This window comes from Novosphingobium sp. AAP1 (genome assembly GCF_001295765.1).
GTDB lineage: Bacteria > Pseudomonadota > Alphaproteobacteria > Sphingomonadales > Sphingomonadaceae > Novosphingobium > Novosphingobium capsulatum.
This window is the reverse complement of record NZ_LJHO01000001.1, coordinates 626,947-682,101: the sequence shown is the minus strand read 5'-3', so window position 1 is coordinate 682,101 and position 55,155 is coordinate 626,947. Positions and strand designations below refer to the sequence as shown.

59 protein-coding genes (1 of these 59 only partly in view) are annotated in these 55,155 nt (G+C 67.1%); 38 read left to right on the top strand and 21 right to left on the bottom strand.

What is annotated here, in order from left to right:
* From IP65_RS03045 to IP65_RS03035, 3 genes are all read left to right on the top strand, one after another.
* Positions 1-2 carry a 2-nt sliver of a TlyA family RNA methyltransferase gene (locus tag IP65_RS03045; RefSeq protein ID WP_054130907.1) on the top strand. The gene continues 805 nt to the left of window position 1, outside the view, so only 2 of the gene's 807 nt are visible here; its start codon lies off the left edge, out of view; its stop codon straddles the left edge of the window (only 2 of its three bases are visible, at positions 1-2).
* Between the two features lie 80 nt (positions 3-82).
* On the top strand, positions 83-649 hold the full coding sequence (locus IP65_RS03040) for a TspO/MBR family protein (RefSeq protein WP_022676765.1): 567 nt from the start codon (positions 83-85) through the stop codon (positions 647-649).
* Between the two features lie 76 nt (positions 650-725).
* Positions 726-998, top strand: coding sequence for an accessory factor UbiK family protein (locus IP65_RS03035; protein ID WP_054130696.1), 273 nt, complete (start codon positions 726-728; stop codon positions 996-998).
* Positions 999-1,058: 60 nt separating this feature from the next.
* On the opposite strand, the gene IP65_RS03030 is transcribed toward IP65_RS03035, so the two are convergent.
* Entirely contained in the window at positions 1,059-2,453 is a 1,395-nt protein-coding gene (locus IP65_RS03030) for a PAS domain S-box protein (protein ID WP_211183296.1), read from the bottom strand.
* A gap of 36 nt (positions 2,454-2,489) precedes the next feature.
* On the bottom strand, positions 2,490-3,698 hold the full coding sequence (locus IP65_RS03025; RefSeq protein WP_054130695.1) for a PLP-dependent aspartate aminotransferase family protein: 1,209 nt from the start codon (positions 3,696-3,698) through the stop codon (positions 2,490-2,492).
* A gap of 98 nt (positions 3,699-3,796) precedes the next feature.
* On the opposite strand from IP65_RS03025, the gene IP65_RS03020 reads away from it, so the two are divergent.
* Complete coding sequence (locus IP65_RS03020; protein WP_054130694.1) at positions 3,797-5,164, top strand: phospholipid carrier-dependent glycosyltransferase; 1,368 nt, start codon at positions 3,797-3,799, stop codon at positions 5,162-5,164.
* Here the strand turns inward: IP65_RS03020 and IP65_RS03015 are convergent.
* Genes IP65_RS03015 through IP65_RS03000 form a run of 4 tightly spaced genes read right to left on the bottom strand, consistent with a single transcriptional unit; the run spans position 5,159 to position 8,666 of the window.
* Positions 5,159-5,830: a DUF2238 domain-containing protein gene (locus IP65_RS03015; RefSeq protein ID WP_054130693.1), complete on the bottom strand. Its 672-nt coding sequence runs from the start codon at positions 5,828-5,830 to the stop codon at positions 5,159-5,161. The two genes, IP65_RS03020 and IP65_RS03015, sit on opposite strands and share 6 nt — an antisense overlap.
* Complete coding sequence (locus IP65_RS03010; protein ID WP_022676770.1) at positions 5,823-6,947, bottom strand: glycosyltransferase family 2 protein; 1,125 nt, start codon at positions 6,945-6,947, stop codon at positions 5,823-5,825. Before IP65_RS03010 ends, IP65_RS03015 begins: the two co-directional genes overlap by 8 nt.
* Before the next feature lie 11 nt (positions 6,948-6,958).
* Entirely contained in the window at positions 6,959-8,014 is a 1,056-nt protein-coding gene (gene leuB, locus IP65_RS03005; protein ID WP_022676771.1) for a 3-isopropylmalate dehydrogenase, read from the bottom strand.
* Between the two features lie 13 nt (positions 8,015-8,027).
* Positions 8,028-8,666, bottom strand: a complete 639-nt coding sequence (locus IP65_RS03000) for a DNA repair protein RecO C-terminal domain-containing protein (protein ID WP_054130692.1) — start codon at positions 8,664-8,666, stop codon at positions 8,028-8,030.
* A gap of 105 nt (positions 8,667-8,771) precedes the next feature.
* Between IP65_RS03000 and apaG the strand changes: the two genes are divergently transcribed.
* From apaG to IP65_RS02985, 3 genes are all read left to right on the top strand, one after another.
* Positions 8,772-9,170: a Co2+/Mg2+ efflux protein ApaG gene (apaG, locus tag IP65_RS02995; protein WP_022676260.1), complete on the top strand. Its 399-nt coding sequence runs from the start codon at positions 8,772-8,774 to the stop codon at positions 9,168-9,170.
* A 26-nt stretch (positions 9,171-9,196) separates the two neighbouring features.
* Positions 9,197-10,021 carry a LysR family transcriptional regulator gene (locus IP65_RS02990; RefSeq protein WP_054130691.1) on the top strand — a complete coding sequence of 275 codons (825 nt, stop codon included), beginning with the start codon at positions 9,197-9,199 and terminating at the stop codon, positions 10,019-10,021.
* A gap of 149 nt (positions 10,022-10,170) precedes the next feature.
* Positions 10,171-12,186: a bifunctional diguanylate cyclase/phosphodiesterase gene (locus tag IP65_RS02985; protein WP_231627526.1), complete on the top strand. Its 2,016-nt coding sequence runs from the start codon at positions 10,171-10,173 to the stop codon at positions 12,184-12,186.
* A gap of 7 nt (positions 12,187-12,193) precedes the next feature.
* Here IP65_RS02985 and IP65_RS02980 read toward each other — a convergent pair whose 3' ends face one another.
* Positions 12,194-13,462 carry a multidrug effflux MFS transporter gene (locus tag IP65_RS02980; protein WP_054130690.1) on the bottom strand — a complete coding sequence of 423 codons (1,269 nt, stop codon included), beginning with the start codon at positions 13,460-13,462 and terminating at the stop codon, positions 12,194-12,196.
* Between the two features lie 93 nt (positions 13,463-13,555).
* Between IP65_RS02980 and dinB the strand changes: the two genes are divergently transcribed.
* Positions 13,556-14,695, top strand: coding sequence for a DNA polymerase IV (gene dinB, locus IP65_RS02975; protein ID WP_054130904.1), 1,140 nt, complete (start codon positions 13,556-13,558; stop codon positions 14,693-14,695).
* Between the two features lie 3 nt (positions 14,696-14,698).
* On the opposite strand, the gene IP65_RS02970 is transcribed toward dinB, so the two are convergent.
* A complete protein-coding gene (locus IP65_RS02970; protein WP_022676255.1) occupies positions 14,699-15,184 on the bottom strand; it encodes an NUDIX domain-containing protein in 486 nt (161 codons plus the stop codon).
* A 122-nt stretch (positions 15,185-15,306) separates the two neighbouring features.
* Between IP65_RS02970 and IP65_RS02965 the strand changes: the two genes are divergently transcribed.
* The 7 genes from IP65_RS02965 to gspM are packed head-to-tail and all read left to right on the top strand — an operon-like array spanning position 15,307 to position 22,998.
* The gene (locus IP65_RS02965) at positions 15,307-16,122 is read left to right on the top strand and encodes a type II secretion system protein N (protein WP_197279197.1); all 816 of its coding nucleotides are present in this window, start codon (positions 15,307-15,309) and stop codon (positions 16,120-16,122) included.
* Between the two features lie 26 nt (positions 16,123-16,148).
* Entirely contained in the window at positions 16,149-18,317 is a 2,169-nt protein-coding gene (gene gspD, locus IP65_RS02960; RefSeq protein ID WP_231627525.1) for a type II secretion system secretin GspD, read from the top strand.
* Positions 18,317-19,792: a GspE/PulE family protein gene (locus tag IP65_RS02955; protein WP_054130688.1), complete on the top strand. Its 1,476-nt coding sequence runs from the start codon at positions 18,317-18,319 to the stop codon at positions 19,790-19,792. Before gspD ends, IP65_RS02955 begins: the two co-directional genes overlap by 1 nt.
* The gene (locus IP65_RS02950) at positions 19,789-20,997 is read left to right on the top strand and encodes a type II secretion system F family protein (RefSeq protein WP_054130687.1); all 1,209 of its coding nucleotides are present in this window, start codon (positions 19,789-19,791) and stop codon (positions 20,995-20,997) included. Before IP65_RS02955 ends, IP65_RS02950 begins: the two co-directional genes overlap by 4 nt.
* Before the next feature lie 12 nt (positions 20,998-21,009).
* Positions 21,010-21,459: a type II secretion system major pseudopilin GspG gene (gene gspG, locus IP65_RS02945; protein WP_369801213.1), complete on the top strand. Its 450-nt coding sequence runs from the start codon at positions 21,010-21,012 to the stop codon at positions 21,457-21,459.
* Between the two features lies 1 nt (position 21,460).
* Positions 21,461-22,543: a hypothetical protein gene (locus tag IP65_RS02940; RefSeq protein WP_054130685.1), complete on the top strand. Its 1,083-nt coding sequence runs from the start codon at positions 21,461-21,463 to the stop codon at positions 22,541-22,543.
* Entirely contained in the window at positions 22,540-22,998 is a 459-nt protein-coding gene (gene gspM / locus IP65_RS02935; RefSeq protein WP_054130684.1) for a type II secretion system protein GspM, read from the top strand. Before IP65_RS02940 ends, gspM begins: the two co-directional genes overlap by 4 nt.
* Here the strand turns inward: gspM and IP65_RS02930 are convergent.
* From IP65_RS02930 to IP65_RS02905, 6 genes are all read right to left on the bottom strand, one after another.
* Entirely contained in the window at positions 22,995-23,849 is an 855-nt protein-coding gene (locus IP65_RS02930; RefSeq protein WP_054130683.1) for a 1-acyl-sn-glycerol-3-phosphate acyltransferase, read from the bottom strand. The genes gspM and IP65_RS02930 overlap by 4 nt on opposite strands.
* 8 nt (positions 23,850-23,857) lie before the next feature.
* Positions 23,858-24,280, bottom strand: coding sequence for a Fur family transcriptional regulator (locus tag IP65_RS02925; protein WP_022674705.1), 423 nt, complete (start codon positions 24,278-24,280; stop codon positions 23,858-23,860).
* A gap of 236 nt (positions 24,281-24,516) precedes the next feature.
* The gene (locus tag IP65_RS02920; protein WP_022674704.1) at positions 24,517-24,972 is read right to left on the bottom strand and encodes a MucR family transcriptional regulator; all 456 of its coding nucleotides are present in this window, start codon (positions 24,970-24,972) and stop codon (positions 24,517-24,519) included.
* 175 nt (positions 24,973-25,147) lie between these two features.
* A complete protein-coding gene (locus IP65_RS02915) occupies positions 25,148-25,612 on the bottom strand; it encodes a GNAT family N-acetyltransferase (RefSeq protein WP_231627524.1) in 465 nt (154 codons plus the stop codon).
* Positions 25,612-26,283 (bottom strand): tRNA (adenosine(37)-N6)-threonylcarbamoyltransferase complex dimerization subunit type 1 TsaB, encoded by a 672-nt coding sequence (gene tsaB, locus IP65_RS02910; RefSeq protein WP_054130681.1) that lies wholly within the window; start codon positions 26,281-26,283, stop codon positions 25,612-25,614. Before tsaB ends, IP65_RS02915 begins: the two co-directional genes overlap by 1 nt.
* 17 nt (positions 26,284-26,300) lie before the next feature.
* Positions 26,301-26,876 (bottom strand): NifU family protein, encoded by a 576-nt coding sequence (locus tag IP65_RS02905; protein ID WP_022677436.1) that lies wholly within the window; start codon positions 26,874-26,876, stop codon positions 26,301-26,303.
* Positions 26,877-26,991: 115 nt separating this feature from the next.
* On the opposite strand from IP65_RS02905, the gene IP65_RS02900 reads away from it, so the two are divergent.
* The 6 genes from IP65_RS02900 to IP65_RS02875 all read left to right on the top strand — a co-directional run bounded on the left by IP65_RS02900 (position 26,992) and on the right by IP65_RS02875 (position 35,006).
* Positions 26,992-27,633 (top strand): FKBP-type peptidyl-prolyl cis-trans isomerase, encoded by a 642-nt coding sequence (locus tag IP65_RS02900; protein ID WP_167542900.1) that lies wholly within the window; start codon positions 26,992-26,994, stop codon positions 27,631-27,633.
* A gap of 82 nt (positions 27,634-27,715) precedes the next feature.
* Entirely contained in the window at positions 27,716-30,619 is a 2,904-nt protein-coding gene (locus tag IP65_RS02895) for a pitrilysin family protein (protein WP_054130679.1), read from the top strand.
* A 172-nt stretch (positions 30,620-30,791) separates the two neighbouring features.
* Positions 30,792-32,165 (top strand): class II 3-deoxy-7-phosphoheptulonate synthase, encoded by a 1,374-nt coding sequence (locus IP65_RS02890; protein ID WP_054130678.1) that lies wholly within the window; start codon positions 30,792-30,794, stop codon positions 32,163-32,165.
* A gap of 221 nt (positions 32,166-32,386) precedes the next feature.
* On the top strand, positions 32,387-32,686 hold the full coding sequence (locus IP65_RS02885; RefSeq protein WP_054130903.1) for a GIY-YIG nuclease family protein: 300 nt from the start codon (positions 32,387-32,389) through the stop codon (positions 32,684-32,686).
* Positions 32,687-32,866: 180 nt separating this feature from the next.
* A complete protein-coding gene (locus tag IP65_RS02880; protein WP_022677432.1) occupies positions 32,867-33,154 on the top strand; it encodes a hypothetical protein in 288 nt (95 codons plus the stop codon).
* 166 nt (positions 33,155-33,320) lie between these two features.
* The gene (locus tag IP65_RS02875) at positions 33,321-35,006 is read left to right on the top strand and encodes a S10 family peptidase (RefSeq protein ID WP_054130677.1); all 1,686 of its coding nucleotides are present in this window, start codon (positions 33,321-33,323) and stop codon (positions 35,004-35,006) included.
* A 6-nt stretch (positions 35,007-35,012) separates the two neighbouring features.
* On the opposite strand, the gene IP65_RS02870 is transcribed toward IP65_RS02875, so the two are convergent.
* From IP65_RS02870 to IP65_RS02845, 6 genes are all read right to left on the bottom strand, one after another.
* Positions 35,013-36,395, bottom strand: coding sequence for an alginate export family protein (locus tag IP65_RS02870; RefSeq protein ID WP_211183297.1), 1,383 nt, complete (start codon positions 36,393-36,395; stop codon positions 35,013-35,015).
* A gap of 84 nt (positions 36,396-36,479) precedes the next feature.
* Entirely contained in the window at positions 36,480-37,571 is a 1,092-nt protein-coding gene (locus IP65_RS02865; protein WP_054130676.1) for a Zn-dependent alcohol dehydrogenase, read from the bottom strand.
* 73 nt (positions 37,572-37,644) lie between these two features.
* Positions 37,645-38,514, bottom strand: coding sequence for a metallophosphoesterase (locus IP65_RS02860; RefSeq protein ID WP_054130675.1), 870 nt, complete (start codon positions 38,512-38,514; stop codon positions 37,645-37,647).
* A 4-nt stretch (positions 38,515-38,518) separates the two neighbouring features.
* Positions 38,519-39,190, bottom strand: a complete 672-nt coding sequence (gmk, locus tag IP65_RS02855) for a guanylate kinase (RefSeq protein WP_054130674.1) — start codon at positions 39,188-39,190, stop codon at positions 38,519-38,521.
* Between the two features lie 99 nt (positions 39,191-39,289).
* Positions 39,290-39,721 carry a hypothetical protein gene (locus IP65_RS02850; protein WP_054130673.1) on the bottom strand — a complete coding sequence of 144 codons (432 nt, stop codon included), beginning with the start codon at positions 39,719-39,721 and terminating at the stop codon, positions 39,290-39,292.
* Between the two features lie 78 nt (positions 39,722-39,799).
* Positions 39,800-40,309, bottom strand: coding sequence for an SspB family protein (locus tag IP65_RS02845; protein WP_022675789.1), 510 nt, complete (start codon positions 40,307-40,309; stop codon positions 39,800-39,802).
* An 83-nt stretch (positions 40,310-40,392) separates the two neighbouring features.
* On the opposite strand from IP65_RS02845, the gene hisB reads away from it, so the two are divergent.
* The 15 genes from hisB (at position 40,393) to IP65_RS02770 (ending at position 51,720) form a co-directional block, all read left to right on the top strand.
* Positions 40,393-40,986: an imidazoleglycerol-phosphate dehydratase HisB gene (gene hisB / locus IP65_RS02840; RefSeq protein WP_054130672.1), complete on the top strand. Its 594-nt coding sequence runs from the start codon at positions 40,393-40,395 to the stop codon at positions 40,984-40,986.
* Positions 40,979-41,608: an imidazole glycerol phosphate synthase subunit HisH gene (hisH, locus tag IP65_RS02835; RefSeq protein ID WP_197279196.1), complete on the top strand. Its 630-nt coding sequence runs from the start codon at positions 40,979-40,981 to the stop codon at positions 41,606-41,608. Before hisB ends, hisH begins: the two co-directional genes overlap by 8 nt.
* Positions 41,609-41,726: 118 nt before the next feature.
* Complete coding sequence (locus tag IP65_RS02830) at positions 41,727-42,506, top strand: SDR family oxidoreductase (protein ID WP_054130670.1); 780 nt, start codon at positions 41,727-41,729, stop codon at positions 42,504-42,506.
* Positions 42,503-43,663: a glycosidase gene (locus tag IP65_RS02825; protein ID WP_054130669.1), complete on the top strand. Its 1,161-nt coding sequence runs from the start codon at positions 42,503-42,505 to the stop codon at positions 43,661-43,663. The genes IP65_RS02830 and IP65_RS02825 overlap by 4 nt, the downstream gene beginning before the upstream one ends.
* Before the next feature lie 151 nt (positions 43,664-43,814).
* Positions 43,815-44,540 (top strand): 1-(5-phosphoribosyl)-5-[(5-phosphoribosylamino)methylideneamino]imidazole-4-carboxamide isomerase, encoded by a 726-nt coding sequence (gene hisA / locus IP65_RS02820; RefSeq protein WP_022675794.1) that lies wholly within the window; start codon positions 43,815-43,817, stop codon positions 44,538-44,540.
* A gap of 30 nt (positions 44,541-44,570) precedes the next feature.
* Positions 44,571-45,332: an imidazole glycerol phosphate synthase subunit HisF gene (hisF, locus tag IP65_RS02815; RefSeq protein ID WP_022675795.1), complete on the top strand. Its 762-nt coding sequence runs from the start codon at positions 44,571-44,573 to the stop codon at positions 45,330-45,332.
* Positions 45,333-45,466: 134 nt separating this feature from the next.
* A complete protein-coding gene (locus IP65_RS02810) occupies positions 45,467-45,790 on the top strand; it encodes a phosphoribosyl-ATP diphosphatase (RefSeq protein WP_022675796.1) in 324 nt (107 codons plus the stop codon).
* A gap of 76 nt (positions 45,791-45,866) precedes the next feature.
* Positions 45,867-46,244, top strand: a complete 378-nt coding sequence (locus IP65_RS02805; RefSeq protein WP_054130668.1) for a histidine triad nucleotide-binding protein — start codon at positions 45,867-45,869, stop codon at positions 46,242-46,244.
* A 71-nt stretch (positions 46,245-46,315) separates the two neighbouring features.
* Positions 46,316-46,786 (top strand): tol-pal system-associated acyl-CoA thioesterase, encoded by a 471-nt coding sequence (gene ybgC, locus IP65_RS02800; RefSeq protein WP_054130667.1) that lies wholly within the window; start codon positions 46,316-46,318, stop codon positions 46,784-46,786.
* A complete protein-coding gene (tolQ, locus tag IP65_RS02795) occupies positions 46,783-47,493 on the top strand; it encodes a protein TolQ (protein ID WP_054130666.1) in 711 nt (236 codons plus the stop codon). Before ybgC ends, tolQ begins: the two co-directional genes overlap by 4 nt.
* Before the next feature lie 3 nt (positions 47,494-47,496).
* Positions 47,497-48,012, top strand: coding sequence for a protein TolR (gene tolR, locus IP65_RS02790; RefSeq protein WP_054130665.1), 516 nt, complete (start codon positions 47,497-47,499; stop codon positions 48,010-48,012).
* A gap of 44 nt (positions 48,013-48,056) precedes the next feature.
* Positions 48,057-49,046 (top strand): TonB C-terminal domain-containing protein, encoded by a 990-nt coding sequence (locus IP65_RS21230; protein ID WP_231627523.1) that lies wholly within the window; start codon positions 48,057-48,059, stop codon positions 49,044-49,046.
* Positions 49,043-50,446 (top strand): Tol-Pal system beta propeller repeat protein TolB, encoded by a 1,404-nt coding sequence (gene tolB / locus IP65_RS02780; RefSeq protein WP_054130663.1) that lies wholly within the window; start codon positions 49,043-49,045, stop codon positions 50,444-50,446. The genes IP65_RS21230 and tolB overlap by 4 nt, the downstream gene beginning before the upstream one ends.
* An 88-nt stretch (positions 50,447-50,534) precedes the next feature.
* Complete coding sequence (gene pal, locus IP65_RS02775) at positions 50,535-51,056, top strand: peptidoglycan-associated lipoprotein Pal (RefSeq protein ID WP_054130901.1); 522 nt, start codon at positions 50,535-50,537, stop codon at positions 51,054-51,056.
* A 121-nt stretch (positions 51,057-51,177) separates the two neighbouring features.
* Positions 51,178-51,720: a J domain-containing protein gene (locus IP65_RS02770; RefSeq protein WP_054130662.1), complete on the top strand. Its 543-nt coding sequence runs from the start codon at positions 51,178-51,180 to the stop codon at positions 51,718-51,720.
* Positions 51,721-51,793: 73 nt separating this feature from the next.
* Here IP65_RS02770 and IP65_RS02765 read toward each other — a convergent pair whose 3' ends face one another.
* Positions 51,794-52,687: a LysR family transcriptional regulator gene (locus IP65_RS02765; RefSeq protein ID WP_082349720.1), complete on the bottom strand. Its 894-nt coding sequence runs from the start codon at positions 52,685-52,687 to the stop codon at positions 51,794-51,796.
* Positions 52,688-52,780: 93 nt separating this feature from the next.
* On the opposite strand from IP65_RS02765, the gene IP65_RS02760 reads away from it, so the two are divergent.
* On the top strand, positions 52,781-53,962 hold the full coding sequence (locus IP65_RS02760) for an acyl-CoA dehydrogenase (RefSeq protein WP_054130661.1): 1,182 nt from the start codon (positions 52,781-52,783) through the stop codon (positions 53,960-53,962).
* Positions 53,959-55,152: a CaiB/BaiF CoA-transferase family protein gene (locus tag IP65_RS02755; protein ID WP_082349719.1), complete on the top strand. Its 1,194-nt coding sequence runs from the start codon at positions 53,959-53,961 to the stop codon at positions 55,150-55,152. The genes IP65_RS02760 and IP65_RS02755 overlap by 4 nt, the downstream gene beginning before the upstream one ends.
* Positions 55,153-55,155 lie beyond the last annotated feature (3 nt).

Sequence of the window (55,155 nt, the reverse complement as noted above, 5' to 3'; positions counted from 1 at the left end):
AGAGCGACGACACTTGCCATACCGTTCACGGGGCCGGGCATCTTCCGGAACCATTTGCTTGAGGCAGACGTAAAACCACACCATGCGTTACCTTGCTTCACCCGCGCAGCTTCGCGCCAGCCTTATCCGCTGGTCGCTGTTCACCATTCCCCTGGTGCTGGGGCTGGGTTTCCTGTCCGGCCGCTCGGCCGGCAGCGGGCCTGACAACCCGTGGTTTGCCGCGCTGGTCAAGCCGGCGATCTTTCCGCCGCCGGTAACCTTTGGCATCGTGTGGAGCCTGCTGTACCTCGCAATGGGGCTGGCCTTGGCCATGGTCCTGGCCGCGCGTGGCGCGCCGGGGCGGCCAGTAGCCGTGGTGGCGTTCATCGTGCAACTGCTGCTCAACCTGTCGTGGAGCCCGGTGTTCTTTGCGCTGCATCGCATGGTCGTGGCGCAGGGGATCATCCTGGCGCTGATCCCGCTGGTGGCGCTCACGCTCTATCTGTTCTGGCGGGTGCGGCCTGCGGCGGGGTGGCTTTTGGCGCCCTATCTTGCCTGGGTATGCTTTGCCGCGTTTCTCAATTTCCAGTTCATCCAGGCCAATCCTGGTGCCGATGGGGCAATGGCGCCAGCACCGGCCGCCGTGCACATCGATTTCCAGCAGGGATAACTGCATTGGGCGCTTGCGGTTCGCGGGCGCCCACACCATGTAGGCGGCAAGACGTTCAACCCCAGGATGGGCCGCCATGCAGACCGAAAACCCGATGATCGCCGATTTCGTCAAGGTGCTGAACAGCGCCGCCGGTACGCTGGCCGGGCTGGGCCGCGAAGCGGGCGAAACCGCCCGGGAAAAGGCGCGTGAAGTGTTTGGCGGCTTTGACTATGTCACCCGCGAGGAATTTGCCGCGGTCAAGGAAATGGCCGCCACCGCCCGTGAAGAGGCAGAAGCGCTCAAGGCCCGCATCGCCGCGCTCGAAGCGCGCCTTGCCGGCAACTCCGGCAGCGCCGACCAGGCCTGACCGCGCAAGGCAGTGGCGCGCCCAGTGTGCCACTGCCACGCCAGCCAGGTAAGGGCTGGATCAGGACGTCAGGGTGCGCGCCAGCGTCGCGTCGCAATCCAGGTGCCAGGCCAGGCCATCGGGCGCGTAATCCAGCGTCACGTCTGCTTTGAGGCTGCGCGACGGGATATGCCGGATCAACGTGGTACCAAACCCTGAATTTTCCGGCGGAGTCACCCGTGGCCCGCCGCGTTCGCGCCATTCGACCACGAACCGGTCGGCGCGATCCTCCCAATAGAGCCACACCTGCCCACCGGGCTGTGACAGCGCGCCATATTTGAGCGCATTGGTCGCCAACTCGTGCAGCGCCATGCCGATGATCTCGGCCGTGCGCGGCGAAAGCAGCATGTCTGGCCCACAGACCTTGACCAGCGCGCGGCTGTCGCGATCGAGGATCGCCAGTTGCGCGTCGACCAGCTCGGCCATGGGAATGTGCTGCCAGCCGCGCTTCACCAGCAAGTCCTGATTGGCCGACAGGCTCGACAGGCGGTTTTCAAAGCGGCGCAGGAATTCAGGATCACCCCCGCCCGAGCGGCGCGCCAGCGCCTGGACCACCGCCAGCATGTTCTTGGACCGGTGGTTCACTTCCATGAGGAGAAGGCGGATCTGCTCTTCCTTCTCCAGCATCTCGGTCACGTCGGTGTTGGTGCCGAACCAGTTGACGATACGGCCGGTCTCGTCGCGAATGGGCTTGGCCCGCGAGAGGAACCAGCGATAGCTGCCATCGCGCCCGCGCAAGGGATAGGTATCCTCCCATTCGCGGCCGGCAGCGATATCGCCGTAGAATTTCGAGACGACGCGTTCCAGATGATCGGGATGGTGCACCGAAAGCCGGCGCTGCCCCACGCACTGGTCCTCGCTCAGCCCGGTGTAATCGTACCAGCGCTTGTTGAACCACAGCAGGGTGCCGTGCGGATCGGTGACCCAGGTCAACTGCGAGATGTTGTCGGCCAGCATCTGCAGACGGTGTTCGCGCTCGGCCAGGGCAGTAAGCGCAGCGTGGCGCCGGGTCACGTCGCGGGCGATCTTGCTGGCGCCCACCACCGCGCCATCGGCGGCCAGGATCGGCGACACGGTCAGCGAGACGTGGAACTGGCTGCCGTCCTTGCGCTGGCGGATGGTTTCGAAGCTTTGCACCTGTTCGCCCCGCGCGATTCGGGCGATGATGTCGTCTTCTTCGGCCTGGCGATCGGCCGGGATCACGCGGCGTATCGACTGGCCCACCATCTCTGCTTCGCTAAACCCGAAGATGCGGGTGGCCGCCGGGTTCCACGTGAGAACGGTGCCATCCAGCGCCTTGCTGATGATGGCATCGTTCGATGATTGCACGATGGCAGAAAGGTGGGCTTCCGCCAGCACGTTTTCGCTCCGGTCCAAAGCCCCGTTGGCGGGCACCTTAGGCGGCAACGTCAGCATGTCAAACGGCCGATGGGACAGGGAAAAAAGGGTTGATCACAGCCCCACCGCCCTGAGCGCCTGGTCGAGATCCTCGATCAGGTCGTCCGGGTCTTCCAGGCCGACGTTGAGGCGCAGCATGCCTTCGCCCACGCCCATGTCGGCGCGGCCTTCGGGGCCCACGCCGTGGTGGGTGGTGGTGGCGGGGTGGCACATCAGCGAGCGCGAATCCCCGATGTTGTTGGAGATATCGATCAGCTTGAGCGCGTCGAGCAGGCCATGGGCCTGGCTGCGGCCGCCATCCAGCACGATCGAGAAGATCGTGCCGCCCGCGCTCATCTGGCGCATCGCCAGGTCATGCTGGGGATGGCTCTTGAGGCCGGGGTAAAGGATCGTCGGCACGCGCGCTTCGACGAATTCGGCCACCTTCTGGGCATTCTGGCTCTGCCGCTGGATGCGCAGGTCCAGCGTTTCCAGGCCCTTGAGCACGACCCAGGCGTTGAACGGGGCGCAGTTGGGGCCGGTGTTGCGCTGGAACGGCAAGAGCACGTTGTCGATGAAATCCTGGCTGCCGCACACCGCGCCGGCCAGCACGCGGCCCTGGCCGTCCATCATCTTGGTGGCTGAATAGGCCACCACGTCGGCGCCGAATTCCATCGGGCGCTGCAGGGCATAGGTGGCAAAGGCATTGTCCACCACCGTGGTGATGCCGTGGGCCTTGGCCAGCGTGCAGACATAGCCCATGTCGACGATGCCCATGGTCGGGTTGGCCGGGCTTTCGAAAAAGAACACCTTGGTGTTGGGCCGGATCGCCGCTTCCCACGCGGCATTGTCAGTCGCGTCGATCAGGGTGCCTTCCACGCCAAAGCGCGGCAGCAGGCTTTCCACCAGCCAGCGGCACGAACCGAACGCGGCCTTGGCCGCCACGATATGGTCCCCGGCGGAAAGCTGGCAGAGCAGGGCCGTGGTCATCGCGGCCATGCCGCTGGCCTGGGTGCGGCAGGCCTGCGCCCCTTCCATCAGGGCAATGCGCTCTTCCAGCATCGCCACCGTGGGGTTCTGCAGGCGGGAATAGGTCATGCCCGGTTGTTCACCGGCAAAGCGCGCGGCCACGGTGGCCGCGTCGTCATAGGCATAGCCCGAGGTGAGGAACAGCGCCTCGGACGTTTCGCCCATTTCCGAACGCCAGGTGCCACCGCGCACGGCCTTGGTGGCCGGGCGCCAGGATTGGGTGATCGAGCGGTCTTGTCCGGTGGTGCGTTTCATGGCCCGCAGCCTTAGTTTGGCAGGCCCGACCATGCAAGGCGTTGCAGGGGCAGGGGCCATTGCACCGGCGGGGGCATTTAGCGTATCGCGCCCGGTCAATGACCCAGCCCATTCCGCTGCCCCCGCGCGCATCCGAACCCGATCCGATCCGCGCCGGGCTGGCGATCGTGGCCTGTTTTGCCGTGCTGGTGTTCTGGCGCCTGGGCACGCCGTCCAAGATCATGTTCGATGAAGTGCATTACCTGCCGGCAGCCCGCCATCTCATCGCCCTGTCCAGCCGGCTCAATCCCGAACACCCCCTCCTGGGCAAGGAACTGATCGCGCTGGGCATGATGACCTGGGGTGACAACCCCTTTGGCTGGCGGTTCTTCAACGCGCTTTATGGCGTGATCGGGCTTTATGCCGCGATCCGCGCGTTCTGGTGGGCCAGCCTGTCGGCGCGCGGCACCGTGCTGTTTGCCCTGTTCATGGCCACCAACTTCATCTGGTTCGTGCTGGCGCGCATTGCCATCCTGGACATGGCGATGGCCGCTTCGCTGGCGCTGGCGTTCTGGCAGTGGGCACTGGCGGCGCGGCGCGGGGCGCGCGTGCACCTGGTCTTGGCCGGCCTGTTCATGGGCCTGTCGATGGGCGGCAAGTGGACTGGCGTGCCGCTGATGGTCTTTCCCGGCCTGTGGTATGCCTGGGCCCGCTGGCAGGCGAGCGCCGACGTCACCGGTCTGCGGCGGGGCCTGGCCTGGCTGATCGGGCGCCAGGGCGGGCCAGTGCCGGGCGTGTGCTTGGCAGAGGCGGCGGTGTGGCTGGGGATCTGGCCGGTGCTGGTCTATTTCGCCACCTTCATCCCGGCGATGTTCTACCAGGTCAACCCGCTCAGCCCGTGGCACCTGGTCGAATGGCAGCAGACCATGCTGAAACTGCAGGACAGCGTGGTGAAGCCACACCGTTATATGAGCCACTGGTACCAGTGGATGTTCAACGCGCGGCCGATCTGGTTCTTCTATGAAAAGTGGGACGGCGCGCAGCGCGGTGTGCTGATGATCGGCAATCCCTACAGCATGTGGGCGGGCCTGCCCGCGCTGCTGTGGTGCGCGGCCGATGGGGTGCAGGCGCTGCTGCGGCGCGGCCTGGCCCTGCCGGGGCGGTGGTGGCCCACCGGGCGCGACCGGCTCTCCGCGCTCTCGGGCATGGCGGCGCTGCTTTATGTCGGCGCGCTGTTCTTCTGGGCGATCAATGGCAAGCCGGTGCAGTTCTATTACCACTACCAGCTCGCCGCGGTGTTCCTCGATGCCGCTCTCGCCCTGGTGCTGGCGCAGTTGTGGCGGCGCGGATTGCGCTGGCCGACCTGGGCCAGCGTGGCGCTGACGCTGGTCGGCTTCGTCTATTTCTTCCCGATCCTGGCCGCCCTGCCACTGCCCGGCGTCAAGTCGTTCCGGCTGTTCACCTGGCTGCCGGTGTGGAAGTCATGATGGGCGTTGTGTCCTGACGGCACGGGGCTTCGATGCCAGGCGCCGCGCGGCGATGAGCGCGGCCGCCACAATCGCCCCCACGCAGGCGCAGGCCATGTCCTTTTGCGAGTCCCACAGATCGCCCTGCTGCCCGTTATAGGCGTCGGCGTCCTGGCCAGCGAGGAACACGGTGAGCAGCCATTCGAAAATCTCGTAAAGACAGCTTCCGGCCATCACAAACTCCACCGCGACATAGAGCGACAGGCGCGGCCCAACGCCGCCTTGCCGCATCAGCGCCTGGCGAATGGGGTGGACCATCAGCAGGCCGAACGAAAAGTGCACCAGCCGATCATAGGAATTGCGCGGCAGGCCGAGCAGGTGGTTGGGGCTAGGCAGGCCCAGACCCTGCGCCCAGTGTTCATAGGGCACGTAGGAATAGATGTATTTGCCGCCCAGTGCATGCAGCGCGAGAAAGCCGCAAAGGCACGCCAGGGCCGATGTCGGCTGCGGGCGTCGCCACGCCCACATGAAAACGCCGCCCAGAATGGCCAGTGTCGGGCCATTCTGCAGCGGCGCATAATAAGGATAGGGCGAAGTCAGCAGGCAATAGATGGTCCAGATGCCCGTTGCCGCCACGATCGCAATCTGCAAGCGGGGCAGCACACGGGCACCGGTTTCATCAGCCATACTTGCCCCAGACGAACTTGTTCGACAGCGCGAAGTTCCACACCGATGCCAGCACGATGCCGACCAGCGCGGCCGAGATCGGGTGGAAGCCCACGCGCACAAGGGCGGTGGATACGCCGATATTGGCAAGCATGCCGAACGCGCAGGTCGCGGCAAACTTGAGCCAGCCGCGCGCCAGCGGGAAGAAGCCGCGCAGGCGCTTGTCGGCATAGGTGAGTTCGTTGTTGAGCACGAAATTGAAGGTCATCGCCGTGATCGCCGCCAGGGTCTGGCCAACGATGAACGCGGTTTCCTTGGGATAGTGGCTCAGCGCCAATTCCCGGCCGAACAGGTGTAGCACCACATAGAGCACGGCGAGGTGGACCAGTGCACCCAGCGCCCCCACCGTGCCGAACAGGGCAAAGCGGGTGGGAATGATGCGGCCAAGCCACTTGTCGTAAAGGCCGATGAGAAATTCAAACACGACGGTCCGATCCAGTTTCGATTCGCCTTCGGCCCGTGCGGCGAAGTTCAGCGGAAATTCCTTTACCCGCAAAGGCGCGTCAACCGTGGCGAGAATGTCGAGCAGGATCTTGAAGCCCACGCCCGACAGGCGATGCGCATCGGCGCGCAGGGTGGCGGCCGGCAGCATGAAGAACCCGCTCATCGGGTCAGACAACTGCACGCCCGTCACCTTGCGGGCGATGGCATTGGCCAGGCCCGATGCCTTGACCCGGTCGGGCCGGCCCCAGGCCTCGGTGCTGGCCCCTTCGGCAAAGCGCGAGGCATAGGCCACATCGCATTCGCCGCTGGTGATCGCCGCCAGCATCTGCGGCAGCAGCGCCGGATCGTGCTGGTGGTCGCTGTCCATCACCGCGACGATGGGGGCGGCGCTGGCGCACATCCCCTCGATCGCGGCAGAGGCCAGGCCCCGGCGCCCGATCCGTTCGATCACCCGGATGCGCGGATCGGTGCGGCCGATGGCCCGCGCCACATTGGCGGTGCCATCGGGGCTGTTATCATCGACGAAGATCGCTTCCCAGGCGATGCCGGCAAGCGCCTTGTCGAGCCGTTCGACCATCGAGGCAATGTTCTTGCTCTCGTTGTAGGTCGGGAGAATGACTGCCAGTTGCAACATGGGGCGCGCGCTTACAGCTTTGCGAGCACCGCGTCACCAATTTCCGCAGTCCCGGCCGTTCCGCCCAGGTCTCCGCCCAGCACGCCATCGGCCAGTACGGCTGCCACGGCCGCCTCGATCCGGTCTGCCGCCTGGGCCAGGCCCAGCGAATGGCGCAGCAGCATGGCGGCCGACAGGATCGTCGCCATCGGGTTGGCCAGCCCCTTGCCGGCGATGTCGGGCGCCGAACCGTGGATCGGCTCATACAGGCCGAACGTACCGTGCGCGGTCTGGCGTTCACCCAGCGAGGCCGAGGCGAGCAGGCCGATCGAGCCCACGCACATGCTCGCCTGGTCAGACAGGATATCGCCAAAGAGGTTGCCGGTAACCACCACGTCGAACTTGCCGGGCGCGCGCACCAGCTGCATCGCGGCATTGTCGACATACATGTGTTCGAGTTCGACCTGCGGATAGTCCTTGGCCACGTCCACGATCACGTCGCGCCACAGCTGCGAGGTTTCCAGCACGTTGGCCTTGTCCACCGAGCACAGGCGCTTGCCCCGGCCCATCGCGGCGCGGAACGCGACGTGGGCGATGCGGCGCACTTCGCTTTCGCTGTACGACATGATGTCATAGCCTTCGCGCTCGCCCTTGGCGTTCTGGCGAAAGCCCTTTTCGCCAAAATAGACGTCGCCGTTCAATTCCCGCACGATCAGCAGGTCGATCGCACCGGCCACTTCCGGGCGCAGCGCTGAATGGCTTTCCAGGCCGGCAAAGACCTTGGCCGGGCGCAGGTTGGCAAACAGGGTCAGTTCCTTGCGCAGGCCCAGGATCGCCTGTTCGGGGCGCAGGTGGCGTTCCAGCGCATCGCAATCGGGATCGCCCACGGCGCCAAACAGGATGGCGTCGGACGCGCGCGCCAGGTCGAGCGTTTCGGCCGGCAGCGGGTGGCCCTTGGCCTTGTAGGCGCAGCCGCCCACCAGCGCTTCGTCCATCGCGATGCCAAGGTCGAGGGCCTCGATCACGCGGACCGCTTCACGCGTCACTTCGGGGCCGATGCCGTCACCGGGCAAAACCGCAATTTTCATGGTATGGGCCTTTTCAATCCGATCCGATGCGCTTCAGCCTGTCGAGCAGAATCGCGCGGGCCGCCATAACATCGCGCCGCCGTTCGGCAAGCAGTTGGCTTGCGATCGCCGGCCCCTGGGCATCGAGCAGGGCGAGCAGCCCGGGCCAACCGCCCGTGGCGGCGCGCGTCGGGGCCAGGCCATGGCCCGCCTCGCGCAGCAGCAGCGCTTCATAGCCGGCCAGCGCCCGCGCCCAGCCGCGCGCCGACGGCGCCAGGCAGATGGCATCGAGCAGCGCGGCCAATGCGCCGTGGATCGCGGGCAGGGGCAGGCCTTCGGGCAGGGCGGCGGCGGTCAGCGCGCAGGCCCAGGCGATGCCCGCGCTGGCCAGCGGTTCGCCCAGCCAGGGGCCACGGCTGGTGACCAGTTCCACCCGCGCGTTTGGCAGGCGGCTTTCGCTGCGCCGCACCAGGTCTGCCGCCACAAGGTTGCCCGGGATCAGCACGGGCCGCAGCGTGCGGCCGCGCGCGCCGGCAACATAGGCCGCAACCAGGCCCGTCTCGCTGCCCAGCAGGCGCACCACCGCGCCGGTTTCGCCATGCGCCAGCACTGCGCAGACGATCTGCGGCACTGGCCCGGCATCGGGAAGCGAAGGCGGCGTTGCGTCATCCATCACCTGCCTGCCTGTGCCGCGTGGCGTCGCCCAGGGCAAGCGTCCTGCCGGGAAAGTCCATTTCGGGCATTGGAACAAAGGCGCAAGTGCGTTAGGTTGCCAAGGATGAAGCAGCTATTCCAGCATGCCGCGATCACGCAGGGAATGACCGTCCGGGTGGCGGTCAATTTTCTGCCGGAGCAATCGCGCGTGGCGGCCGGCAAGTGGTTCTGGGTCTATCATATCCGCATCGAGAACGATTCGGCCGAGCCGGCCCAGTTGATCACCCGGCATTGGCGCATCACCGATGGGCGCGGCCATGTCAGCTTTGTCGATGGCGAAGGCGTGGTGGGCGAACAGCCCCGCCTGCTGCCGGGGCAGGCGCATGACTATGTCTCGGGCTGCCCGCTCGGCACGCCCACCGGCAGCATGGAGGGGCACTATACCATGCGCCGTGACGATGGCAGCGTGTTCGACGTGGCCATTCCGTTCTTTCCGCTGGCCGCCCCGGCCACGGCCAACTGACCGCCAAGCGAAGGGCGATACCACCAATGAAGCGGACCCATCTCCCGCTCAACGGGCTGCGCGTGCTCGACGCGGCCGCACGCCACCTGTCGTTCACCCGCGCGGCCGACGAGTTGGCGGTGACGCCCGCCGCCGTGGGCCAGCAGATCCGCGCGCTGGAAGACCTGCTCGGCGTCGTGCTGTTTCGCCGCACATCCAAGGGGCTGGAACTGACCGACGAGGCTGCGGCCGGCCTCGATGCCATCCGCGAGGGCTTCCTGCGCTTTGAAGAAGGCGTGCAGGCGATGCAGGCGGGGCAATCCAGCCACGTCTATACCATTGCCTGCCCGCGTGATTTCTTTGCCGCCTGGTTCAGCCAGCGGCTGGCCGCGTTTCGTGCCGAAAACCCGGCATTGCGCTTTTCGCTGGTCGGCGGCGATGGCGATATCGATTTTACCGAGGCCAATCTCGATCTGGCCGTGCGCTGGGCCGAAGGGCCGGGCGAACTCGAAGGCATTCCGCTCGGCGCGCCGCAAACCGTGATCGTCGCCGCGCCCGGCTTTGCCGACGTGAGCGGCGAAAACGGCGATGGCGCCTGGATCGGCTGGCCCGGTGATCCGGTGCCAGCGGGTGAGGGGCGCGAAGTGGCGTTTTCCGTGGGCGACGCCGGCACTGCGATCAGCGCCGCTGCGGCGGGCCTGGGCAAGGCGCGCGTGCCGCTGCTCCTGGCCGAATATGCGCTCTCGACCGGCCGCGTCGTCGCCCTGGGTGAGGTGGAGAACAGCCGGCGCGGCTATTGGCTGGTCGCTCCCTTGCCGCAGTGGCGCCAAAAAAAGGTCAAGGCCCTGGTTGCGGCCTTGGCGGAGGCCTGAATCCGCGCGATCCCGGCGTGACAGCGTTGGCAGACAACCTGCTGTAAAAAACCGTTGAAACGGCCACGCATACCACCTGTTAACCGCCTGGGTCCTATGCCCGCGAGATGGAACCCCTTAGTGGAAACCCTCAGGCGGAACAGGTTGGGATGGTCGCTGCCATCGCGGCCGAATCCTTGCCGCTGCGTCCGCGCCTGCGCGCCCGCAGCCGGGTGATAGGGGCGCTGCTGGGCGCGATCATGGATGGGGCCCACCGGCGCGCGTACCGCGGCGAGGCGATGGTCGCGGCCTATACGCACAATCTCTCCCGCCGCCTGCCGCTGCTGTCGTTGCTGGCGTTGCTGGCGGTCGGGCTGGTGATCATGCGGGTGGCCGGCACCGTGCCGTGGCCGGTGCTGGTGCCGGGCGTTGTCATGATGGTGTTCGTGGCAGAGCGCGGCTGGCACTGGCTGCCTGTGCAAGTGGAGCGCCGGCCTCTGGCGCTGCGGCGCAAGGATCTCGATGCGCTGCCAACCAGCGTGGGCCTTTCGGTGCTGTTTGCGGTGCTGTGGGCGCTCTATCTCTATTGTGTCGGCGGCGAGGCGCAGCGCGCATTGCTCTGCGTGTTGCTCTCGGTAATTTCCGTGGCAGGGGTGCTCGGGCTGGCGCATGCGCCGGCGGCGGCGCTGCGGCTGGTCTTTGCCTCCACCGTGCCGGCTTGCACCGTCTATCTCGTGGTGGATGGCGCGCACCTGTGGCCGGTGGTCCTGCTGCTGGTCATGGCCAATCTCACCGTGCTGGCCATGACATTCGGCTTCCATGCCGATTTCGTGCGGCTGGAACTGTCACGCCAGCAATTGGCGCGGCGCGAACGCCTGGCGGCGCGGCTGGCGGAAAGGAATTTCGAACAGGCCTCGCGCGATGCCCTGACCGGGGCCCTCAACCGCCGGGCAATCCTGGCGCGGTTGGATCAGGATGTGGCCCGGCATGAAGTGGCCCGGCATGAATTGGCAGCCCCGTGGCTGGCCCTGCTCGATCTCGACGGGTTCAAGCACGTCAACGACACCTATGGCCATGCCGCCGGTGATGATGTGCTGCGCGCGGTGGCCACGCGCATCGGTGCGATTTCCGGCGTCCTCGCGCATGGGCGCCTGGGCGGCGACGAATTCGCGATCCTGTTCGATGGCCGGCTCGACGCCACCGGCGTTACCGCTGCCGCGCAAGACCTGGCGCAGTCGGTGCGCGCGCCGGTGCTCCACAACGGGGTCAGCCTGCGCCTGCACGCTTCCACCGGCCTTCATCGCGTGCGCGGGCCCAGCGTGGGCGCCTGCCTGGAACGCGCCGACGCCGCGCTCTACAAGGCCAAGAAGCGGGGCGAGGGCGCCATCGTGCTATTTGGCCCGGACGACGAAACCGCCCTGCAGCAGCGCAGCGCGATGACTCGCCAGTTCAACGATTGCCTGTTGGATGATCGGCTGCGCCTGCTCTACCAGCCCTATTATGATGTGGACAGCCTGGCGGTCGTCGGGTTCGAGGCCTTTGCCCGCTGGTCGCCCGATGGGCAGACCTGGCTGGCACCGGGCGAGTTCATCGATCTGGCCGCGGCGACCGGCCGCACCGGCGAACTGACCCAGGCGGTGATGGGCCGGACGCTGGCGGAATGCGATGCCTGGCGCCAGGGGCTGACGGTGGCGATCAACCTGACCCCGCGCGATGTAACGCGCGAGGGCGCGGTCGACTCCCTTGCCCGGCTGGTGCGCGATGCCGGTGCCGATCCGGCGCGCTTCATGCTGGAAGTGACCGAAGCGGCGCTGATCGCCGATCCGCGCCGCGCCCACGCCCAGCTCGAGGCGTTCCGGGCGGCGGGTTTCCGCCTCGCGCTCGATGATTTCGGGGCGGGCTGGTCAAGCCTGTCGCAATTGCGCGATCTGCCGCTCGACATGGTCAAGATCGATCGCGGGCTGGCCGCCGCGCTGTCCAGCGATCCGGGCGCGCGGGCGATCGTGGGCACGATCGTCTCGTTTGCCTGGCAGTTGGGCATCGAGTGCATGATCGAAGGCGTGGAGGATGAAGCGCAGGTCGCCACGGCCCGCGCGCTCGGCATCCGCCTGATGCAGGGTTATCACTTTGCCCGGCCGGAACGTGCCGACGTGGCCCTGGCTGCGATGGGCCGCGCCGTCGCCTAAGCGCCGGTCAGTGCACGTCTACCAGCACCCGCTCCCCGCCCGGCGGAATCAGGCGGCGGAACAGGCGGCCGCGCTCGGAATAGAGCACGAGGCACAGCGATAGCAGCCCGCAGGTGACGAATGCCAGCGACAAGGGCCGCGCCGTGCCGTCATAGACCTGGCCGATGGCGATGCCGATCAGCGAGCCGATCAGCGTGCGCATGAACATCTGCATCGAACTGGCCGCGCCTGCGGTGCGGGCAAAGGGCTGCAGCGCGATCGAGCTGAAATTGGCGCCGATAAAGCCCATGGCGCAAATGTTGGCGGCCATCACCGGCATGAAGCGCAGCAGCGTCTGGTGCGGGCTGAAGGCGAAATGCACCTGCAACAGGCTGAGGCAGATGCATGCCAGCAGCGCCGTCTGCGACACGCGCCGCGCGCCAAAGCGTTCGACGATGCGGGCGTTGAAGAAATTGGAGAACGACAGGGACAGGGCCGTGGCGCCAAAGATCAGCGGAAAATAGTGCCCCGCGCCAAAGTGTTCGGCCACCAGCTGCTGCGAGCAGTTGATGTATCCGAACATCGCCCCGAAAACGAGCGCTGCCCCCAGGACGTAGCCGGCCGAAGACCGCTCGATCGCCGAATGGGCCATGTTGCGCGCGATGGTCATCGGCATGATCGGCTGGCGGTTGGCCGGGTCGAGCGTTTCGGGCAGGCGCATGAACACCCACACGCCCATGATCGTTGCCAGCACCGCCAGCACCCCGAAGATCCAGCGCCAGCCGGCAAACAGCAGCACGAATTGCCCCACACTGGGCGCCAGCATCGGCACGACCATGAACACGGTGGAGACGGTCGAGAGGGTGCGTGCCATCTGGTCTCCGGCAAAGCGATCGCGCACGATCGCGGCCGGCAGCACCGCCACGCCGGCACTCGACACCGCATGCAGCGCGCGCAGCACCAGCAGGGTATCGAAATCAGGCGCCATGGCGCAGCCCAGGGCCAGCGCGACATAGAGCACGATCGTGACCAGCAGCACCGGGCGCCGGCCATGGCGATCGGCCAGCGCGCCAGGCACCAGCGCGCCCACGCCGGCCGAAACCAGGAATATCCCCACCACCAGCTGGCGGCGATTGGGATCGCTGACGCCCAGGTCTGCGGCGATCTGCCCGAGCCCAGGCAGCATGGCATCGATGGCCAGCGCCTGAAGCGCCATGAGCAGCGCCATCATGGCAATGAATTCGCGCCCACCCAGCGCCTTGATCGGGCGCCGTCGGGCTGGATAGTCAGGTTGCATAACGATCCTATGGCAGGCAGGGCGCGGCAATCCAAGGTTTTGTTGCAGCCCTTGACCGTTGTTTGTGGCATGACGGACGCCGCATTCATGCCGATGTCCGAATCCCCGCCTTCGCCCCCTTTTCCCGTGCCCGATGCCGATGAGGCGCCGGGCCTGCGCAAGATCATCCATGTCGACATGGATGCCTTCTATGCCAGCGTGGAGCAGCGCGACGCGCCCGAGCTGCGCGGCAAGCCTGTGGCCGTGGGTGGCAATGCCGCGCGCGGGGTGGTGGCTGCGGCCAGCTATGAGGCGCGCAAGTTCGGCGTGCGTTCGGCCATGCCCTCGGCGCGGGCGGTGCAACTGTGCCCTGATCTGATCTTCCGCCGGCCGCGCTTCGATGTCTATCGCACGGTGTCGCAACAGATCCGCGCGATCTTTCTGGATTACACCCCCGATGTGGAGCCGCTGTCGCTCGACGAGGCCTATCTCGATGTCACGCGTGACTTGCGCGGGATCGGATCGGCGACGCGCATCGCCGAACTGATCCGGCAGCGCATCCGCGCGCAGACCGGGCTGACCGCCAGCGCCGGGGTGTCCTACAACAAGTTCCTGGCCAAGCTGGCGAGTGACCAGAACAAGCCCGATGGCCTGTGCGTGATCCGCCCGGGTGAGGGGGCGGCCTTCGTCGCCGGCCTGCCGGTAGCGCGCTTTCATGGGGTGGGGCCGCGCGGCGCGGAAAAGATGGCGGCGCTGGGCATTGCCACCGGGGCAGACCTGCGCGCGCAAAGCCTGGCCACCTTGCGCCAGCATTTTGGTGCCCAGGCCGATTATCTCTATCGCGCCGCGCGGGGAATCGATCTGCGCGTGGTAACCGCCGATCGTCCGCGCAAGTCTGTGGGGGCAGAGCGCACGTTTGATCGAGACCTGTCGTCGGGCCCAGTCCTGCGCGAAACGCTGGAAACGATCATCGACCTGGCGTGGGATCGCGTGGCGCGGGCCGACGTGACTGGTCGCACTGTGACGCTCAAGCTCAAGTTCAAGGATTTTACGGCGATGAGCCGCGCCCGTTCGCTGGCAACCCCGGTGGCGAGCCGCGATGCCCTAGCCGATGTGGCACGCGGCCTGCTCGACCAGGTCTTGCCGCTGCCACAGCCGGTGCGGCTGATGGGGGTAACGCTCTCGGCACTGGACGAGCCGGGCCAGCCAGCCGCTGTCGCCGCGCCGCCGGGGCAGGCGCAGCTCCCTTTTTGACGCCTATTGCTGCTGCTGGCGCGCGTAATCCTGCCACAAGGCGATCATCTCGCGCGTGGCGGGGCTGGTGGTCTCGGGCAAAGCCGCGACGGGAAAGAATGCGGCGTCGAGCAGTTCGCGTCCATCGGCGCGCGGGCTGCCCAGCGCGGTTCCCGCCACCAGCGCGATCTGGTTGAGCCAGCCGCCGCGATCGCGCAGGTGATCGGTAAAATGCACCGCATCGTGCAGCGTGCAGCCGGTTTCCTCGGCCAGTTCGCGCGCGGCGGTTGCCACCGGGCTTTCCCCGCGCGCCAGGCCTCCGCCGGGCAGCATCCAGGCATGGCTGTGGTGATAGCTGTGCCGCACCAGCAGCACGCGGCCTTGCGCATCGCGCGCCACGACCATGCAGCCGGGCACCGGCACGCGGCGCCAGCGCCACCAGGCCACGCGCAGCCGATGGGCCAGCCGCAGCAGGGCGCGGTGCCAGGAAGATGGAAACCAGGCGGGCATGCCCTTGGCCTAGCGGCTAGAGCCACCGAAATCGAGCCTTTCGCGCATCCTGCGCGCGGGCCTGTGGCTTACCCTGGCTGCGGCAATGGGTGGGGCAGACAATGGGCAAGCAGGCGCAGGGCATGGCGGGATCGGCATCGTTGGCGGGGCAGGCCTTGTGGCGCTGGCCAGACTGGCGCTGGCGCATGGCCTCACCGCGCTTTGGCAAATCCCCGCTGGCCGCGCTCCTTGCCGAAGTAGCGCTCTTGGGCAGTGTGGCGGCGCTGCTTGCCATGCTCGGCTGGGTACTTTTGGCGCCGCTCGCGCCGGCGACAGTGGGCGATAGCGTGGGCCTGGTGGTGCTTGATGCCCCGGCACGCGCCGCGCTTTTTGCCCAATTCGATCCATTTGCGCGCGATGTGCCAGATGGCGGGGGCGCTGGCGGTGAGGGGGGCGCGGCGCTGCCGTTCACTCTGCTCGGCACGCGATCCACAGCCGATGGGCAGGGCGGCGGCGCGATTCTGGCCGACGCCGACGGGGTGCAGCGCGCGGTGCCGCAGGGGGCGGACATCGCGCCTGGCGTGCGGCTGGTGCAGGTGGCGTTCGATCATGTGGTGCTGCAGCGCGCCGGGGGCACGCTGGTGCTGCGCCTCGCCGCGCAGGATGGCCGACCGGCTGACAGCACCGGCGGCAAGCCACCGGCGCCCCGCTTCCGCCTTGCCGATGCCGAGCACGGCGCGCCAGGATTGATCGTGTCTGGCGCAGTGGGCGAGGCGCAGTTCCTGGGCCTTTTGCCGGGAGACCGGATCGTGGCGCTGCGTGGCAAGCCCGTGCGCGACGCGCGCGATGCCCGGCAGATCGAAGCCATGCTGGCGGCCGGTCAGGCCGTTGCGGTAACGGTGCACCGCGCCGGGCACGATCTGGCGCTCTCGCTTGGCCCGGCCGGCGGGGGACAATGATGGGGCGGCTTTTGAAGTGTGAGGGCTTGGCCAGGCTTGCCGCACTGGCGCTCGCGCTGGCTTGGCCGCTGGCAGCACAGGCGCAGTTTCGCCTCAACGTGCGCGAGGCGGATATGCGCGCCTTCATCGCCGATGCCGCCGAGGTGACTGGCCGCACGTTCATCGTCGACGCGCGGGTTGCCGGCAAAGTCAGCGTGGCGAGCGAGCGGACCTTGAGCGCCAGCGAATATTTCGAGGTGTTTTTGGCCACGCTGCGTGCCAACGGCCTCGTCGCCGTCCCCACCGGCAACGGCGCCTTTCGCATCCAGCCGGTGGAGGGCGCAGCCAGCCAGCCCACCGCCGCACCCGCCGGGCGCGGCATGGCGGCGCGCAACCAGATGGTCACCGAAATCGTGCGCCTGCGCGCTGCCGATGCGGTCCAGGCACTCGACACGCTGCGCCCGCTGGTCAGCAAGGATGGCGCGCTCACGGCCAACAAGGCGGCCAATTCGCTGGTCGTGGTCGATTATGCCGACAACCTCGCTCGCATTCGCGCCTTGGTACGCCAGATCGACCAGGACCGGGCCACCGTGCTGACGCTCGATCTGGCCCATGCCGGCGCGCGTGAGGTGGCAAGCGCCCTGGCCCAACTGGTGGCTGCGGGCGAAGGCGGGCGCAGCGCGGCGAGCGTCGTGGCCGTGGACAGCGCCAATGCCGTGGTGCTGCGCGGTGACCCCGCTACCCTGGCGCGGCTGGCCGATGTGGCGCGGCGGCTGGATGCGCGCGCCGGGCAGGGCGGGGCGATCCGCGTGATCTGGCTCGACCATGCCGATGCCGCGCTGCTCGTGCCCGTGCTCGAACGGCTGGTGGGCGGCAGCGGCGGAGAGGCCAGCGCCGGATCGGCCGCGCCGGTGTCGCTGGGCAATATGGGTAGCGCTGGGGCCAGCGCCGCTGCGGGCAGCGCCAGTGCGCCGGGCCAGGAGGCGAGCGTGCCGGCCAATCCCTCCGGCGGTACCACCGGCGGCCTGGGCAATGGCCCCATCCGCCTCGATGGCGGGCGCGGCACGGCGACGATCACCCGCTATCCCGGTGCCAATGCCGTGATCATTGCCGCCCCGGCCGATGAACAGCGCCGCCTGGCCGATCTGGTCCATGCCCTCGATCTGCCGCAGCAGCAGGTGCTGGTCGAGGCGATCATCGTCGAAGTGTCTGACGATGTGGCGCAAAAACTGGGTGTGCAACTGCTTGTCGGCGGCAAGGATGCGCCCTTTGCCGTCACCAGCTTTTCCAACGGCGCGGCCAATATCCTCGATCTAGCCGGCGGCCTCTATGCCGATCGGCTGGATCAGACGACCACGGTGATCAATGGCGCCACTGTCACCACCAGCACCTCTGGCGCCACGGCTGATCTCTTGCGCCAGAATGCCGCGCAGGCTGCGCTTGCCGCGCGCGGCGGCATTGCCGGCTGGGCGACCAGCCTGGGCGGATCGGGCTTTTTCGGCACCCTGATCGATGCCGTGCGGGCCGACAGCAAGTCCAACGTGCTGTCCACCCCGCATATCGTCACCAACAACAACGTCCCGGCCTCCATTCTGTTTGGCAAGGAAATCCCGGTGGCGACGGGAGAGGCGCTGTCCAATTCGCTGACCGGCGCATTCCGTACGATCCAGCGCCAGAACGTGGGGATAGAGCTGGACGTGACGCCGCAGATCAACGCCGGCAATGCCGTGCGGCTCGATCTGCGGCAGCAGGTCAGTTCGGTGGCGGGGCCGGTCTCGTCCACCAACAGCGAACTGGTGGTCAACAAGCGGGAGATCCGAACCACCGTCACTATTGGCGATGGCGAGATCATCGCGCTGGGCGGCCTGCTCGACGATGCCGAGCGGCGCACGCTGGAAAAGGTGCCGCTGCTGGGCGATGTGCCGCTGCTGGGCGAACTGTTCCGCTCTCGCAGCAAAAGCCATGTGAAAACCAACCTGATGGTGTTCATTCGCCCCACCATCCTGCGCGACGGGGCAGGCCGGACGGCGCTGACGGCGCGGCGTATGGATGCCGTGCGCGGCGCGCAGGTGGCCTATGCCCCGGGGCAGGAACCGTCGATCGATGAACTGGTCCGCGATTACCTGGGAACGGCACGGCCAGCAGCAAGCGGGGCCAGCGACACGGTGATCCGTCCGCCCGGTCCGGCGGTAGCCCAAACCGGGGTGCAGCCGTGATGCCGGTGGAGGACACCGCCACCTGGCGCCCCGATTACGCTGCGGCCCGCACCATGGGCCTGCTGGTGGAGGGGCGCGAGCCAGGCGGGCTGGCCGTGGTCTTGCGCGAAGGAGCCAGCGCGCTGACGCTGCTCGACGTGCGGCGGCTGGGCGGGCCGATCGCCAGCTGGCGCCGCGTGCCGCCCCCCGCGTTCGAGGCGCTGCTGGCGCAGGTCTATGCCGATGGTGCCATGGCCGCCGCCGATGCGCTGGCACGCGATGATACAGCACCCGCCGCGCTCGATCTGCCCAGCGCGGAAGATCTGTTGGGCAGCACCGATGATGCCCCGGTGATCCGCCTGATCAATGGCCTTTTGGCCGAAGGGCTGCGCCAGGGGGCGTCGGATATCCATCTGGAACCCTATGAGCAGGCGCTGGTCGTGCGCCTCCGCCGTGATGGGCAACTCGCCGAAATGCTGCGCCTGCCCGCGCATGTCGCGCCGCTTCTCGCCAGCCGCATCAAGGTCATGGCGCGGCTCGACATCGCCGAACGGCGCCTGCCGCAGGACGGGCGCATGGCGCTCGATCTCGCCGGTAGGCTGGTTGACGTGCGCGTGTCCACGCTGCCCTCGCGCGCGGGAGAGCGGGTCGTGCTGCGCCTGCTCGACAAGGCGCGCGCCGGCATCGATCTGGCGGCGCTCGGGCTGGATACGGCGGCCGATGCCGTGCTGCGCCGGGCGTTGACCCAGCCCAATGGCATCGTGCTGGTCACCGGGCCAACCGGTTCGGGCAAGACCACCACGCTCTATGCCGCGCTTGGCCTGCTGCGCGATGACGCGCGCAATATCCTCACGGTCGAAGACCCGGTGGAATATGCCGTCGATGGCGTGGGGCAAACCCAGGTCAATTCGCGCCTGGGCCTCACCTTCGCGGCCGGGTTGCGCGCGATCTTGCGGCAAGACCCTGACGTGGTGATGGTGGGCGAAATTCGCGACGCCGAAACCGCGCAGATTGCCGTGCAGGCTGCGCTGACCGGGCATCTCGTGCTGGCAACGGTGCATACCAACGATGCGGTTGGCGCCGTTACCCGGCTGCGCGACATGGGGGTGGAGCCGTTCCTGCTGGCCGCCACGCTGCGCGCCGTGCTGGCGCAGCGGCTGGTGCGGCGGCTGTGCCCGCAATGCCGCGCCCCGGCACCGGTCGCACCGCACCTGGCTGCGGCGCTGGGCCTGCCCGTGGATACGATGGTCAGCGATGCCTCGGGCTGCGCGGCTTGTGGCGACAGCGGGCACCAAGGCCGCGTCGGCGTGTTCGAGGCGCTGTGGGCCGATGATGGCCTGCGCCGCCTGATCCACGACGACGCGGGCGAAGATGCGCTGCGGGCCCATGCCTTTACCACCAGCCCGCGCCTGGCCGATGCGGCGCGGGCCTTGGTCCTGGCCGGCACGATCGGCACGGCAGAGGCCGCGCGCATCCTGCGGCAGGACCAGGGATGAGCCGCACGGCGTTCACCTATCGCGCGCTCGATCGCCATGGGCGTGAGCGGCAGGGCCGCCTGGCCGCGCCCGATCCTGCTGCCGCGCGGCAGAACCTGGCGGCGCGCGGCTGGCATGTGCTGCGCGTCGATCCTGCACAACCGCGCGACGTGCGGCCGGTTGCCCGGCTGCGGCTGGGCCTGGCCCGGCGCGCGCTGCTCACCCGGCAACTGGCCGCGCTCGTCGCCGTCAGCCCGGTGGAAGAAGCGCTGCGCACCATGCTGCGCCAGGCCGGCACCACGCGGGAAGGCGCGGTGATCGGCGCAGTCCACGCCGGAGTGTGCGAGGGGCTGGGCCTGGCCGAGGCGATGGGCCGCGCGCCGCGCGCGTTCCCCCCGGTCTATCGCGCGATGATCGGCGCGGGGGAAAGCGCCGGGCGCCTGCCGCAGATCGCCGCCCGCCTGGCGGATCTGGCCGAGCGGCAGGTGCAGGTGCGCGCGCGCCTGGCGGGTGCGCTGGCCTATCCCCTGGCGTTGGCAGCGGTGGCCGTGGCGGTGGTTACCGGCCTGATGGTAGCCGTGGTGCCGCGCGTGGTGGAGCAGTTCGACGCGGCCAGCCGGCAACTGCCATGGCTGACGCGCGCGGTCATCGCGGTGTCGGGCTTTCTCGCCACCTGGGGCTGGGCCATGCTGCTGGCGATCGTGCTGGGCGGGCTGGCGTTTGTCCGCGCGCTGGCATGGCTGCCGTTTCGCGCGCGGGTGGATCATGCGCTGTTGCGCCTGCCCGTGCTCGGGCCGCTGTGGCGCGATGCTCAGGCCGCTGCCTTGGCGCGCACGCTGGCGACGATGATCGCGGCGCGCCTGCCGCTGCTCGAAGGCTTGCGCCTGTCTGCGCGTACGGCGGCCAATCACAGCCACGCCCGTGCCCTGGCACAGGTGGCGCAAGGCGTGCGCGAGGGCGGTTCGCTCGCCGCAGGGCTCAGCCAGGCCGGGCTGTTTCCGCCGCTGCTCATAGCCATGGCTGCTAGTGGCGAGGCATCGGGCCAGCTTGGCCCCCTGCTGGAAAGCGCGGCCGAAGCGCTGGATCGCGCGTTCGAGGCTACGGCCGCCACCGCGCTCGCTCTGCTGGAGCCAGCGATCATTGTGGTGATGGGCGCGATCGTGGCGCTGATCATCCTCGCGATCCTGCTGCCGATCCTGCAATTGCAAACCCTTGTTGGAAATTGATCCATGGCTGTCGTGCATGCTCACCCCCGTCGCCCCGCGCCCAACGGGTTCAGCCTGGTGGAATTGATGGTGGTGATCTTCATCCTGGGCCTGCTGACTACGGTCGTGCTGATCAACGTGATGCCCAGCCAGGATCGCGCCATGGCGGTGAAGGCGCAAAGCGATATCGCCACGCTGGAGCAGGCGCTGGAGATGTTCCGGCTGGACCAGGGCAGCTATCCCAGCCAGGCGCAGGGGCTGGCTGCGCTGCGTGAGGCGCCGCCCGATCTTGCCGTGCCGGAAACCTGGCGCAAGGGGGGCTATATCCAGCGCTTGCCCAATGACCCCTGGGGCCGGCCCTATCTCTATCGTGTGCCTGGCCGCGATGGCGCGCCGTTTGCGCTTATGTCGCTGGGTGCCGATGGGCAGCCCGGCGGCAGTGGCGCCAATGCCGATATCGTGGCGCAGGGGCAGGGCGGCTGAGGTGCCGGATCACGGCCTGATCCTGTTGCTGGCCGAAACCGGCGGGCCGCCGGTTGCCACATGGTGCGTGGTCGGTGGGCGTATCGATGCCTTGCCGCCTGGGCAAGACCTGGCGGGCTGGCGCGGCCGCATCACCGCGCTGGTGCCCGCCGCGCAGGCACCCGTGCTGGCTCTGGCGGCGCAGGAAACCGCTACCGCTGACCAGGCCTTGGCCGTGGCGCGGTTGGCGGCGCAGGATCATGCCCTAGCACCCGGCAGCACGGTGGTGGCGGGCCGGGACGATGGGCAGATCGTGGCCACGCTGGTTGCGCCGCAGGCCCTTGCCGCCTGGCAGGCGCAGGTTGTGGCGTTGACTGGCCGCGATGCCGATGCATTGCTGCCAGCCGGATTGCTGCTGCCGCCGCCGCCAGCGGGCACCGTCCACCGTGCCAGCCTGGGGCGCGGAATGGTGCTGGCGCGTACCGACCAGGCGGCGTTTGTTGCCGAAGCGCCGCTGTGGCAGGCGCTCGTGCCCGATGGCGCCCAGGTGGTGGATTGGGCAGAGGGTGACCTTGGCCCGCGCCTGCTGCAAGCACATGCAGCGCCCTGGCTCGACATGCAGGGTGGCGCGGCGGGGCACGCCCCCTGCCCGGTACGCCGGCTGGCGCGCCTGGCAGTGCTCGTCAGCGTGCTGGCGCTGGCCGTGCCCGTGGCGCAGATCGTGCGCTGGCGCGTGGAGGCGGCGCGGATCGCGGCGGCCAGTGTGGCACAAGTGCGTGCGCGCTTTCCCGCCGTCACCGATCTGGCCAGCGCAGAACAGGCGGTCAATGCGGCGCGCCTGCGGGCGCAGGCCGGAGCCGATGGCTGGGCGCCGCCCACTGCTGCGTTGTGGCAGGCGCTCCGGGCAGCGCCGGGGGTGCGCCTCGCCGGCCTGCAGCACACGGCGCAGGGTAGCTTGCGGTTCACCCTCGCGGCGCGGGAGATCGCGCCGGTCGATGCGGTGCTGCTGGCCTTGCAGCGCGATGGCTGGCGCCTGGCCCAGCCACCGGCACCGGTGCGCGATGGCGCCGGCATTGTCGCCACTATCACGATGCGGGCACCATGATGGCGCGGGTGCAGGCGTGGCTCGCCACACTGACCGCGCGCGAACGCGGCATGGTCAGCCTGGCGGTTGGCCTGGCCATGGCTCTCGCCCTGGCGCAGGGCGTGCTGGTACCGCTGGCCCAGGCCTGGCAGACGGCCCGCGCGCAGCATCAGGCAGCCGCGCAACGTAGCGCGCACCTGCTGCGCCGGCTTGCCGATCTGGACGACGGCGCAGGCGCGCCAACCAAGATCGATCCTGGCCGCCTGGTGGCATTGGTGGGGCAGGGTGGGGTCAGCCTCGCCCCGGCAGTGGCGCAGGGGGCATCGGTGCGGCTGGTCGGTCAGGGATCGAGCAGTGCGGTGCTCGCCTGGCTGGAATCCCTGCGCGGGCAGGGCCTGATCGTGCAGCAGGTCACGCTTGCGCCATTGCCCGAAGGCGGCGTGAGCGTGGACGTACGCGTGATAGTAGCGCCCTAGGCGGCGCGGTCTTCCTTGCTGCGGGTATAGCCCACTTGCGGCACGTCGAGGTGGAAGGGGTGCAGCGGCTTGCCGAGGTTGCGTTCCATCGCCGGCACGATGCGGTTGCGGGCCTGCGCGGCGATGGCCTTGCGGCCAGGGCAATCGCGCGGGTCGAACGGATCGAGGAAGTGGATGTCGAGCCGGAAAGAACCGCGCCGCGCCAGGATGCGCAAGGCATTGGCGATGCCGCCCTCGGTGCCGATCCAGCCGATCCATTCCGCCACGGCGCCGTAATCGAGCACGACCGGCTGCACCAGCACGCCCGGTGGCGGCGGCTCCAGCACGCGCAGCATCGATGTCTTGAACGGCAGCAGCGACTGACCGTCGGTGGTGGTGCCTTCGGGAAAGACGGTGATGGCCCAGTTGTCGGCCAATGCCTCGCGCAGGCGGTTGATCTGGTCGGCCACGCCCAGCCGATCTTCGCGGCTGACGAAGACCGTGCGGTTGAGCCGGGACAGCCAGCCCACCACCGGCGCCTGGCCGATTTCAGACTTGGACACAAAGGCCGTGCCGCTGGCGCCGCCAAGGGCCAGAATATCCACCCACGACAGGTGGTTGCTGATGTAGAACACGTCGCGGCGCAGCGGCGTGCCGTGAACCCGCACGCGCGCGCCACACAGGCGTGCCGCCAGATAAAGGAACACGCGCGGCAGCGGCGAGCCATAGTGCACCGTGCGCCACACATAGTGCAGCGGCACGCAGATCAGCAGCGCGAGCAGAATGCCCACCGCGCGCCAGAACACGCGGAACTTGCCCAGCAGGCTGATCGGGGCATCGCGCTCTGGGCCGACGCTGCGCTGGCGGACCATGGTGCTGCTCAGCTTTCCCGGCCGAGCTTGACGCCGTAGAGTTCCATGCGGTGATCGACCAGGCGATAGCCCAGCTTTTCCGCAATCTGGCGCTGCAACTGTTCGAGTTCGGGATCGACGAATTCGATCACTCGCCCGGTTTCCACGTCGATCAGGTGATCATGGTGCGCCTCGGGCGTGGCTTCATAGCGGGCGCGGCCATCGCCGAAATCGTGGCGATCGAGGATGCCGGCCTCCTCGAACAGGCGCACGGTGCGATAGACCGTGGCGATCGAGATGCGCGGGTCGCGCGCGGCGGCGCGTTCGTGCAACTTTTCCACGTCGGGGTGGTCGCTGCTTTCCGACAGCACTTGCGCAATCACGCGGCGCTGGTCGGTAATCCGCAGGCCGCGTTCGGCGCAAAGGGCTTCGAGATCGATCACTCGGTGCACGCTGTTCTCGTCATTCTGGAAAGGTCAGTGCCCAATATAGGCGAATTGGCGTGGCTTGTTAACCGGCCAGACGCGGCGAAACCCCACGGGGAGGCTACGGCGCTGTGGATGACCGGGCCAAGGCCCACGGCATCACGCCGATCGGGCATGCAAAGGCCCGGCAAGCATAGCGCCTGCCGGGCCGAATATGCAGGTGCGGCGCGCCGGGATTGCTCCCTGTGCGCCAGCGCGCCTGATCAGGCCGATGCGGCAGCCTTGCCGCGACCGCGCTTGGCGGGGGCAGCGGCGGGCTTGCGGCCCAGGCCGATCTTCTTGGCCAGTTCACGGCGCTTTTCGGCATAGGCCGGGGCGACCATCGGATAGTCGGCCGGCAGGTTCCAGCGTGCGCGATACTGTTCGGGCGTCATGTTGTAGCGGGTGGCAAGATGGCGCTTGAGCATCTTGAGCTTCTTGCCGTCTTCCAGGCAAACGATGTGGTCATTCTTGACCGAAGCGCGGATCGATACTGCCGGTTCGGGCGCGGGTTCAGCGACCGGTTCAGACGGCTTGAGCCCGGCGAGCGCCGAATAGACATTGGAAATGAGCACCGGAAGATCACCCACCGCAACGCTGTTGTTGCTCACGTGGGCGGCCACGATGTCCGACGTCAGCGTGATCAGGGTTTCACGCATATCGTTTTCGATATCACTCATTGCGATCCGGCTTTCGTTCTATGTTGCTGTGCGACACGTTTTTAGACGACATCCCGCTTTGTCGGGAGCGTCGGTTGTCTATACGCTTTTATATTCGATAAACAACCGCGGGAAGATGCGGTATTCGATAAAATGACCGAAATTTCATAAACAGCTGATTTGCCGGAATTTCAAATCACAGTTTAAGTTCCTGGCTAATTGCCGCAATCCTTTCGCCAGTGGTGCTGCGATAGTAACCGGGCCTAATTCCAATGGGTTGGAATCCGTGTTTGCGGTAGAGGTTCCCGGCAGGATTGCCTTCGCGCATCTCCAGAAACAACCGGCCCATGCCAAAACTGCGCGCCTGGGCGATGAATCGTGCCAGCAGCGAGTCGCCCAGACCCTGCCGCCGATATTGCGGTGCAACAGCGAAGAGCAGCAGTTCTTCTTCGTCGAATATACTGCGCGACAAGAAGAACCCGGCAGTCGAGGCGAGGTCTTGGGGATGCTCGCCGCCATCGGCACCGATCAGGCCATAGCGGGTGCGCCCGATCAGCAGCGCGTCGCCCACCTGGCGGCGGTTCCAGGCTTCGCCATAGTCGGGCGGAAAGGCCGTGGTCATCACGGCCATGATGCGGTCGAGATCCTCGATCTGATCCATCACGCCGGCAAGGCGCCGCCCGGCAGCCGGGCGTCCGGCGCGCGGCCATAGGCAGGCGCGGCGCCATCGGTAAGGGCTGATGAATCGAGCAGATGGGCGCTGCGGGCATCGGGCCACAGCGGGCAGACCTGCACGGGGGCGTGCCCATCTGGCCGCGCGGCGGCGCAGGCAGCGGCCTGGCTGCCGGCCACCAGCGGCGCGGTCAGTCGCGCCAGCGCCAGGTCGGGTGACAGCGAGGCAAGCGGCGCGGTGGGCCGGCCGGCCGCATCGAACGGGCGGAAGAACCATTCCCCGTGGCCGCCGGTCATCACCACGTCGACCGGTTGCGGCGCCGGCCCGCCCTGCTGCGCGCGCGCCATGGCTGCCACCAGTTCCAGGCTCTGATAGCCCAGCACATGGGCATTCCAGGCAAGCGCCAGGGCACGCGCCGCGGCCAGCCCCACGCGAATGCCGGTAAAGCTACCTGGCCCGCTGTCGACCAGGATCGTGGCGGCGCGCCCCTTGTCGGGCAGCGCGGCAATCATCGGCACCAGCCGTTCGGCATGGCCACGGCCGAGCATCAGGCATTCGCCCGCGATCAGCGCGTCGTCTTCGTAGAGGGCGACCGAACAGCTTTCCGTGGCGCTATCGATCACCAGGCGGCGGCGGGAAAAAGGGGCAGCCTGGGGCACGACGAGTCCCGTTCCGATCAGGCCGCGCGCACTTCGGTCACTTCGGGCACATAGTGCTTGAGCAGGCTTTCGATGCCGTGCTTGAGCGTGGCGGTCGACGAAGGACATCCCGAGCAGGCGCCCTGCATCTTGAGATAGACCACGCCTTCGCGAAAGCCCCTGTAGATAATGTCGCCGCCATCGTTGGCCACGGCTGGGCGCACGCGGGTTTCGATCAGGTCCTTGATCTGGTCGACGATATCGGCGTCGGCCGGATCATCGCCGAAATCCTCATCCTCGTCGGGCACCATGATCCCTGCCGCGCTGCCAGCGGCAAAGAGCGGCGCCTGCGACACGAAATGATCGAGCAGGATCGCCAGCACCTGCGGCTTGGCATCAGCCCACTGCGCGCCCGGCGCAATGGTCACCGCCACGAATTCCTGGCCGAACAGAACCTCGGTCACGTCGCCAAGCGAAAACAGCGCCTGCGCCAGCGGCGAGACCTCTGCCTCTTCGGGCGAGGTGAACGACCGCGTGCCGCTGGTCATGACCCGTTCGCCCGGCAGGAACTTGAGCGTGGCCGGATTCGGCGTGGTTTCGGTTTCGATGAACATGATTGTTGCATTTAGGACTGGGGGGGCAGGGGTCAAGGGGCGAGAAGGGCCGGCAGGCCGTGATCGGCCATGTATTTCGCTGGAATGGGCCTGCCTGGCTGCTATGAACCGGGCCATGATGACTGCTCCTTCGCGCGCTGCGCGCTTCGCCATGCTTGTTTCGTCTGCCGTGCTCGCCGCCTCGGCCCTGGCCGCGCCGGTTGTTGCCGCCCCGGTCAAGCGGGCGGCACCGGCCGCTCGCCCGGCTGCCGCCGCTGCGGCGCTGTCCACCGCCATCCTGCCGGTGCCGCTGATGCCGGTGGTGCCGGCCGGCCAGCGCCAGTGCAGCGCCAAGACCGCTTCGGGCCTGGGCACGCTGACGCTCAAGCCGTCGGCCGATGCCGCCCATCCGGCCAAGGGTGACTATGTGCTGGTCAACTATATCGGCTACCTTGCCGCCGATGGCCGCGTGTTCGACCAGAACACCGCCGCTGCCTTTCCGGTCGAAGGGGTGATCCCCGGCTTTTCCGAAGGCCTGCAACTGATGGCCAAGGGCAGCACCTGGCGGTTCTGCGTGCCGGCCACGCTGGGCTATGGCGCGCAAGGGGCGGGCGAGACCATCCCGGCCAATGCCGATCTCGTATTCCAGGTGGAACTGGTCGATTACAAGACCGCCGCCGACGTCGAAAAGATGCGCGCCGCTGCCGCCGCTGCAGGCCAGCCGGGCGCCGATGGGCAGCCTGCCACGCCGGCCCCCGCCACCACGCCCAAGCCGTAATGGCGTAATTAAGCGATATGAACGTGGTGAAGGGCCGGTCTATTCACTGGCCCTTCACAAACCCCCTCCCTATAGATGGGAAATGCGATCGAACACCTGGCGCTCGCGGCGCTTCGCTTTTCTCGTTCTTTCCCTGCTCGCCACCACGGCGCCCGCCGGCATTCCGGCAGCGGCGCAGGCCAGAGCCGCCCCGGCGGCGACGGCCGTGGACAACACGGCGCAGAACTGGCTCTACGTCGGCAGCGACGTGCCGCAGGACAAGGAATGGATCTTTGGCCGCCTGCCCAATGGCTTGCGCTATGCCGTGCGCCACAATGGCGTGCCGCCCGATCAGGTTTCGGTGCGCGTGCTGGTCGATGCCGGATCGTTTTATGAAACCGATGCCCAGCAGGGCTTTGCCCACCTGATCGAACACCTCACGTTCCGCGATTCCAAGTATCTCAAGTCGGGTGAGGCGATCCCCACCTGGCAGCGCCTGGGCGCCACGTTCGGCAGCGATACCAATGCCGAAACCAGCGGCACCCAAACCGTTTACAAGCTCGACCTGCCCGATGCCACGCCGGCCAAGCTGGATGAAACCTTCAAGCTGCTGTCGGGCATGATCGCCGCACCGATCTTCACGCCGCAGGGGGTGAAAACCGAAGTGCCGATCGTGCTGGCCGAAATGCGCGAGCGCTCCGGCCCGCAGACCCGCGTGATGGACGCCACGCGCGAGTTGTTCTTTGCCGGCCAGCCGGCCGCCACGCGCTCGCCGATCGGCAAGGTCGAAACGCTGCAGGCGGCCACGCCCGAGAGCATCAAGGCCTTCCACGACAAGTGGTATCGCCCCGACAACACGATTATCGTGGTGGCCGGTGATGCCGATCCCCAGGCGATGCTGGCGCAGATCACCAAGTGGTTCGGCCCGTGGACCGGCAATGGCCCCAAGCCCGCACCGGTCGATTTCGGCAAGCCGGTGGCGCCCAAGGGGGCCAATCCCGCCAATCCCGTCGATGGTGCCCGCGTGCTGGTCGAACCCAGCGTGCCGATGCAGTTCAACTATGCCGTGGTGCGGCCGTGGAAGCGCCATGCCGATACCATCGCCTATAACCAGGGGCTGATGATCGACCGCTTGGCCATGGCGCTGATCAACCGCCGCCTGGCCGTCCGCGCGCGCGCCGGTGGCAGTTTCCTGTCGGCCTCGATCGATCAGCAGAACTATGCCCGTTCGGCCGATACCACGCTGGTTTCGGTCACGCCGCTGGGTGATGACTGGAAGGCCGCCGTGGCCGATGTGCGTTCGGTGATCGACGATGCGCTGGCCTCGCCGCCCTCGCAGGCCGATATCGATCGCGAGGTGGCCGAGTTCGACCTGTCGTTCAAGGTGCCGGTGGAAACCCAGCGTACCCAGGCCGGATCGGACCTGGCCGACGATATCACCCAGGCGGTCGATATCCGCGAGACGGTGGCCAACCCCGAGACGGTCTATACCATCTTCAAGAAGTCAGTGCCGCTGTTCACCCCGCAGGCCGTGCTGGCGCATACCCGCGCGCTGTTCAAGGGCACGGTCGTGCGCGGCATGCTGACCACGCCGCGCGATATCGGCGCGACGGCGGCCGATGTGCGCGCCGCGCTGATTGCCAAGCCGGTGCCAACCGGCAGCGTCCGCCTGCCGACCGACAAGCTGACCTTTGCCCAGTTGCCGCCGATCGGCACGCCGGGCACCGTCGCCCAGGCGCAGCCCACCGGCGTGCTCGGGATCGAGCGGCTGACCCTGTCGAACGGGGTCAAGGCGCTGCTCTGGGCCAATGATGCCGAACCGGGGCGGATCATCATCCGCATCCGCTTTGGCGGTGGCCTGGCCGCGATCGCGCCCAAGGATGCGGTCTATGCTTCACTTGGTGACATGGCGCTGATGGAAACCGGCTTTGGCAAGGTGGACCGCAACGCGCTGGACGAGCTGGCCACGGGCCGCAAGTTCAACCTCAACTTCAAGCTCGACGATACCGTGTTCGAGTTTTCGGCCGATACCCGCCCGTCCGATCTCAAGGACCAGCTCTACCTCTTCGCCGCCAAGCTGGCCGCGCCGCGCTGGGATACCAACCCGATCCTGCGCGCGGTGGCAGCGGCCAAGCTGCAATATGCCGCCAGTGGCTCTTCGCCCCAGGCAGTGTTGCAGCGGGACATGGGCTGGCTGCTCAAGGACAAGGACCCGCGCTACAAGGTGCCCGATCCGGCCGCGCTCGACACTGTGACGCCTGCCGATTTCCGCCGCGTGTGGGAACCCCTGCTGGCGCAGGGCCCGATCGAGGTGGACATGTTCGGCGATTTCACGCGGCAGCAGGCGCTCGATGCGCTCAACGCCACGTTCGGTGCGCTGCCGGCCCGCACTGCGGCCAACCCGCCGCCGCTCGATCCGCATTTGCCCGCGCACAATGAAACCCCGGTGGTGCTGACCCACACGGGCGATCCGAATACGGCAGCAGCCATGGTGGCCTGGCCCACCGGCGGCGGGCGCACCGGCGTGCACGAATCGCGCCAGCTCGAAATCCTGGCGCAGATCGTCAACAACCGCCTGTTCGACGAGATGCGCGAAAAGATCGGCGCGTCCTATGCCCCGCAGGTTGAATCGGTCTGGCCGATGGATCTGCCCTCGGGCGGTTATCTCGGCGCGACAGTGCAACTGCGGCCGCAGGATCTCCCCGCGTTCTTTACCGCGACGGACAAGATCGCCGCCGATCTGGTGGCCGCGCCGCCCACGCCCGATGAAATCGAGCGCGTGACCGAGCCGCTCAAGCAGCTGATCACCCGCGCCAGCACCGGCAACGCCTTCTATATGTCGCTGCTGGAAGGCGGAGCGCAGGAGCCGGGCAAGTTCGACGATATCCGCTCGATCCTGGTCGATTACAGCAAGACCACGCCCCAGGCGATGCAGGCGCTCGCCGCCCGCTATCTCCAGCACGATCGCTCGTGGCGCGTCGAAGTGGTCCCCGAAGCTAAGAAATAACGTGCAGGATCCTCCCTCCGCAAAGCGGGGGGAGGTGGCGGCCGCAGGCCGCCGGAGGGGGTGTTTTTCTTCCCCCCACGCAACAAAATGTCGATCACACTATGCGAAAGGCTTTCTTTGCAATCCTGCGCGCGTGCGCCTATGTCCGCCGGTCTTGAAAGGAATGAGGACAGTGGCACAGAACTGGAATGCAAAGAGCTGGCGGGATCAAGAGGCGCGGCATCTGCCGGTCTATCCCGACGCGGACAAGCTGAACGCGGTGGAAGGCACCCTTGGCAGCTTTCCGCCGCTGGTCTTTGCCGGCGAGGCACGCGCGCTCAAGGCCGATCTGGCCCAGGTGGCGGCGGGCAAGGGTTTTCTGCTCCAGGGCGGGGACTGCGCCGAAAGCTTTGCCGAATTTCATCCCAACAACATCCGCGACACGTTCCGGGTGCTGTTGCAGATGGCCGTGGTCCTCACCTTTGCCAGCAAGCAGCCGGTGGTGAAGGTTGGCCGCATGGCCGGCCAGTTCGCCAAGCCGCGCTCGTCGCCGGTGGAACGCCAGGGTGATGTGGAACTGCCCAGCTATCTGGGTGACAACATCAACGGCATCGATTTCACGCCCGAACAGCGTATCCCCGATCCCGACCGCATGCTGCGCGCCTATAGCCAGGCGGCCGCAACGCTCAACCTGCTGCGCGCCTTTGCCGGCGGCGGCTATGCCAACCTGCGCCAGGTGCACGGCTGGACGCTCGACCATATCGCCAAGAGCCCCTGGGCCACCAAGTTTGGCGAAATGGCCGACAAGATCGGCGAAGCGCTGGACTTCATGGAAGCGTGCGGCGTCAACCCGTCGAACGTCCCGCAGCTGCAGGGCACCAGCTTCTATACCAGCCACGAAGCGCTGCTGCTGCAGTATGAAGAGGCGATGACGCGGCAGGATTCGCTGACCGGTGACTGGTACGATACCAGCGCGCACATGCTGTGGATCGGCGATCGCACCCGCTTCGAAGGTTCGGCCCATGTCGAATTCCTGCGCGGCGTGGGCAATCCGATCGGCATGAAGTGCGGCCCCAGCCTGACGCCCGACGCGCTGCTGCGCATGCTCGACACGCTCAACCCCGCGCGCGAAGCCGGCCGTATCACCCTGATCAGCCGCTATGGCCACGACAAGGTGGAAGCCGGCCTGCCCGCGCTGGTGCGCGCGGTGAAGCGCGAAGGGCACCCGGTGGTGTGGAGCTGCGACCCGATGCACGGCAACGTGATCAAGGCCGACAACGGCTACAAGACGCGGCCGTTCGACCGTATCCTGGCCGAAGTGAAGGGCTTCTTCGCCGTGCACCGCGCGGAAGGCACGCATGCGGGCGGCATCCATATCGAGATGACCGGCCGCGACGTGACCGAATGCACCGGCGGCGCCGTGGCGATCACCCAGGAAAGCCTGGCGGACCGCTACCACACCCACTGCGACCCGCGCCTCAACGCCGCGCAGTCGATCGAACTGGCGTTCCTCCTGGCCGAAATGCTCAACTTGGAACACGCCGACAAGAAAGCCGAAGCGGCCTGAGACTAGCAAAAAGCCCCCTCCTCTTCAGAGGAGGGGGTTGGGGGTGGTGCAAAGCCGCGCGCTAAATCCCGAACAAGCGGGACCCCGGATCAAGTCCGGGGTGACGAACCATGTAACGTCAGTTTAACGTCACCCCGGACTTGATCCGGGGTCCGGCTTTCCTTCGAAATCGGCCGCAACGTGCGTTGACGCTCCGCATGTGTCTGCGCGACGATCCGCCCATGGATCGCGAAACCTATGGCGGCTGGGTCTATATGATGGCCGATCGCTATCGCGGCACGCTCTACATTGGCGTGACAGCGGACCTCGCAAAACGGATCGATCAGCATCGCAAGGGCGCCGGATCAGACTTCTGCGCGCGCTACGGTTTGCATCGGCTGGTTTGGGCCGAGCGCGGAGAGCCGATCGACGCCTGCATCGCCCATGAAAAGCGGTTGAAGCGCTGGCGCCGGGACTGGAAGTTTGCGCTGGTTGAAACGGCCAATCCAGGGTGGGACGATCTGTTTCGGTTTCTGGTGTGACTGTTTCCCAAGGAAAAGCGGGACCCCGGGTCAAGCCCGGGGTGACGTTGTAAATTGATGCTATCGCGTTCGTCACCCCGGACTTGATCCGGGGTCCCGCTTGCTGATGAGCACACATTTCCGGGCACAACCGCACGTCGCCACTTCCCCCCGCGCACGCCATCGCGCACAGTGGCGGGCATGAGCCAGCCCAACGCCCAAAAGCCCATGGACCCGCTTGCCCAACGCGCGCTGTTTGCCAGGGCGGTGGACCTGCTCGGCGGGATCAAGGCCGCTGGCCAGGCGATCGGGGAAAGCGAACTGGGCATGGCCGCGCTGCTTTCGGGCGCGGAGCCATTGCATCCGCGCGTGCTGGAGCGGGCGAGCAAGGCCTTGATCGCCCATGCGGACGCCTGCCGCGCGATGGAGCGGCGCATTTCGCCGGCCTTTACTGCCAACCTGACCAACGCGCAGATCGGCAGGGGCTGAAACCCACCGCAGTCTGCGCCCAAGGCGGCCTGGCGGATATAGTATAACGCTGATCGGCGCGGGTTGGTCGTTCGTCGAACGGTTGGGAACCTTTGCTTGACACCATCGCGCCCGCGCGCGTTCGATGCGGCCGCCAAACCGGTTTCGCCTGTAAAGGAATTCACCCTTGCGCTCCGCCCTGTCGCTTGCCGCTGCCGTATCCCTGCTTGCTCTTAACCCCGCGCTGGCCCTGGCCAAGCCTGATGACGCCGCCAAGGCGGACAAGGCTGACAAGGACGCCAGGTCTGATGCGGCGCGCAACGATCCCGATGGCGTGCCCGATCCCGATAACGCCACCACCACGCGCTTCTTCAAGCCGCGCAAGGTGCTCTCGTCCGGCATGGTGACCGTGGGCGGTCAGAAGATCGACTACACCGCCGAAGCGGGCACCGTGGTGGTGCACCAGGCCGATTGGGACGATACCGATTGGCGCGAGACCGCCGCAGCCGGCAAGACCAAGGACGATGCCAAGGACGCGCCGGCCGAAGCCTCGATGTTCTACACCGCCTATTTCAAGAAGGGCGCGCCCTCGGCCGATCGGCCGATCACGTTCCTGTTCAATGGCGGCCCCGGTTCGGCCACGGTCTGGCTGCACATGGGCGCATTCGGCCCGCGCCGGGTGATCACTGCCAACGACAGCCACACTCCGCCCGCGCCTTATAACCTGGTGGACAACGCCTATAGCCTGCTCGACGCATCGGACCTGGTGTTCATCGATGCACCGGGCGCTGGCTGGTCGCGCATTGCCGGCAAGAACAAGGAAAAGGCGTTCTGGGGCGTGGACCAGGATGTCCATGCCTTCCGCGAATTCATCAAGGCGTTCCTGTCTGACCATGGCCGCTGGAATTCGCCCAAGTTCCTGCTGGGCGAAAGCTATGGCACGCCACGCGCCTCGGCCCTGGTCAACGCGCTGCAATCAGACGATTCGGTCGATTTCAACGGGGTTGTCCTGCTTTCGGCGATCCTCAACTTCGATCTTTCGGCTGATGGCCCGGAACACAACCCGGGCGTGGACAGCGCCTATGTGGTGAGCCTGCCCACCGTGGCGGCGACGGCGTGGTATCATAACCGCCTGCCCGGCACGCGCCCGGCCGACCTGGAAACCTTCCTGCGCGAGGTGGAGCACTTTGCCACCACCGACTATGCCATGGCCCTGATGCAGGGCAGCACACTGCCCGATGCCCAGCGCCAGGACATGGCCAAGCGCCTGGCTGGCTATACCGGCATTCCGGCCGAATACTGGCTGCGCTCCAACCTGCGGCTCAACGTGGGCCAGGTGATGCAGCACTTGCAGGAAGAGCAGGGCCTGACGACCGGCCGCCTCGATTCGCGCTTTTCGGGCCCGACGCTCGATCCCACGGCCAAGGAAGCCGGCTATGACCCGCAGAGCGCGGCGATCAGCTCGGCCTATATCTCGGCGTTCAACGCCTATGCGCGGGACAGCCTGCACTATGCCACGCAGGCGACCTACAAGCCGTTTGCCGGGCTGACCGAATGGGACATGACCCACCGCCTGCCCGATGGCAGCCGGTCGGAAAGCGGCCCGCTCAACGTGATGCCAGACCTGGCCAACGCGATGAAGCAGAACCCGCAGCTCAAGGTGCTGCTGGCCGGCGGCTATTACGATCTCGCCACGCCCTATTTCGAAGGGCTGTTCGAAACACGCCACCTGCCCATGCCGCAATCGCTGCAGGGCAACATCAGCTTTGCCTATTACCCGTCGGGCCACATGGTCTATGCCAACGAAGCCTCGCTCAAGGGCTTCCACGATGCCACGGCGGCCTTCATCGCCCGCAACAGCGGCAAGCACTGATCCCGTTCAATAGAACGCGGTCACGTTGAACGAACCATAGGTGGTGGATTGCCCCGGCTGCGCATTGGGCGCGGTCTGCATGAAGCCACCTTTGGCCAGATAGACCCCATCGAATTCCAGGCGCAGCCGGCGGGGCACCGCCCAATAGCGCAGCCGGGAATCGAACTGGTGCCCGGCAAAGGTGCCGCTGGTGCCCGCCGCATCGCGCACGCCCGAACTGCCAAACATATCGTGCGCATTGGCCAGCCACATCGGGTGCCACGTCAGCAGATAGTCAAACCGCTTGGACGGCGCGCCTTCCAGCCGCAGTCCGGGGGCGATGATATTGGCGCGGTAGGGCACGTTATAGAGCCCGGCCGGGGCGAAATCGTTGCGTCGCGTGGCATAGAGCGGATCATAGCGGGTGATCGTGCCGCCGGGCGTATCGCCGGTGGCATAGTCCAGCTCTGCCGTCAGATGCGTTTTGGCCTTGTCGGCAAAGGTATAGCCCACGCGTACGTGCAGGTTGCCGGCGCTGACGGGCAGCAGCGGCGCATTGGGCGCCATGACCGTGGCTTCCTCGCCCCACTGGTAATTGCCTTCCAGTTCGTAATCCAGGTGCGCCGGCGCGGGCTCTGCCGCCAGGCGCAGGCTGGAGGTGTTGAGCGAGCGGTCGCGCGTCGGGGTATCGGGCCGGTCGCGTTCGCCAAGGTGCAGCAGTCCGGCCTCTACCAACGTGACCGGCGCGCCCTTGGCCGAGATCACCTTGCCGACAAAGCCGCCCCACAGCATCAGGTCAAAGCCTTCATGGTCCCAGGCAAAGCGGTGGACATGCATGCCGCGCCGGTCCAGCGGCAGGCGCTGGTCGGGCAGGGTGAAGACGAGTGACGCACGCCATCCGCTGGGCCATTGGGCCTCGGCATGAAGGCCGGTATAGCTGTTGATGGTGTTGCGATAATCGTCGGCCGCGATCAGGCGGCGCGATCCGATGTTGAGCGTTTCGCGCCCCAGCCTGACGTTGAGCTTGCTGCCCTTGCCGAGGTGGCCGGGCAGGTCCAGCCCGACATAGCCTTGCACCAGTTCAATGGCATTTACCTCTCCGGTGGTGATCGGCGTGCCGGGATTGTCGTTGAACACGCGCGCGTCCCACAATTCGCCCACCACCTGCCACGGGCCCTTGGTCCACGCTGCCTTGATCGTGGCGCGGGTGTTGATCAGCTGGTCGGTGCGGTTGGCGTTGGGCCGCGCCTGGCCATCGATCACTTCATAACGCAGGCGAATCTGGCCAGAGATGGCCAGGCCATCGGCCGGCGGTGCCTCTCCCGCCAAGGCCGGCGGGGCGGCTGCCAGGGCCGTGGCGGCAAGCAGCGCAGCGCCCGGCAGGCGGGCGCGGTGGCAAAGGGCGGGCATCGGCGGTTTCCCTCGTGGCATGGCGATGCCACCGGGATTAGCGCCGCGCCCGCCAAGCCGGCGTGAAAGCGGCCTTAAGCGGAACTACGCGCCGTCGAACAGCACCACAGCGCGGGCGCCATCGCCACGGCGCAGCGCGGCAAAGCCATCGTTGACCTGATCAAGCGTGATCCGCGCGGTCAGCATGGTGTCGAGCTTGAGCTGCCCACCGAGGTAGAAATCGACCAGGCGCGGCAGGTCGATCGGAAAGCGGTTCATGCCCATCAGCCCGCCTTGCAGCGTCTTGCCCGACAGCAGGTCCATCGCCGAAAGGCCGACCTTGTGATCAAGCGGCATCATGCCCAGGATCGTGGCCGTGCCACCCCGGCGCAAGACCTGCACCGCCAGATCGGCCGAAGCCGGGCGGCCCACGGCCTCGATCGCATGCTCCACGCCGCCGCGCGTCAGTTCCATGATCGTGCCGGCGGCATCGTCGGCACTGGGGTCGATCGTGTCGGTCGCGCCCATTTCCTGCGCCAGCGCGCGCTTTTCGGGTGAAGGATCGGCGGCGATGATGCGGCCGGCCCCGGCAATGCGCGCGGCGTTCACCGCCGCCAGACCCACGCCGCCGCAGCCGATCACCGCCACGCTGTCACCCGGCGTTGGCTTGCAGGCATTGAACACCGCACCAGCCCCGGTGGTGACCGCGCAGCCCAACAGCGCGGCGCGATCGAGCGGCATGTCGGGCCGGATGGCGACGCAGGCGTTTTCGTGCACCAGCATCATTTCGGCCAGCGCCGACAGGTTGAGCATCTGCTGCACCGGTGTGCCGTCTGGCCGGGCGAGGCGCGGCGCCGCGCCGCGCGGGCGGCGGGTGCCGCTGCCCAGGCACAGCGCCATGCGGCCCGACAGGCAGAATTCGCAGGTGCCGCAAAAGGCCGAAAGGCAGGTGACCACGCGATCACCCTTCTTCACCCGCCGCACTTCCTCGCCCACGGCCTCGACAATGCCGGCGGCCTCGTGCCCCGGCACGGCGGGCAGCGCGTGGGGATAGGCGCCGTCGATGAAGTGCAGGTCGGAATGGCACAGGCCGCAAGCCACCGTGCGGATCAGCACCTCATGCGGGCCGGGCCGGTCAACCACCAGATCGGCCAGGGTCAGCGGCTGGCCCGCTTGTTCGAGAACGGCAGCTTTCATCGGTGGTCCTCTTCGTGGCGCCGGCGGATCGCGTCGCGGCTGCGCTGGTCCATTCGCGCAAATGCGCGGCCGGTCAACGCCCGGTAAGGGTGATCATCCAGAAATCGGGTCGCGTGCCGATGCGCAAGGGAAAGCTGCCCGATCCCACGCCGCTGCCGATCAGCACGATCTGGTCCTGCCAGCGCACGATGCCACAGCGAAATCGCGCGTCGTAATAGCGATTGCCGGTGATGGGGTTGCCGGCGATGCTGATGCCGGGCAGGTGAATCTGGCCGCAATGGGTGTGGCCGGCCAGGATCAGCGGCACGCCGGGGATTACGCGCGGCACATGCTCCACCACGATCACCGGCTTGCCCGCGGCGCGCGCCGCCGGCAGCAGCGGCGCGGCGATCAGCCGGGCACGGGGCGTATCGGCCAGGCCCAGCAGCGTGATCGGCCCCACGCCCTGGCTCTGGTTGTTGAGCACGGTGATCCCGGCGCGGCGCAGCAGCGCGGTAACCGCGTGCGGATCAGTCCATTCGTCATGATTGCCCAGCACGGCATAGACGCCCAGCGGGGCATGCAGGCGCGCCAGTGCCTCGGGCAGCAAATCCAGATGCACTGCCGGATCGTTGCGCCGGTCCCCGTTGACGAAATCGCCAGCCAGCAGGATGGCATCGGCGTGCTGCGCCATGATCTGGTCCACCACCCGGTCCAGCCGGGCGGCGCTCATCCCGTGGCTGCCGACATGGATATCGGAAACCAGCGCCACATCGATCTTGCGGCCGGCCATGGCCGGAGTATCGAACACGATCACCGCGCGGCGCACCAGCGGCGGCCAGGTTTCCACCCAATAGCCCCAGCCCAGCAGCGCCAGCCCGGCCAGAATCAGGGCAAGGAGCGTCCAGGCCCACCACATCCGGCGCTGGCTTGGCGGCGATGGCTCGATCTCCACGGCCGCCACGCGATCAGTGCCGGGTCAATTCGCGGACAAAGCCGATCAGACCGGTCTGGCGCGCGCGCTTGAGGCGTTCGGCCGCCAGGATCTGGCAGATCTGGGTATAGCAGGCATCGATATCGTCGTTGACCACGACATAGTCATAGCCGTCCCAGTGGCTGATTTCGGCCTGGGCGCGGGCCATGCGCGCGGCGATCACTTCGGCGCTGTCGGTGCCGCGCCCGGTCAGGCGGCGGCGCAGTTCCTCGATGCTTGGCGGCAGGATGAACACGCGCACCACGTCGGCCTCGGCCTTTTGATAAAGCTGCTGCGTGCCCTGCCAGTCAATGTCGAACAGGGTGTCGCCGCCTTCCTTGAGGCGGGCGCGGATATGGGCCTTGGGCGTGCCATAGCAATGGCCGAACACTTCGGCCCATTCATAGAATTCGTTGGCTTCGACCATGGCATCGAACGTGGCGCGGTCGACGAAGTGGTAATCCTTGCCATCCACTTCGCCGGGGCGGATCGGGCGCGTGGTGGCCGAAACCGATGCCTCGATCTGCGAATCGTGCGCCAGCAGGCGCTTGGCGATCGTCGTCTTGCCCGCGCCCGAGGGCGAAGACAGGATCAGCATGAGGCCGCGACGATGCAGCGCATCGGCACGGGAAACGGGCAGGGTGGGGGGCAATGCGCTGTCGGCCATGGTCGCAGATGGACCATGGCCGCCCTGCCGGTCAAGCCGCAGTTTGTGGCACCGGGAAGGTTTGCCAGGCTCTGCCGCAAAGGGGCAGGCGCTGCGGGATCAGCGCGGCTTGGCTTTCACCGCGGCGCGGGCGCGGCGGGTCTTGCGGCGATCATAGAGCGCCTTGGCGACCAGGCCGCCGCCAACCACGATCGCGCCGGGCACCGAACGCGTGGCGACGCGGGCAATCGCGGTGCCAACCAGGCTACCCACCAGCGAGGGGCCGCGGATCAGCCCGCCGGGCGTGCGCACCGGCAATGCCTTGCCCAGCACGCGGCCAGCCAGGCCCTTGCCGGCAACGCCGCGGGCCAGCAGGGCGCTGCCCGCGCTCATCGCGATATCGGTGAGGATCAGGGTGGTCAGCGGGCTGTTGAGCGGCTGATCGTCCTTGGTAGGCGCAGCCTTGGCCGGTTCTGCCTTGGCCGGCACGGCCTGGGTGCCGTCCTCGTTGATATCCTGTTCCGACTTCGCCGCTTTGCCCTTGGAAACCATGTGCGGGTGCCCCGTGTACCTTGATGGCCTGCGGCAAACGCGATCGGACTGGGCCGGGATCAGGTCTGGCGCAGGCGGTTACTTCTTGCGGCCGAAATCGACCGTGACGACATTCGAGCCGTCGTCGCTGCGTTCAACGGCGGGCTTGTCGGAAGTTTCCCCGGGGTTTGCGGAAGAATCGTTTTCCGCGTCCTCGTGGATGTCATCGTCCATCTCGTCGGCCGCCTGGAACTGCAGGCCGAAATCCACCGCGGGATCGACAAAGGCCGTGATCGCGCGGAACGGGATGACCAGCGTTGACGGCACCTGGTTGAAGCTCAACCCGACAGAGAAGGTATCTTCCTCCACCTTCAGGTCCCAGAACTTGTTCTGGAGCACGATGGTCATCTCGTCGGGAAAGCGTTCTTTCAGCCGGTTGGGGATGGAAACCCCCGGCGCCCCGGTGCGGAACGTGATGTAGAAATGGTGCTGGCCGGGAAGCATCCCGCCGGATGCCTCCACCTGGCCCAGGACGCGGCCTACCACGGCGCGCAGGGCTTCCTGCACGATTTCGTCATAGGGGATCAGGCTGTCGGGCGTTTCGCTCATATGCAGCACAACTGGCGCTGGCACGGGCGCGGGTCAAGAGGGAGTGATTGATTCTCGCATATCCGGGCGTATAGGCATGGCCCATGCGCACCGGATCGATCACCCGCACCACCGCCGAAACCGATATCAAGGTCAGCGTCAACCTCGATGGCACCGGGGTCTATGACGTGAACACCGGGATCGGCTTTCTCGATCACATGATAGAGCAGTTCTCGCGTCATTCGCTGATCGATGTGACGCTGTTCGTGAAGGGCGATCTTCACGTGGACGAGCATCACACCGTGGAAGACAGCGCGATCGCGCTGGGCCAGGCGATCGGCCAGGCGCTGGGCGACAAGAAGGGCATCACTCGCTACGGTTCGACCTATGCCCCGATGGACGAGGCGCTGGCCCGTGTCGCGCTCGACATTTCCGGCCGCCCGATCCTGGTGTGGAAGGCCGCGTTCAGCCAGCCGCGCCTGGGCACGATGGACACCGAGATGTTTGAGCACTGGTTCCAGTCGATCTCGCAGGCCGCCGGCATCACGCTGCACATCGAGTGCCTCTATGGCACCAACAACCACCACATCATCGAAGGCATCTACAAGGGCTTTGCCCGCGCCATGGCCCAGGCCATCGCCATCGATCCGCGCAAGGCCGATGCCGTGCCCTCGACCAAGGGCATGCTCGGTGGCTGAACAGCTGGCCCTGATCGACTATGGCGCTGGCAACCTGCGCTCTGTCGCCAATGCGCTGAAAGTGGCTGGCGCCGACAATGTCATCGTCACCGCCGATCCCGATGTGGTGCGCCGCGCCGATCGCATCGTCCTGCCTGGTGTGGGCGCCTATCGCGCCTGTGCCACGGCGCTGCGCGGCGTTGTCGGCATGATCGACGCGCTGGAAGAGCGCGTGCTGGCCGATGCCGTGCCGTTCCTGGGTATTTGCGTGGGCATGCAATTGCTCGCCTCGCGCGGGGTGGAGCATGGCGTGACCGAGGGGCTCGACTGGATCGCGGGCGAGGTGCGCCTGATCGAGCGGACCGATCCGGCGATCAAGGTGCCGCACATGGGCTGGAACGATGTGTCGCCCATGCACCACGGCGATGGCGCCAGGCTGATCCGGGGTGGGGAAGCCTATTTTCTGCACTCGTATCACTTCGCGGCCGACGACGGCGCAGATGTTGCGGCGATGACTGACCATGGCGGCGGCCTGGTGGCGGCCGTGGCGCGCGACAATATCCTGGGCGTGCAGTTCCACCCGGAAAAGAGCCAGGCTTATGGCCTTGGCCTGTTGTCGCGCTTCCTCGGCTGGCAGCCCTAAGCCGAAAAGCCTGAGCCACCCAGCCTGAGCCGCACAGCCCCGCCAAAGGGGCAGGGCGCGGAACCAGCCGCGCCGCGAGGCTTTCCCTTTCCTGACACCGGCAGGAAAAGGACGCATCATGGCAACAGGTTACGCGGCAACCGGCGGGGCAGCGGGGCATACCGCGCAAACCCCGTTGACCGGACGGCGCATCGCCATCACTGGCGGCACCACCGGCATTGGGCGCGCCACGGCACTTTTGCTGGCCGGTGAAGGCGCGCAAATCTTTACCTGCGGACGCGATCCTGAGCACCTGGGCGATTGCCTTGCCGCCGTGCGCAATGCTGGCGGCACGATCGACGGCCTGGCGCTGGATCTGGCGCATGAAGGCGCGGTCGATCGCTTTTTCGGCGCCGCCGAGCAGGCAATGGGCGGGATCGACGTCGCGGTCATCAACGCGGCGGTGCCGGCCTCAGGACTGACCGAGATGGACGAGGCGGCGCTGCGCTATGCCATCGCGGCCGATTTCACCGCCTATCTCGTCTCGGCCTGGCGGGCAGCCGCAGCCTTGTCGGGCAAGGATGGCGACATCGTGCTGGTCGGCTCGATGAGCGCGCACGTCCTTGGTGGCCATTCCACCGTCTATGCCGGGATGAAAGCCGGCATCGCCGGTTTTGCCGAGGCGCTGCGCCGCGAAATGGGCGGCAAGGGCGTGCGTGTCGGCCTGGTCGAGCCGGGCCTGGTCGGCACCGATTTCCAATATCCCGATATCCCCGCAGACAAGCAGCGCGCGATGATCGCCGACGAGAAGATGCTGCGCGCCGAAGATATCGCCGTGGGCATCCACTATTTCCTCACCCAGCCGCGCCGCACCGTCGTGCAGCAGCTGGTCATTGTTCCCAGGGTCAACGAAGAATGAAATTTCCCCACGACCGACTGGTCATCACCCCCCACGTCATCGATCTGTCGCGCTCGCCGCTGGCGGGCCATTTCGATGCGGAAACCTTTGTGCTGGGGGCATTCAACCCCGGCATGACCACGCTGCCCAATGGCAACGTCCTCCTCATGGTGCGCGTGGCCGAGGCGCTGCGCGAGCCGATCCGCGATGGCAAGGTGCACGCGATCCGCTGGGATGGCGACGGCCGGCTTGTCGGCGGGCAGCCGTTCGGGCGCTTCGTGCTTGATGCCTGGCCGCTGGAACTGGCCGATACCCGCGATCCGCGCAAGTTCATGGTGCCCGGCGGCGGCTGGAAAGTCATGGCGCTTACTTCGTTATCATGGCTGCTGCCGGTGGAAATGACGCCTGATGCCATGGAAATTGTGGCGATCCATTATGACAATGCGATCGCGCCGGCGGGGCCTTGGGCCTGCTATGGCGTGGAAGACGCCCGCATTTCCCGCGTGGCCGACGGGCAATACCTGATGACCACCTGCTCGGTCAGCCCGGAGCGCCATTCCACCACGCTTTACAGCTCTGCCAATGGCCTCGACTGGACGTTCGAGGGTATGGTGCTCGATCACCAGAACAAGGACATGCTGATTTTCGAAGGCCTGGTCGATGGGGCCTATTGGGCCCAGACGCGGCCCCTGGGCGATCTGTGGTTTGCCTATCCGCCGGGCAGCCCGTTCCGCGCCGGCCCGTCGATCAACCTGGCGACATCGCCCGATGGCCGGCACTGGAAGCCCCATCTTTCGCCGCACATCCGCCCGCGCGTCGATCGCCCGGCCACGGCCCGGATGGGGGGCGGCGCGCCGCCGATCCTGACGGAGGTGGCGGGCCAGCGTGGCTGGCTCAGCCTGTGGCACGGGGTGGAGCCCAAGGAAATCGTCGGCATCTACCGCACGTTCTGGAGCTTGCTCGACGAAGCCGATCCCACCCGCATCCTGGCCGAAGGAGAGGTGCCGCTGCTGGAACCCGAGCCGGCGCTGACCCAACCGCTCGAAGACCTGCTCTATCTGCGCGATGTGGTCTTCACCACCGGGGTGATCGACCAGGGCGATCGCTTCATCATCGCCTCGGGCGAGGCGGATCTGGCATGCCGCATCACCCATGTGCCCAAGGATGCGTTGGGGTAGGGTAACACAGGGGCTTCGACAGGCTCAGCCCGAACGAACTTCACGGAAATTCGGTCTTGCCCCCGTTCGCCCTGAGCTTGTCGAAGGGCACCAAGCGTGAGCCACGCAAAACCCGTTGGACATGGCCGCGTGCGATGCTAGGCGCGCGGCCATGATCGTATTTCCCGCCATCGACCTCAAGGGAGGTCAGGTCGTCCGCCTTGCAGAAGGCGATATGGATCGTGCCACCGTCTATGGCGATGATCCCGCGCATCAGGCCGGGCTGTTTGCCCAGGCGGGTTCGCAATACCTGCACGTGGTCGATCTCGATGGCGCATTCGCGGGCGAGGCGCGCAATGCCCGCGCGGTGGAAAGCATTCTCAAGGCCTTTCCCGGCCATGTTCAGCTGGGTGGCGGCATCCGCAATGCCCGCGCGGTCGACGGCTGGTTCGATCTGGGCGTCTCGCGCGTGGTGATCGGCACCGCCGCGCTGAAAGACCCGCAGTTCGTCAAGGACATGGCCAAGGCCTATCCCGGCGGCATCGTCGTGGCGGTGGACGCGCGCGACGGCATGGTCGCCACGGCTGGCTGGGCCGATGTGTCCGACGTGTCGATCGCCGACATGGCCCGCCGGTTCGAGGATGCCGGCGTCGCCTCGCTCCTGTTCACCGACGTGGGCCGCGATGGCCTGCTCAAGGGTTGCAACATCGAGGCGACGGTCAACCTGGCGCGCGCCACGCGGCTGCCGGTGATCGCCAGCGGCGGCGTGAAAGGCATTGATGACATCGCCATGCTCAAGGTGCATGAAGCCGATGGCATCGAAGGCGTGATCACCGGCCGCGCGCTCTATGACGGGCGGCTCGATCTGGCCGCCGCGATCCAGATCGCGGAACGCTAAAGACTTGCACCAACGAAAGGCGCCTGTGTCATGACCGTCCGCGTCCGTGTCATTCCCTGCCTCGATGTGGCCGAAGGCCGCGTGGTCAAGGGCGTCAACTTCGTCGACCTGCGCGATGCCGGCGATCCGGTGGAGCAGGCCCGCGCCTATGACGCGGCCGGGGCTGACGAGCTGTGCTTCCTCGATATTTCCGCGACGCACGAAGGGCGCGGCACGCTGCTCGATGTGGTCGCCCGCACGGCCGAGGTGTGCTTCATGCCCTTGACCGTGGGCGGCGGCGTGCGTGCGGTGGAGGATGCCCGCGCGCTGTTGCTGGCTGGCGCCGACAAGGTCGCGGTCAATAGCGCGGCAGTGGCCCGGCCCGAACTGGTGCGCGAGATTGCCGAGAAATTCGGCGCGCAATGCGTGGTCGGCTCGGTCGATGCGCGGCGCGTGGGCCCAGGCAAGTGGGAAATCTTCACCCATGGTGGGCGCAAGGGCACGGGCATTGATGCCCTGGTCCATGCCGAGCGGTTGGCCAGCTTGGGGGCGGGCGAACTGCTTGTCACCTCAATGGACGGCGATGGCACCAAGGCCGGCTATGACCTGGAATTGACCCGCGCGATTGCCGATGCCGTACCGGTTCCGGTCATTGCCAGCGGCGGGGTGGGCACGCTCGATCACCTGGTCGATGGCGTGACCAAGGGCCATGCCAGCGCGGTCCTGGCCGCCTCGATCTTCCACTTCGGCACCTATTCCATCGCCCAGGCCCACGCCGCGTTGCGCGCAGCCGGATTGCCCGCGCGAGGCTGAGAACCTCTGCCCCTCCGTCAGGCGGGGAGAATCTGATCCCCCCCATGGCATGGGGAGGGGGACCAGCCGCAGGCTGGTGGAGGGGCGGGGCAAGAGGCTTGACCCTCGGCCCGCGCCGTTCCATGCCGCGTGCCATGGACCAGAGCACGCTTGCCCGCCTCGAGGCGACCATCGCCGCCCGCCGCAGCGCCGATCCCGATGCCAGCTATGTTGCGCGCCTCCATGCCAAGGGGCTGGGCAAGATCGCGCAGAAAGTGGGCGAAGAAGGCGTGGAAACGGTGATCGCCGCGCTTTCGGGCAGCGCCGATGAACTGGTGGGCGAGGCAGCCGACCTCTTGTTCCACCTCATGGTTCTGCTTGGTGCGCGCGACGTGCCGCTGGCCCGTGTGCTGGCCGAACTTGACCGCCGCGAAGGCCTGTCGGGCCTCGCCGAAAAGGCCGCGCGTCCGCGCGATTGAGGGTCGCTTCGCTGCTGTGAACTTTTCACCAGCGTGAAGGCCTTGATTCCCAGCCCCTTATCGAAAGCACTGTCCCATGCCGATCGATGCCACGCTGCCCTATGATGATCAGAACGTCTTTGCGAAGATCCTGCGCGGGGAAATCCCGTCAAAGAAGGTCTATGAAGACGATTTTGCCCTGGCATTCCATGATATTGCGCCCCAGGCGCCGGTGCATGTGCTGGTCATTCCCAAGGGTCCTTATGTCAGCTGGGACGATTTTTCCGCCCATGCCCCGGCCGATCTGATCGCCGGCTTCGTGCGCGCGGTGGGCAAGGTGGCGCGCGATCTCGGTTTGGTCGAGCCAGGCTATCGCCTGCTGGGCAATGTCGGCGGGCACGGCGGGCAGGAAGTGCCGCATCTGCACGTGCATCTGTTCGGTGGCGCGCCGCTTGGCCCGATGCTGGCGCGTTAATCCTTTCGCACCGCAGCAAGATAGGGTAACACAATCGTGTCATTCCGTCGCAAGGCAGGCACGTTTCGCCTATGATCGGCCCGGAAATTCCCTCTGGTTGCCTTAACGGCACGGTCCATCGCCTGGGCGTGCGGGTCTATTACGAAGACACCGACCTTTCCGGCGTTGTCTATCATGCCAATTACTTGCGCTGGTTCGAACGCGCGCGATCCGATCTGTTGCGCCTGATCGGCATTGATCAGCGCGCCGCCCACGAAGCGGGCGAGGGCGCCTTTGCCGTGGCCGACATGGCCCTGCGCTATGCTAGCCCGGCCCGCCTGGACGATGGCATCGTGGTCGAATCGCGCCTTTCTGCACTGCAAGGTGCCAGCTGCACGCTGCTTCAGCAGGCGTTCAGGCACCAGAGCCTTTTGTGCGCCGCGCGGGTTCGCGTCGCCTTTGTCACGCCAGGCGGACGACCACGCCGTCTGCCGCCGTCCTGGCGCGATGCCTTTGCCGCCCTGATCGATCCAGCAATGGACCTTGAGAAAGCCTTCCCATGACTTTGGCCCTTCTAGCCGCCGCAGCAAGCGTGACTGCCGGCGCTCCTACCCGGCTTAATCCTGTTGCCCTGTTCCTGCATGCCGATATCGTCGTGCAGATCGTGATGAGCGCGCTGGTTCTCGCCAGCGTGTGGGTGTGGATGATCATCGTGTCATTCAGCCTGCGCATGGCCGGCGCGTCGCGTCGCTCCACCCGCTACGAGCAGGGTTTCTGGGAAGCGCGCGATATCGATGCCTACCACAAGGAAAACGGCAAGGGCGACGTGCCCGCCGCCCGCGTGGTGACCGCCGCGCTGGCCGAATGGCGCCGCTCCACCGCCGGCAAGAACGTCGACCGCGAAGGCACGCGCCAGCGCCTGCAAGTGGCCATGGACAGCGCCGTGGCCGCCGAGACCGACCGCCTGTCGGGTCGCTTGAACTTCCTTGCCACGGTGGGTTCGGTCGCGCCGTTCGTCGGCCTGTTCGGCACGGTGTGGGGCATCATGGACAGCTTCTTCAACATCGGGGCGCAGGCCAATTCCTCGCTCGCAGTGGTGGCGCCGGGCATTTCCGAGGCGCTGTTTGCCACGGCGATCGGCCTGGTGGCGGCGATCCCCTCGGTCATCGCCTACAACCGCTTCAGCAACACGGTGAACCGCTTTGAAGCGCGCCTGTTCCGCTTTGCCGACCGGTTCCACGCCACCTTGAGCCGCGAACTGGAGCAGTAAGCCATGGCCATGAACCTGGGCCAGAGCAGCGGCGGAGGCGGGGGGCGGCGGCGCCGGTCGCGGGGGGCCCCGATGGCCGAAATCAACGTGACCCCGCTGGTCGACGTGATGCTGGTCTTGCTGATCATCTTCATGGTCACCGCGCCGATGCTGACCGCCGGCGTGCCGATCGACCTGCCTGACAGCAAGGCCGAGGCGCTGCAGGAAAAGAAGAACGAAATTACGGTGAGCATGGACGGCCAGGGCCGCCTGTTCCTGGATGACCAGGAACTGGCCCCTGGTGAACTGGCCGATCGGCTGGCCGCCGTGCAGCGCCCCAATGGCGAGGCGCCGCTGGTGACGCTGCGGGCCGACAAGGCGCTCGATTATGGCCGCGTGATCGCGGTGATGGGCGAATTGAACGCGGCGGGTTTCAAGCAGATTTCGCTGGTCAGCAATGGCGTGGGTGGTGGCGGTGAACCGGCCGCTCCGGCGCCCGCAGCTCCAGCCGCCGCCGCACCGGCGCAGGGCCAGCCCTGACGCCCATGGCCACACGCGATCCTCTTGACCAATCTCCCGCTGGTTTGCGCCGGGAAGAAAAGCTGGCGCTGGGCGTGGCGGTGGTGGCCCACGCGGCGCTGATTGCCGCGCTGACGCTCTCACCGCCGGGCAAGTCGATCAAGCCGCCGCCCCAGCGCATGGTGGTGACGATCGCCGACGACGTGGCCGACAAGGCCACCTCGCCCGAGCCTAACGCCCAGACCGCGCCCGACGTGGCGCCCGCGCTGGGCGAGCAGCAGCAAGCCGCCGAGCCGGAAACGGCGCCGCCCGCGCCGGTGGAAAAGGTCCAGCCTGCCCCTCCGCCGCCCGCGCCGGTGGAACGGCCGCAGCCCAGGCCCGAGCCGCCTCGGCCTGCGCCGCCCAAGCCCCAACCCAAACCGCAGCCGGTGGTGCGGCATGAGCCCCGCCCGGAACCGCGCCCGCAACCCCGGCCAGAGCCGCGCCCGCAGGCCCGGCCCGCGCCGCCCAAGCCTGCGCCCGCGCGTCCGGCCCCAGCACGGCCAGCGCCGGTGCATACGCCGGCAAAGCCCGCGCCGCGCCAGGCCGAGCACGCCCCCGGCCGCGACAAGCCTGCGCCCACCCCGCCGCGCAAGGCGCCCCAGGGTGGCGACCGCATCGGCAAGGATTTCCTCGCCGGGCTGCCCAGCAACAGCAATCCCGGCGCCTCGCACAATCCCCCCGCGCAAACCGCCGGGCCGGATGTGCGCGCGTCACTGGGCATGGCGCTGTCGCGGCAGATCAAGCCGCACTGGCAAGGGCCGTCTGGCGTCGAGGTGGACAAGCTCGTCACCGTGGTGGCCTGGAACCTCAACCCTGACGGGTCGTTGGCTGGAAAGCCGGTGATCGTATCGCAAAGCGGGATTACCGACGCCAATCGTGCCCAGGCCCATCGCCATGCCGAACTGGCGATCCGTGCGGTGGAACTGGCCGCGCCGTTCAATTTGCCGCCGCAGTACTACAACAGCTGGAAGCGCGTTTCCGCGTTTCGCTTTGACTGGAAGCTGTCACAATGAAGCGTATTTCATCCGCTCTTCTTGGTGTCTTGCTGGCTGGCCTGGGTGCCGGCTCCGCTATCGCCCAGCAACAAACCCTGCCAGCCTCAAACGCGCCGCAGGCAGCGCCCACCACCGCCGCGCTCGATGATGGCGGCTTGACCGGCTCTGTCACTGGCGAGGGCGCCTGGCAGGATCTGGGCGTGGCCATTCCCGCGTTCCCCACCGACAACGCCGTGCCAACGGCGGCCGATGGTGGCAACACGGCCGCGCTGGGCAAGAACCTGGCGCGGGTAGTTTATAATGACCTCAAGAATAATGGCCTGTTCAAGCCGACCGGCCCCGATGCGCTGCCGGGCATCGGCTATCAGGAAGTGGCCGCCCCCAATTTCAGCGGCTGGCGTGCGCGCTCTGCCGAAATGCTGGTGCAGGGCTTTGTGCGCGCCGCCGCCGATGGCCGGCTGACGGTAGGCTGCTATCTCTATGACGTGGGGCTGGGCAGCGAACTGGCGCGCCAGGGCTATGTCGTCCAGCCCGGCGATTGGCGCCGCGCCGCGCACAAGTGCGCCGACATGGTCTATTCGCGCCTGTCGGGCGAGAGCCCGTTCTTTGACAGCAAGATCGCCTATATCGCCGAAACCGGGCCCAAGGATCACCGGCGCAAGCAGTTGGCGATCATGGATTCCGATGGTGCCAACCACCGCTTCATCACCAATGGCCAGGCCACCGCGCTGACGCCGCGCTACTCGCCCGATTACCAGCAGATTGCCTATCTGTCGTATCTCAACGGCAATCCGCGCATCTATGTCTATGATATCGGATCGGGCACGCAGCATCTCGTGCTGCAAAGCCGCAACCCCACGTTCGCGCCGCGCTGGTCGCCCGATGGCAAGTCTTTGCTGTTCTCCATGGCGATTGGCGGCAACACCGATATCTATCGCATCCCCGCAACCGGCGGTGAACCGGTGCGGCTGACCAATGCGCCGGGCATCAACGTGGGTGGTTCCTACAGCCCCGATGGCAAGCGCATCGTGTTTGAAAGCGATCGTTCGGGCAGCCAGCAGGTCTATGTGATGAACGCCGATGGCACCGACCAGAAGCGCATCAGCTTCTTCGGCGGCCGCGCGGCCACGCCGGAATGGAGCCCGCGTGGCGACCAGATCGCGTTTACCTGCATCTGCGGCAACCTGCGCGTGGCCGTGATGAACCCGAGCGGTGGCGACATGCGCTTCCTGACCAACAGCTGGCAGGATGAAGCGCCCACCTGGTCTCCCAATGGCCGCATCGTGCAGTTCTTCCGCACGGAAAAGAACACGGGCCATACCTCCATTTGGCAGGTCGATCTGACCGGCCTCAACGAACGCAAGCTCAATACCCCGGTCGATGCTTCTGACCCGGCTTGGGGTCCTGTCTTGCCGTAACCGGTGCAGCCTGGTGGCTGCACCATTTCTCAGCCCCCCGACGTTTTGTGCAGTGCAAAACTTTCTCATCCGCCCTGAGGAGAATATGATGAAACGCACGCTTCTTACCGTAACGCTTTTGGCTGGCAGCATTTCGCTGGCCGCCTGTTCGTCGAACTCGGCGAAGAATCGCACGGCCGCCGAACTGCCGCCGCCACCGGCTTCGTCGACCACCACCACCCCGCCGCCGCCGCCGAGCGGCCCGGCTGCTGGCAGCCAGGCCGATTTCGTGGCCTCGGTGCAGTCTGACACGATCCACTTCGACACCGACCGTTACAACGTCGATGCGCAGAGCCAGACGATCCTGCAGAGCCAGGCGCAGTGGCTGGCCCGCTATCCGATGAAGCGTGTCACCATCGAAGGGCACTGCGACGAACGCGGTACCCGTGATTACAACATCGCCCTGGGCGAACGCCGCGCCAATGCGGCCAAGAACTACCTGGTCAGCCTGGGCGTGGATGCCAGCCGCATCAGCACGGTCAGCTATGGCAAGGAACGCCCGATCGCCCTCGGCTCTGACGAAGCCGCCTGGGCACAGAACCGCCGCGCGGTGACTGTCACCGTACAGTAAGGGACAGCTTGCGCCGGGGGGCCGCCGGTGGTTAAGAGCGAATCCGTCTTAGAGGGGGCGCCTTGTGCGGCAATGGCCGTGCATGGCGCCCCATCCGCGTCAGGAGAAAGTGGCAAGGCCGATGGCACGGCAAGGGCGATCAAGCGACTGGGGTTTTCCCCGCTGGCGCGGCTATGGCAGCGCGCGCGAGGCCGTGAACGTGCGCCTGTGCGATCGCGCCGGCTGCAACGAGCCTGGCAATTGCCCGGCGCCGAAATCGCCCAACAGCCCTGACCGCTGGTATTTCTGCGAAAAGCACGCCGCCGAATACAATGCCGGCTGGGACTATTTCGCGGGGCTCGACAAGGAAGAAGCCGCTGCGCGCGAGCAGGCAGAGCGCCGCACCAACGAAGGCTATAGCGATTCGTCGTGGAAAGCCTGGGCCGGCCCTGGCGATGGCAGCCGCAGCCGCGACGAACTGCGCGCCCTGGAAGCCTTGGGCCTCGATCCCGATGCCGCGTTCGAAGACGTGCGCAAGGCCTGGCGCACCCGCGCCAAGGAAGTGCACCCCGATGTGCGCCCGGACGACGCGAAAGCTGCCGAGGAATTCCAGAAGCTGCAACTCGCCTACGAAGTGCTGCGCGCCGCCGAAGAGCGCCGCACGTGGAAGGGCTCGGGAATCTAGGTGGCGGTAAATTAGCGGGACCCCGGATCAAGTCCGGGGTGACGACAAGTAATTAGATCAGTGATATTTTTCGTCACCCCGGGCTCGACCCGGGGTCCCGCTTCAGCGCGGCAACGACCTGCGGTGGGACATGCGCGCCCGCCAGGGTGACGAGATCGACCGTGCCGGCATGATCGGCCAGCGGGCGGAACACCAACCCTTCGAGGTTGAGCCGCGCGAGGCTTGCCGGGGCCAGGATAACGCCTTGACCCGCGGCAGCCAGGCTTGCGGCGGTGATGAAATCGGCGGTGCGGCGGATCAGCGGGGCGGGCAGGCGTGCCGCCTTGGCCAGTGCCGTCACGGTTTGCGCCAGGCCCACTTCTTCATGGAATTGCGGGGTGAGAAAGGTTTGTCCGGCCAGGTCGGCCGCGTGCAGTGGGGCAGTGCTGGCAAGCGGGCTTGCTGCGCTCATCGCCACCAACAGCCCTTCGCGATGGCGCGCGAGTTCCTGGCAATCGGCCGGCCAGGCGGGGCGCGGGCGCACGATGGCCAGGTCGATCCGCCCATCGGCCAGGGCCTTGAGCTGATCGGGGGTTTCCATCAGCGTGGGCATCACCTCAATGCCCGGCAGCGCCTGGGCCAGGGTGGTGATCAGCCGCGGCAGGACACCGGCCATGGCCGCGGAAAAGACATAGCCGACGGTGAGTGGCCCGGCTTCTCCCCGCGCCAGGGCCATGCCGATGCGGCCGGTGCGCGCCAGGGTTTCGAGGGCGGCGCGCGCCTGCGGCAGGAACAGCGCCCCGGCGCGGGTGGGGACCACGGCGGTGCGGCTGCCGCGTTCGATCAGCCGGGTGCCGAGCGCGTGCTCCAGCCGTTGCAATCGCTTGCTGGCCACCGACTGGGCAATGCCGAGCGTATCGGCGGCGCGCTGGAAATGGCCGTGATCCGCCACGGCCACGAACACGGCAAGGGCCTCAGGATCGAGCATCAGCGTTCATTCCTAAACGCGATCAAAAACCGCATCAAGGGCTGTTGATGCGATCGGCCGGCCCTGTCAACCTTGCGCGCAAGGAGAGTGCGCATGGCCAAGGTTCGTTTCGATTGGGAAGATGCCCTGGGGCTGGACAGCCAGCTGACCACAGATGAGCGGATGGTGCGCGATGCCGCGCGCGCCTTTGCCCAGGACCGGCTGCAGCCGCGTGTGATCGATGCCTTTGCCGCTGAAACCACCGATCCAGAGATCTTTGCCGAAATGGGCGCGCAGGGCCTGTTGGGCGTGACGCTGCCCGAACGGTTTGGCGGGGCGGGGGCCTCGTATGTCGCCTACGGCCTGGCCGCGCGCGAAGTGGAGCGGGTCGATTCCGGCTATCGTTCGATGATGAGCGTGCAGTCGAGCCTGGTGATCCACCCGATCCATGCCTATGGCTCTGACGCGCAACGGGAAAAGTATCTGCCTCGGCTGGCCAGCGGCGCGGCCATCGGCTGTTTTGGCCTGACCGAGCCCGATGCCGGATCAGACCCGGCCGGCATGCGCACCCGCGCGCAGAAGGTCGATGGTGGCTATCTGCTGAGCGGCACCAAGACGTGGATTTCAAACGCGCCGATTGCCGACGTCTTTGTGATCTGGGCCAAGAGCGATGCCCACGGCGGCGCCATTCGCGGTTTCGTGCTGGAAAAGGGCATGCCCGGCCTTTCCGCGCCCAAGATCGGCGGCAAGCTGTCGCTGCGCGCCTCGGTCACCGGGCAAGTGGTGATGGACCAGGTCTTGGTGCCCGAAGAGGCGTTGCTGCCGGGGGTGGAGGGGCTGAAAGGCCCGTTCGGCTGCCTCAACCGCGCGCGCTATGGCATTGCCTGGGGGGCGATGGGCGCGGCCGAGTTCTGCTTTGCCGCCGCGCGGCAATATGGGCTGGACCGGCACCAGTTCGGCCGCCCGCTGGCCGCGACGCAGCTTTACCAGAAGAAGCTGGCCGACATGCTCACCGAAATCACCCTGGGTGTTCAGGCCGTGCTGCGGCTTGGCCGCATGCTGGATGAAGACGGCGCTGCGCCCGAGGTGATCTCCATCCTCAAGCGCAACAATGTGGGCAAGGCGCTCGACATTGCCCGCATGGCGCGCGACATGCACGGCGGCAACGGCATTTCCGGGGAATACCAGGTGATCCGCCACATGGTGAACCTGGAAACCGTGAACACCTATGAAGGCACGCACGATGTGCATGCGCTGATCCTGGGCCGGGCGATTACCGGAATCGCGGCGTTTTGACCGGCGCGGCCGCTGCGGCGCCGCCGCTCGCTGGCCTGCGCGTGATCGAATTTGCGCGCGTGCTGGCCGGGCCCTGGGCGGGGCAAATCCTGGCAGACCTGGGGGCAGAGGTGATCAAGGTGGAAAGCGCGGGCGGCGATGATACCCGCGCCTGGGGGCCGCCGTTCATCGCCAATCCCGATGGCAGCCAGGATGCGGCCTATTTCCACGCCACCAACCGCGGCAAGCGTTCGCTGGTGCTGGACCTTGCCACCGCGGCGGGGCAGGCGCAGGCCCGCGCGCTGGTGGCCGATGCTGATGTGGTGATCGAGAATTTCAAGCTGGGCGGCATGGCGCGGTTCGGGCTGGACTATCCCAGCCTGGCCGCGCACAATCCGGGGCTGGTCTATTGCGCGATCACCGGGTTTGGCCAGGACGGGCCCTATGCCGCGCGCGCCGGCTATGATTTCATCGTCCAGGGCATGAGCGGGATCATGGACCTGACCGGCGCGCCCGATGGCCCGCCGCAAAAGATCGGCGTGGCGTTTGCCGATATCATGACCGGCCTTTATGCCGTGATCGCCATCCAGGCCGCGCTGGCAGAGCGCGCGCGATCCGGGCGCGGGCAGATGATCGACATGGCGCTGATGGACGTGATGACCGGGGTTCTGGCCAACCAGGCGATGAATTATCTGGCCTCGGGCGTGGCGCCGGTGCGCATGGGCAATGCCCATCCCAACATCGTGCCCTATGCGGTCTTTCCGGCCGCCGATGGCTGGCTGATCCTGGCGGTGGGCAACGATGGGCAGTTTGCCCGCCTTTGCGCGGTGCTGGGCATAGCCATGCAGCCGGGCTGGGGCAGCAACCCTGGCCGGCTGGCCGATCGACCTGCGCTCATCGCCGCGATCGAGGCGGCGACAGTCACGTGGGCGCGCGATGATCTGCTGGCCGCCCTGGAGCGTGAAGGCGTGCCGGCCGGGCCGATCAACACCGTGGCGCAGGCCTTTGCCGATCCGCAGGTGCGCCATCGCGGGCTGGAACTGGCCATGCCGCGGGGCGAGGGCGATGTGGTGCCCGGCGTTGCCCTGCCGATCCGGTTTTCCCGCTCTGCATTGGCCACCCCGCACCCGTCACCGCAGTTGGGCGAGATGAACCGCAACCATCTGCCGGGCGGTGCGCCCGTGCGGCAAAGCGCCGGGCCAAGTGATTGACAG

Excerpts from the sequence above, each read along its gene's own strand:
- IP65_RS03040 (WP_022676765.1), top strand. The coding sequence starts at position 83 with ATGCGTTACCTTGCTTCACCCGCGCAGCTTCGCGCCAGCCTTATCCGC.
- IP65_RS03035 (WP_054130696.1), top strand. The coding sequence starts at position 726 with ATGCAGACCGAAAACCCGATGATCGCCGATTTCGTCAAGGTGCTGAAC.
- IP65_RS03030 (WP_211183296.1), bottom strand. The coding sequence starts at position 2,453 with ATGCTGACGTTGCCGCCTAAGGTGCCCGCCAACGGGGCTTTGGACCGG.
- IP65_RS03025 (WP_054130695.1), bottom strand. The coding sequence starts at position 3,698 with ATGAAACGCACCACCGGACAAGACCGCTCGATCACCCAATCCTGGCGC.
- IP65_RS03020 (WP_054130694.1), top strand. The coding sequence starts at position 3,797 with ATGACCCAGCCCATTCCGCTGCCCCCGCGCGCATCCGAACCCGATCCG.
- IP65_RS03015 (WP_054130693.1), bottom strand. The coding sequence starts at position 5,830 with ATGGCTGATGAAACCGGTGCCCGTGTGCTGCCCCGCTTGCAGATTGCG.
- IP65_RS03010 (WP_022676770.1), bottom strand. The coding sequence starts at position 6,947 with ATGTTGCAACTGGCAGTCATTCTCCCGACCTACAACGAGAGCAAGAAC.
- leuB (WP_022676771.1), bottom strand. The coding sequence starts at position 8,014 with ATGAAAATTGCGGTTTTGCCCGGTGACGGCATCGGCCCCGAAGTGACG.
- IP65_RS03000 (WP_054130692.1), bottom strand. The coding sequence starts at position 8,666 with ATGGATGACGCAACGCCGCCTTCGCTTCCCGATGCCGGGCCAGTGCCG.
- apaG (WP_022676260.1), top strand. The coding sequence starts at position 8,772 with ATGAAGCAGCTATTCCAGCATGCCGCGATCACGCAGGGAATGACCGTC.
- IP65_RS02990 (WP_054130691.1), top strand. The coding sequence starts at position 9,197 with ATGAAGCGGACCCATCTCCCGCTCAACGGGCTGCGCGTGCTCGACGCG.
- IP65_RS02985 (WP_231627526.1), top strand. The coding sequence starts at position 10,171 with ATGGTCGCTGCCATCGCGGCCGAATCCTTGCCGCTGCGTCCGCGCCTG.
- IP65_RS02980 (WP_054130690.1), bottom strand. The coding sequence starts at position 13,462 with ATGCAACCTGACTATCCAGCCCGACGGCGCCCGATCAAGGCGCTGGGT.
- dinB (WP_054130904.1), top strand. The coding sequence starts at position 13,556 with ATGTCCGAATCCCCGCCTTCGCCCCCTTTTCCCGTGCCCGATGCCGAT.
- IP65_RS02970 (WP_022676255.1), bottom strand. The coding sequence starts at position 15,184 with ATGCCCGCCTGGTTTCCATCTTCCTGGCACCGCGCCCTGCTGCGGCTG.
- IP65_RS02965 (WP_197279197.1), top strand. The coding sequence starts at position 15,307 with ATGGCGGGATCGGCATCGTTGGCGGGGCAGGCCTTGTGGCGCTGGCCA.
- IP65_RS02955 (WP_054130688.1), top strand. The coding sequence starts at position 18,317 with ATGCCGGTGGAGGACACCGCCACCTGGCGCCCCGATTACGCTGCGGCC.
- IP65_RS02950 (WP_054130687.1), top strand. The coding sequence starts at position 19,789 with ATGAGCCGCACGGCGTTCACCTATCGCGCGCTCGATCGCCATGGGCGT.
- gspM (WP_054130684.1), top strand. The coding sequence starts at position 22,540 with ATGATGGCGCGGGTGCAGGCGTGGCTCGCCACACTGACCGCGCGCGAA.
- IP65_RS02930 (WP_054130683.1), bottom strand. The coding sequence starts at position 23,849 with ATGGTCCGCCAGCGCAGCGTCGGCCCAGAGCGCGATGCCCCGATCAGC.
- IP65_RS02920 (WP_022674704.1), bottom strand. The coding sequence starts at position 24,972 with ATGAGTGATATCGAAAACGATATGCGTGAAACCCTGATCACGCTGACG.
- IP65_RS02915 (WP_231627524.1), bottom strand. The coding sequence starts at position 25,612 with ATGGATCAGATCGAGGATCTCGACCGCATCATGGCCGTGATGACCACG.
- IP65_RS02905 (WP_022677436.1), bottom strand. The coding sequence starts at position 26,876 with ATGTTCATCGAAACCGAAACCACGCCGAATCCGGCCACGCTCAAGTTC.
- IP65_RS02900 (WP_167542900.1), top strand. The coding sequence starts at position 26,992 with ATGATGACTGCTCCTTCGCGCGCTGCGCGCTTCGCCATGCTTGTTTCG.
- IP65_RS02895 (WP_054130679.1), top strand. The coding sequence starts at position 27,716 with ATGCGATCGAACACCTGGCGCTCGCGGCGCTTCGCTTTTCTCGTTCTT.
- IP65_RS02885 (WP_054130903.1), top strand. The coding sequence starts at position 32,387 with ATGGATCGCGAAACCTATGGCGGCTGGGTCTATATGATGGCCGATCGC.
- IP65_RS02880 (WP_022677432.1), top strand. The coding sequence starts at position 32,867 with ATGAGCCAGCCCAACGCCCAAAAGCCCATGGACCCGCTTGCCCAACGC.
- IP65_RS02870 (WP_211183297.1), bottom strand. The coding sequence starts at position 36,395 with ATGCCCGCCCTTTGCCACCGCGCCCGCCTGCCGGGCGCTGCGCTGCTT.
- IP65_RS02865 (WP_054130676.1), bottom strand. The coding sequence starts at position 37,571 with ATGAAAGCTGCCGTTCTCGAACAAGCGGGCCAGCCGCTGACCCTGGCC.
- gmk (WP_054130674.1), bottom strand. The coding sequence starts at position 39,190 with ATGGCCGACAGCGCATTGCCCCCCACCCTGCCCGTTTCCCGTGCCGAT.
- IP65_RS02850 (WP_054130673.1), bottom strand. The coding sequence starts at position 39,721 with ATGGTTTCCAAGGGCAAAGCGGCGAAGTCGGAACAGGATATCAACGAG.
- IP65_RS02845 (WP_022675789.1), bottom strand. The coding sequence starts at position 40,309 with ATGAGCGAAACGCCCGACAGCCTGATCCCCTATGACGAAATCGTGCAG.
- hisB (WP_054130672.1), top strand. The coding sequence starts at position 40,393 with ATGCGCACCGGATCGATCACCCGCACCACCGCCGAAACCGATATCAAG.
- IP65_RS02830 (WP_054130670.1), top strand. The coding sequence starts at position 41,727 with ATGGCAACAGGTTACGCGGCAACCGGCGGGGCAGCGGGGCATACCGCG.
- IP65_RS02825 (WP_054130669.1), top strand. The coding sequence starts at position 42,503 with ATGAAATTTCCCCACGACCGACTGGTCATCACCCCCCACGTCATCGAT.
- hisA (WP_022675794.1), top strand. The coding sequence starts at position 43,815 with ATGATCGTATTTCCCGCCATCGACCTCAAGGGAGGTCAGGTCGTCCGC.
- hisF (WP_022675795.1), top strand. The coding sequence starts at position 44,571 with ATGACCGTCCGCGTCCGTGTCATTCCCTGCCTCGATGTGGCCGAAGGC.
- IP65_RS02810 (WP_022675796.1), top strand. The coding sequence starts at position 45,467 with ATGGACCAGAGCACGCTTGCCCGCCTCGAGGCGACCATCGCCGCCCGC.
- IP65_RS02805 (WP_054130668.1), top strand. The coding sequence starts at position 45,867 with ATGCCGATCGATGCCACGCTGCCCTATGATGATCAGAACGTCTTTGCG.
- ybgC (WP_054130667.1), top strand. The coding sequence starts at position 46,316 with ATGATCGGCCCGGAAATTCCCTCTGGTTGCCTTAACGGCACGGTCCAT.
- tolQ (WP_054130666.1), top strand. The coding sequence starts at position 46,783 with ATGACTTTGGCCCTTCTAGCCGCCGCAGCAAGCGTGACTGCCGGCGCT.
- tolR (WP_054130665.1), top strand. The coding sequence starts at position 47,497 with ATGGCCATGAACCTGGGCCAGAGCAGCGGCGGAGGCGGGGGGCGGCGG.
- tolB (WP_054130663.1), top strand. The coding sequence starts at position 49,043 with ATGAAGCGTATTTCATCCGCTCTTCTTGGTGTCTTGCTGGCTGGCCTG.
- pal (WP_054130901.1), top strand. The coding sequence starts at position 50,535 with ATGAAACGCACGCTTCTTACCGTAACGCTTTTGGCTGGCAGCATTTCG.
- IP65_RS02770 (WP_054130662.1), top strand. The coding sequence starts at position 51,178 with ATGGCACGGCAAGGGCGATCAAGCGACTGGGGTTTTCCCCGCTGGCGC.
- IP65_RS02765 (WP_082349720.1), bottom strand. The coding sequence starts at position 52,687 with ATGCTCGATCCTGAGGCCCTTGCCGTGTTCGTGGCCGTGGCGGATCAC.
- IP65_RS02760 (WP_054130661.1), top strand. The coding sequence starts at position 52,781 with ATGGCCAAGGTTCGTTTCGATTGGGAAGATGCCCTGGGGCTGGACAGC.